Origin of the sequence: Tritonibacter horizontis (assembly GCF_001518015.1) — a bacterium.
GTDB classification, from domain to species: Bacteria; Pseudomonadota; Alphaproteobacteria; order Rhodobacterales; family Rhodobacteraceae; genus Epibacterium; species Epibacterium horizontis.
This window is the reverse complement of record NZ_LPUY01000092.1, coordinates 1-47,031: the sequence shown is the minus strand read 5'-3', so window position 1 is coordinate 47,031 and position 47,031 is coordinate 1. Positions and strand designations below refer to the sequence as shown.

40 protein-coding genes and 1 pseudogene are annotated in these 47,031 nt (G+C 60.8%); 22 read left to right on the top strand and 19 right to left on the bottom strand.

Annotated features, from left to right (window positions below):
• The 3 genes from TRIHO_RS17660 to TRIHO_RS17650 all read left to right on the top strand — a co-directional run.
• Nucleotides 1-686: pyridoxal-phosphate dependent enzyme (locus TRIHO_RS17660; protein WP_131811217.1), on the top strand; the 686-nt coding region annotated here is incomplete at its 5' end.
• Entirely contained in the window at nt 679-1,842 is a 1,164-nt protein-coding gene (locus TRIHO_RS17655) for a M24 family metallopeptidase (protein WP_068246766.1), read from the top strand. The genes TRIHO_RS17660 and TRIHO_RS17655, both read left to right, overlap by 8 nt.
• Complete coding sequence (locus tag TRIHO_RS17650; protein ID WP_068246764.1) at nt 1,842-2,588, top strand: maleate cis-trans isomerase family protein; 747 nt, start codon at nt 1,842-1,844, stop codon at nt 2,586-2,588. Before TRIHO_RS17655 ends, TRIHO_RS17650 begins: the two co-directional genes overlap by 1 nt.
• A 27-nt stretch (nt 2,589-2,615) precedes the next feature.
• Here TRIHO_RS17650 and TRIHO_RS17645 read toward each other — a convergent pair whose 3' ends face one another.
• The 12 genes from TRIHO_RS17645 to TRIHO_RS17590 form a co-directional block, all read right to left on the bottom strand.
• The gene (locus TRIHO_RS17645) at nt 2,616-3,725 is read right to left on the bottom strand and encodes a M24 family metallopeptidase (RefSeq protein ID WP_068246761.1); all 1,110 of its coding nucleotides are present in this window, start codon (nt 3,723-3,725) and stop codon (nt 2,616-2,618) included.
• Nucleotides 3,726-3,959: 234 nt separating this feature from the next.
• Nucleotides 3,960-5,516: a chemotaxis protein CheW gene (locus tag TRIHO_RS17640; protein WP_068246757.1), complete on the bottom strand. Its 1,557-nt coding sequence runs from the start codon at nt 5,514-5,516 to the stop codon at nt 3,960-3,962.
• A gap of 4 nt (nt 5,517-5,520) precedes the next feature.
• Nucleotides 5,521-8,277 carry a methyl-accepting chemotaxis protein gene (locus TRIHO_RS17635; RefSeq protein ID WP_207498721.1) on the bottom strand — a complete coding sequence of 919 codons (2,757 nt, stop codon included), beginning with the start codon at nt 8,275-8,277 and terminating at the stop codon, nt 5,521-5,523.
• 192 nt (nt 8,278-8,469) lie between these two features.
• Complete coding sequence (locus TRIHO_RS17630) at nt 8,470-10,092, bottom strand: GMC family oxidoreductase (protein ID WP_068246754.1); 1,623 nt, start codon at nt 10,090-10,092, stop codon at nt 8,470-8,472.
• Between the two features lies 1 nt (nt 10,093).
• A complete protein-coding gene (locus tag TRIHO_RS17625; RefSeq protein ID WP_068246751.1) occupies nt 10,094-11,611 on the bottom strand; it encodes an FGGY-family carbohydrate kinase in 1,518 nt (505 codons plus the stop codon).
• Entirely contained in the window at nt 11,604-12,446 is an 843-nt protein-coding gene (locus TRIHO_RS17620) for a class I fructose-bisphosphate aldolase (RefSeq protein WP_068246748.1), read from the bottom strand. The genes TRIHO_RS17625 and TRIHO_RS17620 overlap by 8 nt, the downstream gene beginning before the upstream one ends.
• The gene (locus TRIHO_RS17615; RefSeq protein WP_068246745.1) at nt 12,437-14,149 is read right to left on the bottom strand and encodes a glycerol-3-phosphate dehydrogenase/oxidase; all 1,713 of its coding nucleotides are present in this window, start codon (nt 14,147-14,149) and stop codon (nt 12,437-12,439) included. Before TRIHO_RS17615 ends, TRIHO_RS17620 begins: the two co-directional genes overlap by 10 nt.
• A 69-nt stretch (nt 14,150-14,218) precedes the next feature.
• Nucleotides 14,219-15,214: an aldo/keto reductase gene (locus TRIHO_RS17610; protein ID WP_068246742.1), complete on the bottom strand. Its 996-nt coding sequence runs from the start codon at nt 15,212-15,214 to the stop codon at nt 14,219-14,221.
• Nucleotides 15,204-16,184 (bottom strand): sugar-binding transcriptional regulator, encoded by a 981-nt coding sequence (locus TRIHO_RS17605; RefSeq protein ID WP_068246734.1) that lies wholly within the window; start codon nt 16,182-16,184, stop codon nt 15,204-15,206. The genes TRIHO_RS17610 and TRIHO_RS17605 overlap by 11 nt, the downstream gene beginning before the upstream one ends.
• A 17-nt stretch (nt 16,185-16,201) precedes the next feature.
• Nucleotides 16,202-17,200 (bottom strand): ABC transporter permease, encoded by a 999-nt coding sequence (locus tag TRIHO_RS17600; RefSeq protein WP_082705186.1) that lies wholly within the window; start codon nt 17,198-17,200, stop codon nt 16,202-16,204.
• 9 nt (nt 17,201-17,209) lie between these two features.
• Nucleotides 17,210-18,745: a sugar ABC transporter ATP-binding protein gene (locus TRIHO_RS17595; protein ID WP_068246731.1), complete on the bottom strand. Its 1,536-nt coding sequence runs from the start codon at nt 18,743-18,745 to the stop codon at nt 17,210-17,212.
• A 72-nt stretch (nt 18,746-18,817) separates the two neighbouring features.
• Entirely contained in the window at nt 18,818-19,825 is a 1,008-nt protein-coding gene (locus TRIHO_RS17590; RefSeq protein WP_068246730.1) for a substrate-binding domain-containing protein, read from the bottom strand.
• A gap of 206 nt (nt 19,826-20,031) precedes the next feature.
• Between TRIHO_RS17590 and TRIHO_RS23950 the strand changes: the two genes are divergently transcribed.
• From TRIHO_RS23950 to TRIHO_RS17550, 9 genes are all read left to right on the top strand, one after another.
• Nucleotides 20,032-20,205: a hypothetical protein gene (locus TRIHO_RS23950; protein ID WP_165595926.1), complete on the top strand. Its 174-nt coding sequence runs from the start codon at nt 20,032-20,034 to the stop codon at nt 20,203-20,205.
• A gap of 240 nt (nt 20,206-20,445) precedes the next feature.
• Nucleotides 20,446-21,681 carry an ABC transporter substrate-binding protein gene (locus tag TRIHO_RS17585; protein WP_068246729.1) on the top strand — a complete coding sequence of 412 codons (1,236 nt, stop codon included), beginning with the start codon at nt 20,446-20,448 and terminating at the stop codon, nt 21,679-21,681.
• A gap of 94 nt (nt 21,682-21,775) precedes the next feature.
• Entirely contained in the window at nt 21,776-22,666 is an 891-nt protein-coding gene (locus tag TRIHO_RS17580; RefSeq protein WP_068246726.1) for a carbohydrate ABC transporter permease, read from the top strand.
• Nucleotides 22,659-23,561 carry a carbohydrate ABC transporter permease gene (locus tag TRIHO_RS17575; protein WP_232367821.1) on the top strand — a complete coding sequence of 301 codons (903 nt, stop codon included), beginning with the start codon at nt 22,659-22,661 and terminating at the stop codon, nt 23,559-23,561. The genes TRIHO_RS17580 and TRIHO_RS17575 overlap by 8 nt, the downstream gene beginning before the upstream one ends.
• Before the next feature lie 11 nt (nt 23,562-23,572).
• A complete protein-coding gene (locus TRIHO_RS17570; protein WP_068246721.1) occupies nt 23,573-24,664 on the top strand; it encodes an ABC transporter ATP-binding protein in 1,092 nt (363 codons plus the stop codon).
• A gap of 39 nt (nt 24,665-24,703) precedes the next feature.
• Entirely contained in the window at nt 24,704-25,453 is a 750-nt protein-coding gene (locus tag TRIHO_RS17565; RefSeq protein ID WP_068246720.1) for a sugar phosphate isomerase/epimerase family protein, read from the top strand.
• Nucleotides 25,454-25,464: 11 nt separating this feature from the next.
• A complete protein-coding gene (locus TRIHO_RS17560) occupies nt 25,465-26,586 on the top strand; it encodes a Gfo/Idh/MocA family protein (protein WP_068246716.1) in 1,122 nt (373 codons plus the stop codon).
• A gap of 89 nt (nt 26,587-26,675) precedes the next feature.
• Entirely contained in the window at nt 26,676-27,731 is a 1,056-nt protein-coding gene (locus TRIHO_RS17555) for a sugar phosphate isomerase/epimerase family protein (RefSeq protein ID WP_068246769.1), read from the top strand.
• Nucleotides 27,728-28,825, top strand: a complete 1,098-nt coding sequence (locus TRIHO_RS17550) for a Gfo/Idh/MocA family protein (protein ID WP_082705184.1) — start codon at nt 27,728-27,730, stop codon at nt 28,823-28,825. The genes TRIHO_RS17555 and TRIHO_RS17550 overlap by 4 nt, the downstream gene beginning before the upstream one ends.
• 193 nt (nt 28,826-29,018) lie before the next feature.
• Here the strand turns inward: TRIHO_RS17550 and TRIHO_RS17545 are convergent, their stop codons facing one another.
• Nucleotides 29,019-29,660, bottom strand: a complete 642-nt coding sequence (locus tag TRIHO_RS17545) for a hypothetical protein (RefSeq protein WP_068246711.1) — start codon at nt 29,658-29,660, stop codon at nt 29,019-29,021.
• Between the two features lie 438 nt (nt 29,661-30,098).
• Here TRIHO_RS17545 and TRIHO_RS17540 point away from each other — a divergent pair, with 438 nt between their 5' ends.
• Nucleotides 30,099-30,737 carry a TetR/AcrR family transcriptional regulator gene (locus TRIHO_RS17540; RefSeq protein WP_068246708.1) on the top strand — a complete coding sequence of 213 codons (639 nt, stop codon included), beginning with the start codon at nt 30,099-30,101 and terminating at the stop codon, nt 30,735-30,737.
• Between the two features lie 14 nt (nt 30,738-30,751).
• On the opposite strand, the gene TRIHO_RS17535 is transcribed toward TRIHO_RS17540, so the two are convergent.
• From TRIHO_RS17535 to TRIHO_RS17515, 5 genes are all read right to left on the bottom strand, one after another.
• A complete protein-coding gene (locus tag TRIHO_RS17535) occupies nt 30,752-32,419 on the bottom strand; it encodes an amidohydrolase (RefSeq protein WP_068246704.1) in 1,668 nt (555 codons plus the stop codon).
• A 75-nt stretch (nt 32,420-32,494) separates the two neighbouring features.
• Nucleotides 32,495-33,520, bottom strand: coding sequence for an ABC transporter substrate-binding protein (locus tag TRIHO_RS17530; protein WP_068246701.1), 1,026 nt, complete (start codon nt 33,518-33,520; stop codon nt 32,495-32,497).
• Between the two features lie 70 nt (nt 33,521-33,590).
• On the bottom strand, nt 33,591-34,391 hold the full coding sequence (locus TRIHO_RS17525; protein WP_068246698.1) for an ABC transporter permease: 801 nt from the start codon (nt 34,389-34,391) through the stop codon (nt 33,591-33,593).
• Nucleotides 34,384-35,319 (bottom strand): ABC transporter permease, encoded by a 936-nt coding sequence (locus TRIHO_RS17520; RefSeq protein WP_068246695.1) that lies wholly within the window; start codon nt 35,317-35,319, stop codon nt 34,384-34,386. Before TRIHO_RS17520 ends, TRIHO_RS17525 begins: the two co-directional genes overlap by 8 nt.
• A gap of 4 nt (nt 35,320-35,323) precedes the next feature.
• On the bottom strand, nt 35,324-36,406 hold the full coding sequence (locus tag TRIHO_RS17515; protein WP_068246688.1) for an ABC transporter ATP-binding protein: 1,083 nt from the start codon (nt 36,404-36,406) through the stop codon (nt 35,324-35,326).
• Between the two features lie 405 nt (nt 36,407-36,811).
• Here TRIHO_RS17515 and TRIHO_RS17510 point away from each other — a divergent pair, with 405 nt between their 5' ends.
• The 9 genes from TRIHO_RS17510 to TRIHO_RS17470 all read left to right on the top strand — a co-directional run bounded on the left by TRIHO_RS17510 (nt 36,812) and on the right by TRIHO_RS17470 (nt 46,595).
• Complete coding sequence (locus tag TRIHO_RS17510; RefSeq protein WP_068246685.1) at nt 36,812-37,708, top strand: siderophore ABC transporter substrate-binding protein; 897 nt, start codon at nt 36,812-36,814, stop codon at nt 37,706-37,708.
• Between the two features lie 6 nt (nt 37,709-37,714).
• The gene (locus tag TRIHO_RS17505) at nt 37,715-38,665 is read left to right on the top strand and encodes an ABC transporter permease (protein ID WP_068246683.1); all 951 of its coding nucleotides are present in this window, start codon (nt 37,715-37,717) and stop codon (nt 38,663-38,665) included.
• Nucleotides 38,655-39,599: an iron chelate uptake ABC transporter family permease subunit gene (locus TRIHO_RS17500; RefSeq protein WP_068246681.1), complete on the top strand. Its 945-nt coding sequence runs from the start codon at nt 38,655-38,657 to the stop codon at nt 39,597-39,599. Before TRIHO_RS17505 ends, TRIHO_RS17500 begins: the two co-directional genes overlap by 11 nt.
• On the top strand, nt 39,596-40,348 hold the full coding sequence (locus TRIHO_RS17495) for an iron ABC transporter ATP-binding protein (RefSeq protein WP_068246678.1): 753 nt from the start codon (nt 39,596-39,598) through the stop codon (nt 40,346-40,348). The genes TRIHO_RS17500 and TRIHO_RS17495 overlap by 4 nt, the downstream gene beginning before the upstream one ends.
• A 283-nt stretch (nt 40,349-40,631) precedes the next feature.
• Nucleotides 40,632-41,924, top strand: coding sequence for an amidohydrolase family protein (locus TRIHO_RS17490; protein ID WP_068246675.1), 1,293 nt, complete (start codon nt 40,632-40,634; stop codon nt 41,922-41,924).
• Between the two features lie 30 nt (nt 41,925-41,954).
• Nucleotides 41,955-42,938, top strand: a complete 984-nt coding sequence (locus TRIHO_RS17485) for a BMP family protein (protein WP_068246671.1) — start codon at nt 41,955-41,957, stop codon at nt 42,936-42,938.
• Between the two features lie 168 nt (nt 42,939-43,106).
• Nucleotides 43,107-44,624 (top strand): ABC transporter ATP-binding protein, encoded by a 1,518-nt coding sequence (locus TRIHO_RS17480; RefSeq protein ID WP_068246670.1) that lies wholly within the window; start codon nt 43,107-43,109, stop codon nt 44,622-44,624.
• Nucleotides 44,614-45,657: an ABC transporter permease gene (locus TRIHO_RS17475; protein WP_068246668.1), complete on the top strand. Its 1,044-nt coding sequence runs from the start codon at nt 44,614-44,616 to the stop codon at nt 45,655-45,657. The genes TRIHO_RS17480 and TRIHO_RS17475 overlap by 11 nt, the downstream gene beginning before the upstream one ends.
• Nucleotides 45,654-46,595, top strand: a complete 942-nt coding sequence (locus TRIHO_RS17470; protein WP_068246662.1) for an ABC transporter permease — start codon at nt 45,654-45,656, stop codon at nt 46,593-46,595. Before TRIHO_RS17475 ends, TRIHO_RS17470 begins: the two co-directional genes overlap by 4 nt.
• A gap of 91 nt (nt 46,596-46,686) precedes the next feature.
• Here TRIHO_RS17470 and TRIHO_RS23350 read toward each other — a convergent pair.
• Nucleotides 46,687-46,809 (bottom strand): annotated as a pseudogene (locus TRIHO_RS23350) (integrase core domain-containing protein); the annotation flags it as partial.
• Between the last annotated feature and the right edge of the window lie 222 nt (nt 46,810-47,031).

Here is a 47,031-nt window from a genome sequence, read left to right as displayed (position 1 = left end):
CCGAGGACAGCGTCCAGCCCTCGCTCGCGGAGACGGTGCCCGAAAGCTTTGCCGCACGACTGCGGGCCAAAGGCGCGCGCGTGGTCCGCGCCGGAGCAACCTACGAGGCCAGCATGGCCGCCGCCGCCACCGCCGCCGAGGTCGAGGGCTGGACGCTGCTGTCGGACAGCTCATGGCCCGGCTACATGGATCTGCCCTATCGCGTCATGGAGGGGTATGTGCAGCTCGCGCAGGAGGTCAGCACCCAGATCGACACGCCGCCAACCCATATCCTGTTGCAGGCCGGCGTCGGCGGGTTTGCCGCCGCCATCGCCGCCCATGCCCGCCGGGTCTGGGGGGCAACGCCGACCATCGTGGTTGTCGAACCCACCGCCGCCCCCGCCCTGATCGAGAGCATTCGCGCCGGGGCGCTGGTTGAAACAACCGGCCCGACCTCTGCCATGGGGCGGCTGGACTGCAAGACGCCATCAATGATCGCGCTGCAGGGGCTGGCGCGGGATGCGGATCTGTTTGTCACCATCAGCGAACAGGACGCACAAATGGCCGTGGAGCGGCTCGCTGGTCATGGGATCGCGACCAGTCCTTCGGGGGCCGCCGGGCTGACTGCGCTGCTGGCCAATGCAGAGCTCGTGCCCCCGACTGCCCAGGTGCTCGCCTTTCTGACAGAAGGCGCACAGGATGACTGAGCGGTCGCTGGTCTTTCCTGTCGCGGAATTCCGGGCCCGGGTGCGCCGACTTCAGGCAGGCATGGCAGCTGCCGGGTTGGAGGCCGTCCTTCTGACCACGGCGGCCGATATATTCTACATCTCCGGTTTTCTCACCCGTTTCTGGGAGAGCCCGGCCCGCCCGTGGTTTGTGGTGCTGCCCGCCACCTGCGACCCCGTCGCAGTCATCCCCACCATTGGCGCCGCGCTGATGCGACAAAGCTGGATCGAACACATCCAGACCTGGGACGCGCCAGACCCGGTCGACGACGGGGTCAGCCTGCTGGCCGGGGTTCTGGCAGATCTGGTGCCGGAACAGGGCCGCATCGGTGTCCCGATGGGGCTGGAGACCCACTTGCGAATGCCGCTGGCTGACTATCACCGGCTCTGTGGACAGCTCGCCCCGCGCGCATTCGTTGACGCCACGGATTGCCTCCAGCGCGTGCGCGAAATCAAATCCGAGGCGGAAATTGCCAAGATCCGCAACAGCTGCGCCATCGCGGCACGGGCCTTTGACCGGATACCGGAGATCGCCGGGGCCGGCCGACCTCTCGACGCTGTCTTTCGCGGTTTTCAGGCGCTCTTGCTGGAGGAAGGCGCCGATTGGGTCAGCTACCTGGCCGGCGGTGCCGGACAGGACGGCTACCGCGATGTGATTTCCCCGGCCCGGACCGTGCCGCTGGTCGCAGGAGACATCCTGATGTTGGATACCGGCGCGGTACACGACGGGTATTTTTGCGATTTTGACCGCAACTATGCGATTGGCCGCGCCTCGGATCTGGCCCGACGGGGGCACGCGGGGCTTTGGGCTGCGACACAGGACACCCTTGCCGCCATCCGCCCGGGCCTGCGGGCCTGCGATCTGCACCGCCTTTTGCACCGCTCAATCGTGGCGCAGGGCCTGACGCCCGGCGGCGGGCGACTGGGGCACGGGCTGGGTGTGACGCTGACCGAATGGCCCTCGTTGACAGCGCGCGACCAGACCCCCCTGCGCAGCGGCATGGTCCTGACCCTGGAACCGGGTGCGGTCCTGCGCCCAGGCGTCACCATGGTCCATGAGGAAAACATCGTCCTGCGCGAGACCGGCGCGGAACTCCTGTCGCCGCGCGCCCCAACCGATCTGCCGGAGCTGCTGTGATGACCGCTTTTCCCTACACGTTGACAGAGGACCCGCGCCCCTGTTTTGGCCTCGTCGCCTTGCAGGTCGATGAGACCATCGAAGATGATTTTCGGCGCATGTTCCCACTGGAAACGGCCCGGCTGCATGTCACACGGGTCCCCTCGGGTGCGGAGCTGACCCCCGAAACCATCGCCGGGATGGAGACCGACCTGCCCGCTGCCGCCGGGCTGTTGCCCGCTGCGGTGTGCTTTGATGCGATTGCCTATGGCTGCACATCCGGCACCACGCTGATCGGCGCGCCCCGGGTGCAGGCCCTGATCCAGAGCCATGCCCGTACCACCACGGTCTGCAATCCGTTGACCGCAGCGCTTGCGGCGATCCAGGCGCTCGGCCTCGTTCGGGTGGGGATCGTTTCGCCCTATATTCCATCGGTTGCGGCGCCAGTGCGCGCCGCCTTTCAGGCCGGGGGCCTCACCGTGCCGGATATGCTGGGATTTGGCGAATGCATCGAATCCCGCGTGGCCCGCATTTCCGAAGCCTCGCTGCGCGCGGCGACCCTGGAGCTGGCCCGCCGCAACACGCTGGACGCGGTGTTCCTGTCCTGCACCAATCTGCGCACCCTGCGGCTTATTCCGGAACTGGAAGCCTTGCTGGGGGTTCCGGTTCTCAGCTCCAATCAGGTTCTCGGCTGGCATATGGCGCAGCTTGCCGGGCATGGCTCCGTTGCCATCCCCGGCAGATTGGCGTCAGCGCGATTGCCCTGACCGCACCGCCACCGGCGGCCCCGAAACCTATTGACCGCAGCGCACCATATCGCGCGGCATTTCCGAAAATATTTCGGCCCCCTCTGGGCGCAGAATGACGATTTCTTCCAGGCGGACGCCGAACTGACCTTCGAGATAGATCCCCGGCTCTATGGAGAAAACATTGCCCTCCTCCAGAACCCCGTCGGAGTTTCCAGCGATATAAGGCGGCTCGTGGATGTCGATCCCCAGCCCGTGACCGGTGCGATGCAGGAAGTTCGCGCCATATCCCGCCGCCGCAATCACGTCCCGCGCCGCCTTGTCGACATCGGCCGCCCGCGCGCCGGGTTTGGCCACTGCCAGCGCGGCCTGCACAGCGGCCTCCACCACATCAAAAACCTCGGTGTAGGTTTCATCCGGCGTGCCGAAAAACCCGCTGCGGGTCATGTCCGATGGATACCCGTCAATGCGGCAGCCCGTGTCGATCAACACCGCCATGTTGTCTTCCAACCGGGTCGCGCCCGGATAATGATGCGGAAAACCGGCCGAAGCGCCGAAACAAATCGAACAGAACACCAGTGTCGCGCCCGCGTCCTGATAGGATGATTTGATGATCTCGACCACCTCTTGCTCGGTGATGCCGACCTTCAAGGCGGCGAAGGCAGCCTTGACCGCCCGGTCGTTGATCAAATGCGCTTTCTTGATGGCCCGAAACTCTGCGTCGTCCTTGGCCGCGCGCAAAAGACCAACCGTATCCTCGGTAAAGCGGCGGCGCGGACCATCCAGCGCATCCAGCAGCCGCAGCGCGAAATCGGTGCGCATCGTTTCGTCCAGAACAACCGAAAGGCCTGAACCGGTCGCATCGCAAGCCGCCAGCAGTTCGCTCAGGGCCGCCTCCGGCCCGTCGTCATCCCGCCAGGCGTGAAACGGCAGCGCCGTGTCGGCCCGCGCCGCAGCGGCATTCAGCGCCGGCATCAGGAACCCGGCATAATCCTGGCTGACCAACAACATCACGGGACGCTCGTCCCCATGCGGGTGGACGCCGGTCAACCACGCCATATGGCTCGACGGGCCCAGCGCGACAAGGTCGGTCTGCGTTGCCGCCATGCGGGCCCGCAATGCGGCAAGGCGTGTCTCGGTCAGGGCAAAAGTGGTCATCTTGGGGCTCCGGCGTATTGAATTTTCGCGTCGAGAAGAAAACCGGAACGCATGATCGACAGCGCCCCGGATGACGCCAACCTAGCCGCAGACGCCGCAGGATGCAGCCGCAAAAACGCGCAATCCGGCGTTCTGTCCTTTGGCGCGATTGCCCGCGGACGCAGGCCCGGCGCGGCCGACCTCTGCCTGCCGACATCGGCATGTTTCAGGGGCCGGCCCGCAGAGGCCCCGCGTTCAGGGCAGCAGTTCGGAGGGATCGGCAATCGGGACCAGGCGTGCCGCCTTGCCCAACCCAAGTTCCACCAATTGTTCCGACGGCTGTTCGCTGGCCCGCCCATCGGCACCGCGATACCCCTTAAGGCGACCAGTATCGATGGATTTCATCGCCTCAACCGCCAGCCCGAAATGGTGGCCATCCTTGGACAGGATCAAGATGCCCGCCTCGCTGCCGAACTGGCCGATGCCGCTGCCCCGCCGTTGCGCGCAATCGTAGACCGGCATCAGGCGATCCCGGTAGGACAGGTTGACGAGGTGGCCGTCAAAATCGGACGGACCAAACTCGACCGGCACCCGCATGATTTCGCTGACGGCCTCGATCGGGACAGCAAAATCGCCCGCCGCGCAGACGGTCAGGTAGCGGTTCGACTGCGATCTGAGACCCGCGAGAGACGCAGGGCCGCAGCCTTGATCCTTGGGGTCCGCGCCCTCGACCGCAGCGATGCTGACAACCCCGCCAAGTCGGCTTTGTGGTTCCGGCTTTTTGCGATGCGAGGCGGCGGCAAATTTCAACAGATCCGCATCCTCGCGGCAGGCAGCCACATTGATGACAAAACACTGGTTGCCCGCTGCATCGATATGGACGCCATCAAATAGCGACCACCGCGTGGTGACGCTGGGTGGAAAGCCATAAATCGCGTCTTCTTCAATGTTCACAACGCTCAAGACCTGATCGACGTTGAAAGCCAGCGCCTTGTCATCGGGGTATTCGATGATGATCCCCGCGGCCTCTGTCGGGCGGGCGCCGGAACTTGCAAAGCCCAGATTGGCCAGCGTATCCAACATCGGCATTTCCATACCGTGGCGCGTGATCAGCCCCATGCAACTGCCGCCGCTCACCGGCCAGGGTTTCAGAACGCAAGTCGGCACCGTCGACGCGATGTCCTTCATTGCAATCAGAAAATTCAGGGTGCCTACGCGAAACCGGATATGAGCGATCCGACGAACACTGGCCCGTCGGCGTGCCGTTTCAGAGACTTCGTCAGAGGGGGCCAGGGGCACATTCAACAGTTCCGACACCGACAGCATCGAAAAATGCCCATGGGTGTCGCAAATGTAGCCGCCGCAAATCAGCGAATCCTGGTCGGCGGGCAGGTTTTGGGCCCAGGTGTCGCCCAGTTGAAGCAGGCAGCGCACCGCATCAACCAGCAATCCGGTGACCCGCCCATTGGCACGCACGACAACGATAACACCGTTGTCTGTGGACCCTGTCCCCGCCTCTGTGGTGTCAACAGCCTCCCGCTCTGTCGCGGCCTGAAGGCAGGTCGGGGCCTCCAATCCGAGGCGGCGATGCAGCGCCTGCACCGGGATCGCCTTGCCACGCAGCAGCACACCACCGACAAGATCCGGGTGCTGGCTCGGCAGGCGTTGAAAGGCGGAGGGAGCCGGGATCACTTCGCGGACATGTTCGATTGGGATGGCAAACAACATCCCGCCGATATCGACCACGCCGACCAACAGGTCGGCAGGGTCTTCGCCTGTGATTTTGGGCTGATCGTCCCCGACGTTCTGCACGAGATCAGGCCGCCTTGGGATCGTCTGACAGTTCAGCGATCAACTGTTCCACCTGTTTGGAGGCAGAAAGCTGATTGGTTGCGGCGGTGGAGATCTGATCCACGGATTGCCCTGTCAGATTGACGCTTTCGACGATGCGAGAGAAGGCGTCTCTGGCGGCGACAGAACGGGTGGTGCCCTGATCGACGCGCACCTCCGATTCCGCGATCAGGCGCGAGATCTTATGCGCCGCTTCGGAACTGCGTTCAGCCAGTTTTCGCACCTCTTCCGCCACAACAGAAAACCCGACCCCGTGCTCCCCTGCCCGCGCGGCCTCGATGGCGGCATTGAAGGCCAGCAAATTGGTCTGGTTGGCAATTTCACCGATCACTTTGACGATCTCGGAAATCTCACCAGAGGAGCGCTGCATCAGTTCGATCGACTCGATCGTGTGGTTCAGCGCCTCAAAGCCCTGGGTTGCGTTCTCTTCGGTCACCGCCGCTTTGTTGCGCGCTTCACCCGAAGCAAAGGAAATGTCGGAAATCGCCTCGCTCAGGGAGTTGACGGCTGCCATCATTTCGGCGGCCTTCTGCTGGATGGCCTTTTCCCGCGCGACCTGATCGGTGATGTCGGATGCATATTTGATCACCCCCATCGGCGCGCCCTGCAGATCCATCAGTGGCGCGTAAGTGGCCTGGATATGCACATCACGGCTGAATTTTCCGATGCGGTGAAAGCGCCCGGACTGGAATTCGCCCCGATTGAGCGCCAGCCAGAAATCCCGGTATTCCTGTGATTTCAGATGATCGGGCGCGCAGAACATGGAATGGTGCTGGCCCTGAATTTCGCGCAGAGAATACCCCATGACGCTGAGGAAATTTTCGTTCGCAGCCATCACATTGCCGTCCAGGTCAAATTGCACCACCGCCTGACTGCGGTTCATCGCTTCGATCTTGTTGGTGGCATCAACAGCGCTCTTTTTCGCCTCGGTCACGTCGGTGGCGTATTTGACGATCTTCACGGGTCTGCCGTTCAAATCGAAGATCGGGTTGTAGGTGGCCTGGATCCAGACCTCCTTGTCTCCGCGTCCGAAACGTTTGTATTCACCAGAGGCAAATTCGCCCCGCCCCAGCGCCGCCCAGAATTCACGGTACTTTTCGCTGGCGGCGTACTCCGGGTCGCAGAACATCTTGTGTTTCTGGCCGATGACATCCTCTTTGTCATATTCCATCAAGGACAGAAAATTGTCGTTCGCGCTCAGGATGGTGCCGTCGAGGTCAAATTCAATGACAGCCTGGCTGCGGCTGACGGCATTCATTTTCGCCTCGAATTCAACAGCGATTTCCTTGGCCACGGTCAGGTCGTTGGCGAATTTGACCACTTTGATCGGCTTGCCGTCCAGATCGAAAACCGGGTTGTAGGTGGCTTGAATCCAGAGATCCGTGCCATCCTTGCGCACGCGCTGATACACGCCACTGTCGAATTCCCCCGCGCTCAACTTGCGCCAGAAACTCACGTATTCACGGCTCGCGGAATGGTCCTTGGTGCAGAATATCCGGTGATGCTGACCGACGATTTCCTCCAGGACGTAGCCCGCCAGATCCAGAAAGATTTCGTTGGCCCAAAGGACATGACCGTCGAGGTCAAATTCGATCACGGCCTGGCTGCGGTTCGCGGCCGCAAGACGGGCTTCCATTTCGGCGCGCTTCTGATGCGCGGCGCTGACATCGGTGGCGAATTTCACAATCTTGAGCAGCTTGCCATCGGGGCCGAAAACCGGGTTGTAGGACGCCTGGACCCAGACCGGTGTGCCATCTTTTGTCAGACGACGGTATTCGCCGTGGGTGTATTCGCCAGACGACAGTTTTTGCCAGAAGCTCTTGTACCTGGCGCCCTTGACCGTTTCCGGATCGCAGAACATGCGATGGTGGCGCCCGACGATATCTTGTCGGGTATAGCCCATCAGCTCGAGGAAATTGGCGTTGGCGTCAAGGATCGTGCCATCAAGGTCAAATTCAATTACCGCGTTGCTGCGGCTCAGCGCTTCGAGTTTGCTCGCGCTGTCGGCCGATTTCAACTTGGTTTCGGTTACATCCATGGCGTATTCGACAATGCGGACCACGCCGCCTTCTCGATCGAAAATCGGATTGAACGCGGCCCGGACCCAGATCTGGTTGCCCTTGCGATCTAGGCGTTGATATTCGCCCTGGACCGCGTGCCCGGCGCAGAGGTCATCCCAGAACCCGGAAAACCCTTTTGGCTTGCCAGAGACCTCGGGCCAGAGGACCGCCTGAGGCGCGCCGACGATGTCATTGCGATCATATCCCATCAATGTGCAGAAATTGTCGTTCACCTGCATGATGGTGCCGTCGATGTCGTATTCCACAATCGCCTGGGCGGTCTCGATGGCGGCAACATAGCCCAGAATAGCCTCGTCCGGTTCCACGACACCGCCTGACAGGAAAACATTGCCATCGTGGGATTTCTGCATGAAGCCAAAGAATTGCGGCGAAACCGGCGTATCGTCGAGCCGAACCCGAAACGGAAGGCTGCCATTGCCTGCCGCCGTGGCGGTCACATCCCGCTGCAAACAGTCCTGTTTGACGACCAGATCGGTCAGAGTGGTCACTTCGCTGGTTTTCAGGCGCGAGAACTGCGCATGGGCGGTTTCGCTGGCGGCAATGACCTCGAGCGTTTCAGGATGAACCTTGAGAATAATGGCGTGGTTCATCAAAGCTTCACCGGCGCCTTTGAGGTCTATCTCTACGAACTTCTTGACCATCTGCCCAAATCCTCTTGCTCGAACCTGCGGGAGGTTCCTGAATCTCATCAACTTTGCCGGGAAGGTCGCATAGGTTCGCTTAAAATGACGTAAAGGGGCAGCCCCCTCTGTGCCCGCTTTTGCAAGAGGTGAATGGCCACGACACAGGGGCGTTTTTCGACGCGCGCCCCGCCCGCGCGGGTCAGCCGCAGGCTAGCGGCTGCGGGCCGCCGCGAGAATCAGGTCCGAGGCTTTTTCAGCGATCATGATGACCGGCGAGGCGGTATTGCCCGACACGATTTTCGGCATCACCGATGCATCGACCACCCGCAGACCTGACAGCCCGTGAACCCGCAATTCCGCATCCACAACGGCGCGCGGATCTGATCCCATTTTGCAGGTGCCGACGGGGTGAAAGATCGTTGTGGCAATGTCGCCCACGGCATCGAGGATCTCCGCGTCGCTGTTGCAATTGGGGCCGGGCAGGATTTCTTCCGGCGCGTGCGGCACCAGGGCCTGGGCTGTCATCACCTCGCGCACCTGTTTGATCGACGCCAGCGCAACCGCCTTGTCCTGCTGCGTCGACAGGTAGTTCAGCCGGATCTCTGGCTGCACGTCCAAATCGGCCGCCTGGATATGGCTCGCCCCGACGCTCTCGGGCCGCAGGTTGCACACCGAGACTGTAATGGCGGGGAAAGGATGCAGCGGATCCCCCAGCTTGTTGGTGGACAAGGGCTGCACGTGGTATTCCAGATCCGGCATGTCCAGATCGGGCCGTGATTTGGTAAACATGCCAAATTGACTGGGCGCCATCGACATCGGACCACTGCGGTTCCAGCCATATTGCAGGGCAATCCTGGCCTTGCCCGTCAGGCTATTTACCATCGTGTTCAAGGTCTTGGCGTTCTGAACCTTGTAAACGGTGCGAATTTGCAGATGGTCTTGCAGGTTTTCGCCAACGCCGGCCAGCGCATGCCGGGTCTCGATCCCATGCCGCGCCAGAAGGTCGGGCTGCCCGATCCCGGAAAGCTCCAGCAGCTTTGGCGAGTTGATCGCGCCGGCTGCCAACAGGACCTCATGCCCCGCACCGGCCCGCCGCAATGCTCCCTTGTGATGGTATTCCACCCCACACACGCGTTTGCCGTCGAGGATCAGGCGATGGGTATGGGCCTCGGTCAGGACCCGCAGATTGGTGCGTTTCATCGCAGGCCGCAGGAAGGCCTTGGCCGTGTTCCAGCGCACGCCCTTGTGCTGGTTCACCTCGAAGAACCCCGACCCTTCATTGTTGCCGTCGTTGAAATCCGCGCGCGGTTTGATGCCAAATTCCTCGGCCCCTTTCTGCACCGCGCGCAAGATGTCCCATTTCAGGCGCTGCCGCTGCACTTTCCACTCGCCACCGCCCCGATGCAGCGGGCTGTCGCCGCCGTGGTGGTCTTCGGATTTCAGGAAATAGGGCAATACATCCTGCCACCCCCAGCCCGGATTGCCCAGCTGACGCCAGATATCGTAGTCAGCCGCCTGGCCACGCATGTAGATCATGCCATTGACCGATGTGCAGCCGCCCAGGACCTTGCCCCGCGGATAGGTCAGCGCACGCCCGTTCAGCCCGGCCTCGGGTGCGGTTGTCATCATCCAGTCGGTGCGTGGGTTGCCGATGCAATAGAGATAGCCAACCGGAATATGCACCCAGTGGTAATTGTCGCTCTTGCCCGCTTCGAGCAGCAAGACCCTGTTCTGCGGATCCGCGCTCAGGCGGTTGGCAAGAACACAACCGGCCGTGCCTCCGCCCACGATGATATAGTCATAGGTGTCGCCCAGCTCTTCGGTTCCGTGCATGTCAGGTGTCTGCCTTGAGTGTTGCCAGCTGCGCCCAGGCCGGTTGCAGCGCCAGATTGAGGTCACTGTAGAGCTTGTAGCGGCGATCGTAATGCGCGCGCATCTCTACATTCGGCGCAAAGTGCGACTGGGTTCGTGTCATCCGTTTAACAGCCCCCCTGTAATCTTCTGCGAGACCGGTCGCGACTGCAACGCCGATTGCAGCCCCCAGGGCGCCTGTTTCGCGCGCTTCGGCAACCCGGATCGACACGCCGAGACAATCCGCAAAGATCTGCGGCCAATGGGGGCTGCGCGCGCCACCGCCCGACAGCACGGCGGCCTCGAACCGGACGCCTGCCCGGCGCAGAACCTCGATGTGGCGGCGGTGCTCAAAAACCACGCCCTCAAACAGGGCCCTCAGCAGATGCCCCTCGCCGTGCCATCCCGCCAGACCGAAATAGCCGCCGCGAAACTCCGCGCCCTGACCTGATCCATAGAGAAACGGCTGGCAGATCGGGTCATCAAGCGCCGGCGTCACCTGCCCAAGGAGTTGATTGCAATAACCAAAAGGGTCCTCGTGATGCGTGCCGCGCTCAACCAGGGTCCGGACATACCATTCCAGATTGGCAGCAGAGGTTGCGGAGGAGTCGATATTGACGAACCGGTCCTTGGCAAAGCCGGACACCATAAAGACCGAAGGGTCGACCACCGGCGCCTGTGAAAAGACCTGGTTGACCGACCAGGTGCCCGCGATGATCGACGCCTCGCCGGGGTCGCTGACGCCCGACCCCAGCGCCGAGGAGATCACATCGAAGAAACCGCCAATCACTGGCGTGCCCTCGGCCAGGCCGGTCTCTTGCGCGGCGCGGGCGGTGACATGGCCCGCGATATCCGCCGGCTGGATCAGCCGGGGCAGCAGGGCCTCGGCCCCGTCCAGCCCATACAGCGCCAGAAGCTCCGGATCATAGTGGCAGTCGGGCATCCGAGTCAGCCCGCAGCCGGACATATCAGAGGTCTCGCTGACCCGCGCACCGGTCAGCTGGAAGGTGATGAAGTCCTTGCAGAGGAACACCGTCCCAATGCGGTCGTAGATCTGCGGGCGGTGGCGTTTAAGCCAGGCCAGCAGCACCGGAGTTTGCGATGGCCAGGGTTTTTGCAGACAGATCTCGTGCAGCTTGACGCCACTCTCGCGGCTCAGCGCTGCCGCCAGATCCGCGGCACGGGTATCCAGGGACTGAATGCCGATCAAGGGCGCATCGCTGCGGTCGAGGGCATAAAGACCGTTGCCATGGCCGGCGCAGCCGACACCGGCGATCTGTTCGGGGGCCACCCCGGCACGCGACAGGCAATCGCGGATGACCTGCCCCGCGTTGCGCCAGAGTTGCGACAGATCCCGCTCCACATGGCCCGGCATCGGCGTGGTGCTGGTGCCATCCTGTGCGCTCATCGCGACCTGGCGTCCGTCAAGGTCGAACAAGACCGCCTTGATGATGGTATTGCCCGCATCAAGGCCAAGCAGATAAGTCTTTCGATCAGCCACGATTATAAATATCCCATGCTTCTGCGCCATCCGCCCCGTTGTGGATCATCGCCATCAACGCGCGCACCACCGCCTTTGGGTTGTCATGCTGATAGATATTGCGGCCATAGACCATCCCCTTTGCCCCCTGGGCCATCAGGGCGGCGGATTTATTCAAAACGGTCTGCAAATCTTCCTTGCCGCCGCCACGGACCAAGACCGGCACCCGGGCCGCCTCCACCACGCGGTGAAAGTCTTCGGGGTTTTCGGTCGGGTCGGCCTTGATGATGTCAGCGCCCATTTCACTGGCCAGCCGGGTCAATGTCACGATCTTGTCGGCATCGCCGTCAACCTGATAGCCACCGCGAATATCGTTGGGCAGCATCACCAGCGGCTCGATCATCAGTGGCATTCCATAAGTCTGGCAGGCCGCCCGGACCCGCGAGATATTTTCAACGCATTGCCGGAACAGCTCCGGCTCGTCCGGCAACATGAACAGATTGACGACCACCGCAGCCGCATCCATTTCCAGCGCGCCGATGAGCGGCTCTTCGGCGTTCTGCAACATCGACCACATCTCGCGGTGACGTTGATCGTTGTAGGGATTGCCCATGTCGATCCGCATCACCAGTGCGGGTTTGTCCTTTTCCGGACGTGATTGCAGCAAATCCGCCTGACCATAGGCGCATTGGATGGCGTCGGGCCCGGCGCCAATCAAAGTGTCCATCACGCCTGCGATATCCTCCAGCCCGACGAGAAAGCTGGGTTCGTTGCAGACGCCGTGGTCGATGGCCACATCAAGGCAGCCTCCATTTGAGAACATCCGGTTCATGCGTGCTTTTTGACTCAGGCGCATTTTGTGTTTCCTTGCGTGTCACGAAGTTTCAGAGTTTCAGCGGTGACGCTGTGATAGTGGTCCAGGTCCTGAACCAGGTTGGTGATCTGGCGTTCTGTTTGCTCGGTCGTCAGCCCCCGTTCGCGGCACAGGACCGCAGCCAGGGCGGTGATGATCCGCATCGACAGCACGCCGGAGATCGCCAGATCGGTCCGGCGCAATGCCAGGTCACAGAGGGTTTCCACCTGTTCCGTACGGATCAGATGGGCAATTTCACCTGTGGTGTAGAAGGTGGTCGGTGCCAGGCGGGCATCGTCGGGCGGGCAGGCCGCCGCGACCGTCGCGGCATGGCTGCCATAGCGCGCGATCAGGTGCCGGATACGTCCCGGCGGCAGGGCGAACTCCCGCTGCAAGTCCTGCTCCGTCGCTTTTGCGTCGAACTTCGCCCCGCCGCCGATCTGTCGGCCTAGCGTGCCCGTACGCCGGGATCGGCCCAGCTCTGCCAGAGCCAGATCCGCAGCCTGTTCGGCAAAGGCGCGAAACGTGGTCCATTTGCCCCCGATCATGCAAAGCTGGGTCACATCCCCGCGCAGCACCCGCACGTCGTGGCCGCGCGAGATCCGGCCGGTAAAGTCCTGATCGCTTTTCGGAAGCGGCCGAATACCCGAATAGCTGAACACGATCTGGCGCGGGTCCAGCGCGATTTCGGGAAAGATCCGCTGCAGCGAAGCCAGAATATACGCCGTTTCCTCCGGTTCGCATCGCACGCGGGTCGGATCGGCGACCCGAATATCGGTGGAGCCCGCCAACACCCGATCATGAAACGGGAACACGATGCAAACGCGGCCATCTTCGTTCTCAAAATAGGCCATATGACCGTTGAGCGCGGACAGCAGCTCCGGGTTTTCAAGGATCAGATGCGAGCCTTTGGTGCCCTCGACCATCCGGCCCTCTGCGCGGGCGCCCAGCGAAGACACCGTTTCATCCAGCCAGGCCCCGGTTGCGTTCACGATCAGCCCCGGAACAATCGGGACCTCTGCGCCCCTGCGCGTGCATCTCAGGTCGAACCCTTGTCCGTTGCGCCGGATCTCGGCGTAGTTGAGGGCCACACACCCGGGCGCGAAACGCGCCACATCGGCGATCATCTCCAGGCATAGGCGTTCCGGAAACCCGATCCAGGCGTCATGATAGACGGCGGAAAACTTCGCCATTCTGGTCAGTTTGGGCCAGTCCCGGCGGGTGCGCTCAGCGCCCGCGAACCGGTGCCGGGGGAGCATCCTGCGTTTGCGCGTGATCCAGTCATAAAGCGCAAGCCCCAGCTTGATCGGAACCGCGCCCCGCCGCGCCGGCGTCCCCCCGGCGCCAACAAAACTGGCCATGGAATTGAACATGCCGGAAAACATCGAGGTGATCGGGATCAGCGTCGGCAGCGGGTAGACCATATGGGGCGCGTTTTCGAGCAACGCGTCCCGCTCGCGCAGGGATTCGCGAACCAGGTCGAACTCGCCATTCTCCAGATAGCGCAACCCTCCGTGGATCATGCGCGACGGGGCAGCGCTGCATCCCGATGCAAAATCGTTTCGCTCCACCAGCAAAACCCGCAGCCCCTGAAGCGCCAGATCGCGATAGGTTCCGATCCCATTAACTCCGCCGCCCACCACGACGACGTCGAACGCCCCATCCCGCACCAAGGCCTGCCACTGTGTGTCGCGTTGATCGGACATATCTTCTCCGTTCGTCGGGATCGGCCCGGCGTTAAATTGCGTCAAAGTGAAACGAGTGTCGCGGCGGGGTCAGCCGTCCAGATCTTGCAGGTGCATCGCAGCGGCGGCGCTGATCGCCGCGCCTTCGTCAGCGCTCAGGCGAAGCTGCCCTGCCTTGGCGTTTTCGACGGCTTGCCGGGGATCTCTGGCACCGCAGAGGGAGAAGGTGATCCCAGGCTGCTGCAAGGTCCACGCAATGACGATCTGTGCCCGGGTTGCACCATGGGCGTCAGCGATGGGGTCTATCGCCGCCATCAGCTGCGCCACTTTTTCGCGATTGGCCTGCGAAAACCGCGGGTTGTCCTTGCGTTGATCATCGCCGGAAAACTGGCGATCCGGCCCCATTTTTCCGGACAACAGACCCAGCGACAGCGACGAATAGCTGAGTACAGAGACATTGTTTTCCACGCAAAGCGGCACCATGTCGGTCTCCAACCCCCGTGCGATCATGGAGTATTCTTCCTGCACCGCGTCGAGCTGCCCCGCAGCGAGGTAGGCGCGCAGATCTTCGGGTGTGGTGTTACTGGCCCCGATGGAGCGGATCTTGCCCGCCTGTTTCAGGCTCTCCAGCGCCGCCATGGTTTCATCAACCGGGGTCGTCGGATCCTGCCAATGCGTAATGTAGTGATCGATGTAATCGGTGCCGAGCCGTTTCAGGCTCTGCTCGACCTCGTGGATGATGCCATCCTTGCCCAGATAGCGATGGACGGGCTGCCCCTCGTAATCGAAGAAATGGTTGCCTTTCTGGACATGCCAGACAAGGCCGCATTTGGTGGCAAGCACCACCTTGTCCCGCCGTCCCGCGATGGCCTTGCCGACAATATCTTCGGCCCGGCCCTGACCATAGGCCGGTGCGGTGTCGATCAGGCTGATACCCGCATCGATCGAGGCCTGGATCGCGGCGATGGACTGCGCCTCATCGGTGCCGCCCCACATCCAGCCACCGATGGCCCAGGTTCCCAGGCCGATGGCAGAGGTCTTGATCCCCGAGCCGCCGATTTCACGCGTGAGCATTTCATGCGACATTTTCTTTTCCTTCTCTTAACTTGAGCACTGCTTCGGCGGTGTCTTCATCGACGATCAGTGAATTCAGATAGCCACCGCTCAACGCAGCAGAGATCGGGCGCACCTTGCCTGCGCCTGCGGCGATCCCGATAACCTTTGGGCACCGGTTCAGCTCAGTCGGGGACAGGGCGACCAGGCGGGAGTTGAGCGCGAAATTCGCAACCGCGCCGGTGTCCCGGATCAAATGGGCCATGAATTCGCCCACCACCCCGGTGCCGACCAGCATCTTGCGGTCCGCTTCTGGCACCGGATGCAGATCGTAGTAGCTCGACTCGGCCGGCTGCACCGAGCCGATACCCACCAACGCAACATTGGCCCGCCGCGCCAGCTCCAGAACTTCGCGGATCGAGCTGACCTCCATCAGCATGTCCCGCTGGGCGCGGCTTTCGGCAAAGAGCGGCGCATGCAGCAACATCGTCTTGCCCCCCAGACGCTGGGCGAGGCGCGTCGCCAAATGGTTCACATCGGTGAAATACTTGCCCTGCACACCCCCGGTCAAAGGCACGACGGTCACATCCCATTGGCGGTCGATGTCGAGACATTCAACAACGGCACTGACCGCCTTGCCGCCGGTAATGGCGATCACATCCCCGTCGCGCAGCGTCTCGGCAAGATGACTGGCGGCGGCCTGACCGACCTGCTGCAAGGTCGCCTTTTCGCTGCCTTCCACGGTTGGCGTGACCATCGCACTGCTGAGCCCATCCGCGCGGACCAGCGCATCCTCCAGCTCCACCAGACGCTGAAACGGGCTTTCGACCTCGATCTTCAGCATACCAAGCTTGCGGCCCTGGGTGATCAGCCGGTTTACCTTGGACGTGGACAGGTTCAGTTGCTCGGCGATTTCGGCTTGTTTGCGTCCCTCGACGAAATGAAGCACCAAGACCGTCTGGATCTGCCGGATCGTCTCATATTCGGGCATTCTGTCGATCATTGCGTCACTCCCTTCGCTCAGCGCCGTTTCTTGTTGAGGTAGTGATCAATGGTCACAGCGGTGAGCAGAATTGATCCGCGAATGATGTCTTGCCAGTAGACGGAGACATCCAGGAGCGCCAGCGAACTGGACACCACCGACAACAGCACCGCCCCGAGGATCGCCCCGAAGATGGAACCGGAGCCGCCATTGAGGCTGGCGCCACCGATCACGGCCGCGGCAATCACGTTCAGTTCCATCCCAAGCCCGAACGTCGGCTGGGCAGACCCGAAGCGCGCCATATAGATGATCCCGGCGACGCCACAGAGCGCCGAACAAAGCGTCGTGGTCAGAAACACCACCTTCTTGGTGCGGATACCGGAATAGGCGGCGGCTTTTTCGTTGCTCCCGGTGTAAAAGACCTTTCGGAACATCGTCGTGCGGCGCAGCATGAAATCAAAGGCGATCACCACCACCACGAAGATGATAATCACTACCGGAATGGGACCGATGGATCCCTGACCGATAAATTTGAATTCCGGCGGCAAGGTATAAAGGCCAAGCGGTCGGCCGCCGGTGCCCAGCAGGCAGGCCCCTCTGGCGATCACCATGACCGCGAGCGACACGATGAAATGGTGTAAACCGATCCGCGTCGTGAAAAACCCCATGAAGGCGCCAATTGCGGTACAGGCCAGGATCGACAATCCGGAAGCCACCCAAGGGTCGATACCGTTCAGAAACAGCCAGCCCGCGATGACCATCGACAGGGCCGTCACCGACCCCACGGACAGATCAATCCCGCCCGAGATCAGCAGGACCGTCATCCCCACCACCACGATCCCCTCGACCGCAAAGGCCATGGTCATGGCCCGCACATTGACCCAGGTCAGAAAATAGGGCGAGGCAAAGGACATGGTCACAAAAAGCGCCAGGATGATCAGGATCAGCCCGGTTTCCCGCATACGGATCAGCCGCTTGAACAGGGGCGCTGCGTGCTCGGCCTGTTTGGTCTCGGCCATGTTGAGTGTGTTATCCATTCTTTTCCCCTATACCGCCGGATGCGGCGTTGCAGCGACGCCGGGAACAGTGCCCGAGGCGAGATGCATGATCTTGTTTTCTGTCATATCCGCCCCGCTGACTTCGCCACGGATGCGGCCCTCGTGGATCACCAAAACCCGGTCGCATACGCCGAGCAGCTCGGGCAGCTCGGACGAAATGACGATGATCCCCACCCCTTCGTTTGCGAGGCTGCGCAGGATGCGGTGGATCTCCACCTTGGCGCCGACATCGACACCGCGGGTCGGTTCATCCAAGAATATCAACCTGGGATTGACCGAGAGCATCTTTGCCAGGGCCACCTTTTGCTGATTGCCGCCCGAGAGGGCGGAAACAGGGTCGCCAAGACTGGCGCATTTCAGGTTCAGCTTTCGACCAAGGATCGCCGCCTGTGTTTCCTCCTGATCGGCCTGTATCAGACCGATCCGATTGGCAACTTGCTCGGGCTTCAGGGCTGCGATGTTGGCCGCAATCGACATGTCGAGAAAGACGCCATCCCCCTTTCTGTCTTCGGAAAGATAGACCATGCCAGCATTGATGCTGTCTTGGTAATCGCGCAGACGCAGCCGTTCCCCGTTGAGCCAGACCTCGCCGGTGACGGTCCCTTCAAGCGCGCAGACCCCCTTGGCAATTTCACTGCGCCCAGCGCCGATCAAACCGGCAAACCCGAGGATTTCGCCCTGCTTCAAACAGAATGAGACATCGTGAAACCGATGGGTCTCGTTCAGATCCACGACCCGCAACACTTCCTGTTCGCTCTGTTCGGACAGGGGTTGTTTTTCAGGATAGATGTCGCCGAGATCCCGCCCGACCATGGCATTGACCACATCCCCCGGCGTGATGTCAGCCACGATTTCCGTCGTCACATGACGGCCGTCCCGAAACACCGACACCCGGTCGCAATTATCAAAGATCTCAACCATTCTGTGCGAGATATAGATAATGGATATGCCGCGATCCGCCAGCTGCCGCATGATCCCGAACAGAACCTGCGCCTCCGTCTCGGTCAGCGCCGCGGTCGGCTCATCCAGGATCAGGACCCGGCAGTCCAATGTCAGCGCCTTGGCGATTTCCACCAGCTGCTGGTTGGAGATGGACAGATCCCGCACCAGCACAGAAGGGTCGATATCCGAAAGCTTTGCGAACACGTCGTGCGCCCGCTGTGTCAAGCTGTGGTAGTCCATCAAAAGCGCGCGGCTGGCGTTGGTGGTCGCCATAAAGATATTCTCCGCAACCGAAACATCGGGACAAAGAGCGATTTCCTGATGGACAAAGCCGATCCCCATCGTCTGGGCCGCAGCGGGCGAAGCAATCCGCACCGGTTTGCCGTCCAGCCGGATTTCGCCGCTGTCGGGCTGTAAGATCCCGTCGATGATGTTCATCAAGGTCGACTTTCCAGCCCCGTTTTCCCCCGCCAGCGCGTGAATTTCGCCCCGTCGCAGTTCGAAATTGACCCCTCGCAACGCCCGCACCGGACCGAAGGATTTCGACAGATCGGAGATTTCCAGGATCACATCATCCGTCATGGCTACCTACTGTATTGAAACGGTGAGACCGGCCGCCTGCGAGATATCCCAGGCGACCGTCGGAACGCTTGATCAGCTGGGATCGCGCCCTTCCATATAGGCGTTGAGGTCGAAGCTCTCGGCGTTTTCCTTCGTGATAACGGAAAAGCCATTGTCGACAAACGGGATCTGCACCGGGTTGTAGCCCGAAACCTTGTAGTCGTTGAACGGATCAAACACCTCGGAATGGGCCGCCATGAAGGTCGCCATGAACCCCATGAAGCCCTGCATGCCCTGGTTCGGATTGAGCGCCGCGTGAATGTTCCCCGCCTTGATATGTTCCAGCGTCGTCGGCGTCACATCCGCATGCATCACCATGACATCGGCCTTGGCTTCGAGGATCGCAGCGACCGCACCTTCGGCGGAGCCTGCTTCGGGGATCCACATGGCGTCGAGCTCCGGGTTGGCCTGAACGATCGAGGCCGTGGCACGATACGCGGCATTGCTGTCCTGATTGGTGGCCTGCCGCCCGACCAGTTTGGCATCGGGATAATGCGCACTCATATAGTCGAGAAAGGCAGTCACCCGCAGATCGTGATTGCTCTGGCCTGGATTTTCCAGCACCGCGAATTCAAAATCCTCGCCCAGCGCTTTGACGAATTCTTCTGCTGCGAACTTGGCCTCGGCCAGGTTGTCCGACGTGATGTAGCCGGTGCGGTTCGAATTGGGTGAATCTGCCGCAAAGGTCACAATTTCAGTGCCGTTTTCGATGGCCCGGTTGATCGGTTCAATAAAGGGATCAGCCTGCATCGGGTGCAACAGCACACCGGCGGGGCTCTTGACGAGATCCTGTTCGAACGAAGCGATCTGTTTGGTGATGTCATAATCGGGTGTGCCCGAGAAGATCGTGTCACAGCCAAACGCTTCTGCCGCCTGTTTGAACCCCTGGTAAACCGGGATCCAGTAGGGATGGCCCGACACCATCACGTTCATGATGTAAACCTCGCCCGGTTCACAGGCCAGTGTCTCCGCCTGGCTGCTTCCGGCTGCGCTGGCGACTACTATACTTGCGGTTGCAAGCACCCCTTTGATATTTTTCATTTTCGTCTCCTCCCTAGATCAAAATCCTATGTGCTCTGGCGGCTCCTCCAACCGCCCCGCAAGAAATTTCATCTCCCGCCGTTTATTGCACGCTCCGACTAGAAGAGAAGATCGGCAGCGGATCAATGCGGTTGAGAGTTTTTTTAGAGAAATGAAATTTATTGCAGTAAGCCGCATTTCGACGCCGGGGATACGGCGGCCAGCGCATGACGATCGCACAAGAGTGCAACAACCGCGACTCTGGTCTGTTTGCCAGAGAACCGATTCGCCTCGACGCCGCACGGGATCGGGCGGATCTGCGCTGCAAGTGCCGGAACAAGGCACATTTGGGCGCAAGCTGGCTCGGCTTCGTCGCCCTGCCAGCGGGACGCACCACCTGAGGGGGCATTCAAAAAGTAGCGATCAATCAACGAGATGCAGCCGGAGCAGTGCCTGCCCTGCGCCAGCGCGTCGGCGCAAAACCAGAAGAAACGAGGAAAGGCAAATGTAAACGTTTACGAGAAAGAAGAACTTTGTTTAACTGCCGATGTAAACGTTTTCAGAGGCGGCCTGTGCAAAGAAAACAAGCCGTGGACGAAAGGAGGGACCCAGTAGGAGGGGTCCACAAGGGAGGAAGATAAATGACGAAACTACAAACGATACTGACCGCGACCAGTGCCATGTGCTGCGTGACAGCTGCCCATGCCACCGAGCTGGAAGTCACCCATTGGTGGACATCCGGCGGCGAGGCGGCCGCGGTGTCAGAGCTGGCCAAGGCTTTTGACGGAAAGACCGAGCACACCTGGAAAGACGGTGCCATCGCAGGCAGCGGCAATACCGCCCGCCCCGTGATGATTTCGCGCATTACCGGCGGTGACCCGATGGCCGCGACCCAGTTCAACCATGGTCGGCAGGCGGAGGAGCTGGTGGAGGCAGGTCTGATGCGTGACCTGACCGAGATCGCCGAGGCAGAAGGCTGGAAAGACATCGTCAACCCACCGTCGCTGCTGGACGCCTGTACGCTGGATGGCAAAATTTATTGCGCACCGGTCAACATTCACTCCTGGCAGTGGCTGTGGCTGTCCGATGCCGCCTATAAAACCGCAGGCGTGCCTGTGCCCACCAACTGGAGCGAATTTGTTGCGGCGGCCCCGGCCCTCACCGAAGCAGGTCTCGTCCCCCTGGCCATGGGCCAACAGGGCTGGCAGCAAAAAGGCGCCTTTGACGTGATGATGATCGCGCTGTTGCCGAGCGACGTTTACCTCAAGGTTTATGACGAAAAAGACGCCGAAGCGGCAGCAGGCCCCGACGTGGCCAAGATCTTCCAGGCGGCCGATCAGGCCCGTGCCATGGCTGCCAACTCCAACGTGCAAGACTGGAACCAGGCAACCAACATGCTGATCACCGGCAAGGCTGGCGGTCAGATCATGGGCGATTGGGCGCAGGGTGAATTCGCGGTCGCGGGCCAGGTCGCAGGCAAGGATTACCACTGTCTTCCCGGACTTGGTGAAAAGAACGTGCTGACCACCGGCGGGGATGCCTTCTACTTCCCTGTTCTGGACGATGCCGACAAAACAGCGGCCCAGGGCGAATTGGCGGCGCTGATGCTGTCTCCCGAAGTTCAGGTTGCCTTCAACCTGAAAAAAGGCTCGCTGCCGGTGCGTGGCGACGTCGACCTGTCGGCGGCCAATGATTGCATGAAAAAGGGTCTTGAGGTGTTGAACAACGCCGAAACCCTGCCCGGTGGTGATCAGCTGATCACGCAGGACACCACCCGGCAGATCGAAGATCTGATGGTCGAGTTCTTTGCAGATACCTCGCTGACGGCAGAGGCCGCTCAGGAGCGGTTTGCGGAGATCATCGCGGACGCCGAATGATCTGACCTCCCTGCCCGGCCTGCTGCGCTGACCCTATTCAGACAGCGGGCCGGGTTTTTCTGAAATCTTGCATGTAACGAACGGGAGGCGCCTGATGGCTGCTTCACGACCCAATAGGCTGTTTCGGAATCTCTCCGCCAAGATCGCGGCAATTCCGATGATCCTGACAGCCCTTGTCGTCTTCGTCGGCGGAACCGTCTGGACCGTCGCCTATAGCTTCACCAGCTCAAAAATGTTGCCGAAATGGAAGTTCGTCGGCCTGGATCAATACGAGCGTCTCTGGGAAACGCGGCGCTGGATGGTCTCGATCGAAAACCTGATGATCTATGGCATCTGTATGCTGATCTTCAGTTTCGTGATCGGCTTTATCCTCGCGGCGCTGATGGATCAGAAGATCCGGTTTGAAAGCACCTTCCGCACCATCATCCTGTATCCTTATGCGCTGAGTTTCATCGTCACCGGCCTGGTTTGGCAATGGGTGCTGAACCCGGAGTTCGGGGTGCAACACATTCTGCGCAGCCTCGGCTGGGAGAGCTTTAATTTCGATCCGCTCTACAACGCCGACATCGCCATTTTCGGGGTGCTGATCGCAGGCCTGTGGCAGGGCACCGGGCTGATCATGGTCTTGATGCTTGCCGGGCTGCGCGGGATCGACCAGGAGATCTGGAAAGCCACCCGAGTGGACGGCATTCCGGCCTGGAAAACCTATATCTTCATCGTGATCCCGATGATGCGCCCGGTTTTCATTACCACCCTGGTGTTGGTCGCAGCAGCGATCGTCAAAGTCTACGACCTCATCGTGGCACAGACCGGCGGCGGGCCCGGCATCGCGACCGAGATGCCTGCAAAATACGTCTACGATTACATGTTCGGTGGCCAGAACCTCGGCCAGGGCTTCGCGGCCTCAACAATGATGTTGCTGGCGGTTCTGATCGTCGTGGTCCCTTGGGCCTATATGGAATTCGGGAGCAAGAAACGTGGCTGATGTGACCTCGACCCTCGTCGGCCCACGCGGGCCCAAACCGCGTAAAATTCTGACACGAAACAATATTATGATCTACGGCACGCTGATCATCGTTTCGCTGTATTACCTGCTGCCGCTCTGGGTGATGGTGATGACCTCGCTCAAGGGGATGCCCGAGATCCGCATGGGCAATATCTTTGCGCCACCGCTGGAGATCACCTTTGAACCCTGGGTCAAGGCCTGGTCCGAAGCCTGCACCGGGCTGAATTGCGACGGGCTGTCGCGCGGGTTCTGGAACTCGGTGCGGATCACGGTGCCGTCGGTGATTGTGTCCATCGCGATTGCCAGCGTGAACGGCTATGCGCTCGCCAACTGGCGGTTTCGTGGCGCGGACACGTTTTTTACCATCCTGATCTTTGGCGCCTTCATCCCCTATCAGGTGATGCTCTATCCGATTGTGATCCTGCTGCGGGAAATGGGTCTTTATGGCTCCCTCACCGGGCTGATCATGGTCCATTCCATCTTTGGGATGCCAATCCTGACGCTGCTGTTCCGGAACTACTTCAGCTCTCTGCCCGAAGAATTGTTCAAGGCAGCCCGCGTTGATGGCGCCGGGTTCTGGCGCATCTACTTTCAGATCATGTTGCCGATGTCGCTGCCGATTTTCGTCGTCGCCATGATCCTGCAGGTCACTGGCATCTGGAACGACTTCCTGTTCGGCGTGATCTACACCAAGCCCGACCTCTATCCGATGACGGTACAGCTCAACAATATCGTCAATTCGGTGCAGGGCGTCAAAGAATACAATGTGAACATGGCCGCCACGCTGCTGACCGGACTGGTGCCGCTGTTCATCTATTTTGTTTCCGGAAAACTCTTCGTGCGGGGCATTGCCGCCGGCGCGGTCAAAGGCTGAGGACAATGCAAATGGACCCGAGTATCTCAATCAAGGACCTCAACCTCAGCTTTGGCGCGGTAGAGGTCATCAATGACCTGAATCTGGATGTCGGACAGGGGGAGTTTCTGGTGCTTCTTGGCTCCTCCGGCTGTGGCAAATCCACCTTGCTGAACTGCATTGCCGGGCTGCTGGATGTCTCTGATGGCCAGATCTTTATCCAGGGCAAGAATGTCACCTGGGAAGAGCCTTCAAAACGCGGGATCGGCATGGTGTTCCAGAGCTATGCGCTCTACCCGCAGATGACGGTAGAGGGGAACCTCAGCTTTGGCCTCAAGAATGCCGGTTTTTCCAAGGCAGAAGTGGCCGAACGTGTCGCCAACGCCGCCCGCATCCTGCAAATCGAACCGCTGCTGAAGCGTAAGCCGGCCGCCCTGTCCGGTGGACAGCGTCAACGGGTCGCCATCGGGCGCGCCCTGGTGCGGGATGTCGATGTGTTTCTATTCGACGAGCCGCTTTCAAACCTCGATGCCAAATTGCGGACCGACCTGCGGGCCGAAATCAAGGAGCTGCATCAGACCCTCCACAACACCATGATCTATGTCACCCATGACCAGATCGAAGCAATGACGCTGGCCGACCGCATCGCGATCATGCGCGGCGGGCAGATTTTGCAACTCGACTCGCCCAAGGAAATCTACAACCGGCCAAACTGCAAATATGTGGCCGATTTCATCGGGTCGCCCTCGATGAACTTCCTCGACGGCGCCATCTCGCTAGAGGCCGACGGAACCCCGACCTTCACCTGTGGCAGCGGCACCTTCTCGTTAGAGGGTTATGTTTTCGACGACGCGCCAGCGGCCGGAGGCGCCTGGTTGGGCATTCGTCCCGAACATATCGCCTCTGGCGAGGCAGCCGCGAGCCGCGCCATTCAGTTGCAGTCCAAGGTCCGACTGGTCGAACCTCTGGGGTCGGACACTTTGGTGCGGGTCATGGTCGGCGAGCAGAGTTTCTGGGTCCGCATGGATGGCCGGACCGACATCACCGAAGGGGATCCGCTGCCGATTGGCTTCAATCCCGTGCGCTGCAACCTCTTTGACACAAAAACCGAAATCCGCCTCTGAGCGGCGTTACGTTCCATATCTAACAACAGGATCACACCGATGGATGTTTCTTTTCAACTGTATTCCGCCCGTGAACATACCTCCTGGGCAGACACATTCGCGCTCTTGGCCAAACTGGGCTACACGCAGGTCGAAGGCTTCGGCGGCGTCTACCAGAATGTCGAAGAAACCCGCGACCTGATGGCGGCCAATGGGTTGACGATGCCGTCCGGGCATTTCTTTCCGATCAGCCAGTTCGAAGACAATTTTGACACCACAATTGCGACGGCAAAAACGCTGGGGATCAAGAAACTGTTCTGCCCCGCGCCCGAAGACGACCTGCGCAACGGTGGCGACCTGGCGGCCTGGGTCGATCTGGGCCAGCGGCTGGAAACGGCAGCCAAACGGGTACAGGACGCGGGCCTGAGCTTTGGCTGGCACAATCACCACTGGGAATTCATAGCCCTGCCCGACGGTGAAATCCCGATGCAGGTGATCCTGGACACGGCCCCCTCGATCGAGTGGGAAATGGACGTGGCCTGGGTGGTGCGCGGCGGCGCCGACCCGATGAGCTGGATCGACAGCTACAAGGATCGCATCACCGCTGCCCACGTCAAGGACATCGCCACCGAAGGGGAGTGCGAGGACGAGGACGGCTGGGCAGATGTCGGCCACGGCACCATGGATTGGGCCAGCTTGACCACGGCTCTGCGCGGCGCCGGCGTGTCGCTCTTTGTGATGGAGCATGACAAGCCCTCTGACACGCCCCGCTTTGCCGAGCGTTCCATCGCAACATTCAAAACCTTTTAACGAGGCCAATCATGACTAAACCACTTGGTATCGGCGTCATCGGCTGCGGCAATATCTCTGCCGCATACATGCGTCTTGCTCCGATGTTTTCGGGGATTGAAATGCGCGCTTGTGCGGATCTGAACGCCGAGGCCGCCCATGCGCGCGCCAGCGAATTCGGCCTGCGCGCAGACACCATCGACGGGCTGCTGGCGGCAGATGATATCGACATCGTCGTCAACCTGACAATTCCGGCGGCCCACTTTAAGGTGTCGCGCCAGATCCTCGAAGCGGGCAAGCATGTCTATTCGGAAAAACCATTTGTCCTGAGCCGCGAAGAAGGCGAAGAACTCGCCCGCCTGGCCGCGGCCAAATCGCTCCGCGTCGGCTCCGCCCCGGATACCTTCCTTGGCGGTGCGCATCAGTTGGCCCGCGAGCTGGTCGACACCGGCGCGATCGGTGATGTCACCTCCGGCACCTGTTTCGTTCAGAGCCCCGGCATGGAGATGTGGCACCCGAATCCTGACTTTTTCTTCCAGCCCGGTGGTGGGCCTATCCTCGACCTTGGTCCCTACTATCTGTCGAACCTTGTGCAGCTTCTGGGGCCGGTAAAACGCGTCTGTGCCATGTCGTCCTCCGCCCAGGAATACCGCACTATTACCTCACAGCCCCGCGCTGGTGAGAAGATCAAGGTCGAGACACCGACCACGATCCATGCGGTGATGCAGTTCCAGTCCGGCGCGCAGGTCACATATTGCGCCAGTTGGGACGTCTGGCAGCACGGACATTCCAACATGGAACTTTACGGCACCAAGGGCACCCTGCATGTGCCCGATCCGAACTTTTTCGGTGGCGAAGTGCGCATGACCCAGAAAAGCAGCTTTGCCAATGGCTTGCCCGCTTGGGATCACCCCTTCAGCCAATCCAACGAGGACGGGCGGGCAAATTACCGCGCCGCGGGGCTGGCAGATATGGCGCAGGCCATCCTTGAAGACAGGCCCCATCGCTGCGCCCTTGAATTTGCCCTGCACGTGGTTGATGTGATGACCTCTATTCTGGCCTCTGGCGACAGCGGCGAGTTTGTCGAGATCAAAACCAGTTGTGACCGCCCGGCCGCCCTTGGCATTGCCGACGCCCAGGCCCTGCTCGCCTGACCTTTTCCGCCTGCGATGGTCTCGCAGGCGGAGATGCCGACATGAGAAACGGCCTGCGCGTTCGCGTGGCGCTGGAAATGGAGAACACTATGACCGCACCAATCAAGGGGCCCGCCCTGTTTCTGGCCCAATTTGCCGGCGACAGCGCCCCGTTCAATTCGCTCGACTCGATCTGTAAATGGGCCGCCGGGCTCGGCTACAAGGGCGTGCAGATCCCGACCTTCGACGCCAGACTCTTTGATCTTGATAAGGCTGCCGAGAGCCAGACCTATTGCGACGAGATCAAAGGCATCTGTACGGAAGCCGGGGTCGAGATTACGGAACTGTCGACCCATCTGCAGGGCCAGCTGGTTGCCGTCAATCCCGCCTATGATCTGTCCTTTGACGCCTTCGCGCCAGATGCCGTAAAGGGCAACCCGGCCGCGCGTCAGGCCTGGGCGGTGGATCAGGTGAAAAAGGCCGCCAATGCCTCCCAGAAACTGGGCCTGTCGCATACGGTCAGCTTCACCGGTTCGCTGGCTTTCCCCTATCTCTACCCCTGGCCCCAGCGGCCTGCCGGTCTGATCGAAGAAGCCTTTGCCGAACTGGCCCGGCGGTGGCGTCCGATTCTGGACCACTACAAGGATCTGGGCCAGGACATCGGCTATGAAATCCATCCCGGCGAGGATGTTTTTGACGGGGCAACCTGGGAAATGTTCCTCGATGCGCTGGACGGGCACGAGGCGGCGATGATCAACTATGACCCCAGCCATTTCCTGTTGCAGCAAATGGATTACCTCGCTTTCATCGACCTCTATCACGACCGCATCAACGCGTTTCACGTCAAGGATGCGGAGTTCAACCCGGACGGGCGCCAAGGCGTCTACTCCGGGTATCAGTCCTGGACCAACCGCGCCGGTCGGTTCCGCTCGCTCGGAGATGGTCAGGTCGATTTCGGAGCCATCTTTTCCAAGCTGACCCAATATGGCTATGACAGCTGGGCCGTTCTGGAATGGGAATGCTGCATCAAATCGCCCGAACAAGGGGCCGCCGAAGGGGCACCGTTCATCGCGCAACATCTGATCGATGTGACCGGCAAGGCGTTTGACGATTTCGCCGGTTCCGAACGGGATGACGCGACACTCAAGAGGATGCTGGGACTATGAAACGCTTGAAACTCGGAATGGTCGGCGGCGGCCAAGGCGCCTTTATCGGTGGTGTCCACCGGATCGCGGCACGGCTGGACGGAAAATGGGAGCTGGTCGCCGGGGCATTGTCGTCCGACCCGGACCGCGCGGCGGCTTCGGCGGCAGACCTCGGCATTCCGGCAGATCGTAGCTATACCTCCTTTGCCGAGATGGCGCAGGCCGAAGCCGCGCGGGAGGACGGGATCGATGCCGTGGCCATCGTGACCCCGAACCACCTTCATGCGGCCCCCGCGATTGCCTTTCTAGACGCAGGCATTCACGTGATCTGCGACAAACCGCTGGCCGCGACCCAGGAGCAGGCGCAAGAGCTGGCAGCCGCCGCGCGCCGCTCCGATGCGCGTTTCATCCTGACGCATAACTATACCGGCTACCCGCTCATCCGGCTGGCCCGCAAAATGGTCGCGCGGGGCGATCTGGGCGCGATCCGGGTCATTCAGGCGGAGTATGCGCAGGACTGGCTGGCAGAAGACACGCAGAACAAACAGGCCGACTGGCGCACGGATCCCACCCGCGCGGGGGCTGGTGCAATCGGTGACATCGGCACCCATGCGTTCAACCTGCTGTCTTTCGTCACCGGCTTGCAAACCGAAGCACTATCGGCGGAGCTACACAGCTTTGTCGAGGGGCGGGCCGTCGACGACAACGCGCATATTCTGCTGCGCCTTGAAGACGGCGCGCGCGGGATGATCTGGGCCAGCCAGGTCGCGGTCGGCAACGAAAACGGTCTGCGGCTGCGCGTTTACGGCGCCAAGGGCGGTTTGGAATGGTCGCAGGAGAACCCCAATCAGATGTGGTTCACCCGGTTCGGAAACGCGCCGCAGCTTTTGACACGGGGTCAGGGAGAGGCCACCGAAGGCACACGGATCCCGCCCGGCCATCCGGAGGGCTATCTGGAGGGTTTTGCAACGCTCTATTCCGAGGCTGCAGACCTGATTTCGGGCGCGAGTGAGACCGCGCCTTTGCCGGGGCTGGACGACGGGCTGGACGGGATGTGGTTCATCTCATCCTGCCTAGAAAGCAGCCGCGACGCAGGGCGTTGGGTCAAGAAATAGCGATCATTCCGGGATCGCCCGCCCTGACCTGCCACAACAAACGGATCGCCCCGTTTGCCTTGGTAACAGGGGCTGCCGCTATGACCGCAGACAGACCGGTCGGCGTTTGGCTGACGGTGACAGGCCACCACTCAGCTCTGCCATGGACAGGATCCATGGCAGAGCACCACATGCCGTAGGATGATCGAGGCGATCAGTTGTTGTCGTCAGTGGCCTCAGGGGCGACCGGGGCGGGTTCACCGGCACCTTCGGGCGCGGGCTCTGCGTCCATGGTGCTGCTGTCCTCCACGGCACCGTCATCCATCGTGTCACCCTCTGTCGGCGCGGTTTCAAGCGTTGCGCCCGCAGCGGGTTCATCGGAGACTTCCGGCTCCATCAGCTGCGACAGTTTCGTTTCTTCCGGCAGCGACTCCGCCCCGGATTCATCGAATTCAGGCTGCACCTTCAGGGTTTCCTTGTCGGTATCGAGCGTGAAGGACATGCCCTTTTCACCGATCTCAAAATCGGTCAGCGGCAAGGCCACGGTGTATTCGCCCAACCCCAGGAACCCCCCGATACCGATCACACCCTTGGCCGCGTCAGCGTCCTGAATGATGTAGTCGATCTCGCCGATCTTGTCGCCTGCCGGATCATAGACGACCCAACCGAGCGCATCACCGACGGTCATATCGCGAATATCCGTAAAGGTCGGAATTGTCGTGGCTTCGACACCGGCTTGCATATCGGTGCCAGTCTGCATGTCGGCACCCGTGCCGGTTGTGTCGGTTTGGGCGACGGCTGCGCCGGTCAAAAGGGCTGTGACGGCGACTGTCTTCAGAAGAGTATTGAGTACCATCTTTTTTCTCCTTACGCGTTTTGCGTTTTGCTATGAGAAAGAAGTAGGGGCGCAATCTGTGCACACCATGCTGGCAAACCAGCGAAAATCGTTGCCCGGCGACCATTGGCCCATCCTTCCGGGCGGTTTGGGCGGTATCCGGCCCGCGTTTCAGACCGCCGGAACAACATGCAGATCACCGCAGTTCTATGGAGTCATGTCGCAGCGTCCAGGCGCACGAACCTGTGGCAACACCCTTGGTCAAACCTCCGCTCCCGCCTCTGTCGAAGGCAGCAAACGTGGTCCGCTCTGCCATTTTCGCGGGCGTCGGCATCGCAGATGTGGCGTCGGATTGTCAGCAGACAAAAAGCGGCGAGCTGTTTTTGGCCTGCAACTTGACCTATCATAGCAGAGACCTTACCCCGCCAAGGTGTTTCACCAGAGAGAGCCGTTTCTGCCATGCCCCAAAGCGCCCGCGCCAATGCCAAACCCGGCCTGCGGGCACGCCAGCAGGCGCAGCGCAAACAGCAGATCCTTGGTGCGGCAAAGTCCCTTTTTACCACCAAGGGCTTTGACGAAACCTCTGTCGCTGAAATCGCCGCAGAGGTGGAGGTATCGGTCCCGACTGTCTTCAACCACTACGGCTCAAAGGTCGAATTGTTGCTGGCAGTGATCCTGACCGGACACGAAAAGGTCACGCGCCGCGCCCAGAAAGCGCGCGTCACCTGGGAGGGGGACGTGTTTGGCGGGGTCGCCGAAATCCTTGATGTCATCTCGGATATCTCCGATGACATCCTGTCGAAACAAGCCTGGCGTCATGCCGAAGCAACGAACATCCAAAATCCCGGCTCGCCCTTTGTGCTGGCCTATCAGGAAATTGACCTGCGCAACGCTGCCGAGATCGAGACCTTTCTGAACGAAGCGCTACCGCCGCGGTTGCGCAATCCGCAAACCGCCGCGACCATGGCACGGTTCATCTACAACGCCTGGCTACAAAGGTTCATCGCCTTCATTCGCGATGAAGAGCAGAGTTTGCAGAGCTTTCGCACGTGCTACAGGCAGGATGTGCGCGCTTTTCTGGACTTGGTCCTGACCTGAGGTCGCGCGCGGTCCTATGCCTCCCAGGTGATGCGACCGCCACAGAGGGTGACGGCGGCACGAGCCTGATCGAGCAGGTTTGGATCCATCGTTTCCAGATTGTGATCCATCACCACCACATCTGCCATCATGCCCGGCTTCAGCTGCCCCTTGCGGCTTTCGTTGAATTCCACCCAGGCATTCCCCGCGGTGTAGCTTTCCAGCGTGTCCATCAGGCTCTGCGCTTGATCCGGCCAGGGGGCGCCAAGCTGGGTCGGTGCCACGGCCGCTTTGATCGTTGGCATCACGTCGACGGGGATCACCGGCCAATCGGTCGAAAAGATCACCCGCGCGCCGCTGCTGCGGATATCGGACCAGGCATAGGACAGCGGGATCTGATGGTCATGCAACATCACCCCGACGCCTTCGGGCGGGAAGTAGCCGCCAAAGGGCGCATGCCCCGGCTGGATCGAGGCCACCACGCCCAGCGCCTTGAAGCGGGGCAAATCGTCGGGATGCAGCACTTCGATATGTTCGATCCGGTGGCGGCTGTCGCGCACCCCATTCGCCTGCTGGGCGGCTTCATAACCATCCAGGGTTCGGCGCACCGCGAGGTCACCAATGGCGTGCGTGGCGATCTGCAGCCCCATCGCGTCGGCGGTGATGCAGGCCTGATTGAAATGTTCCGCCTCAAAGACGGCATCACCGATGTGATCGGTGCCGGGGTATGGTTCCAACATCAGTGCAGTGCCGCTTTCCACGACGCCGTCCATGAACATTTTCACACGGTTGCACCAGACCATATCGCTGTTGAAACGCCGGCGCATCTCCTCGGCCTCTGCGAAGCGCGCGAGAGGATCGGTATTCTTGTAATGGAAGGGGACCTCAGTGCGACACAGCAAGGTGCCTTCTGCTTCCATTTCCGACAGAAGCTCCAGTTGGTAGAAGTTTCCGTCCATATTGTGCAGGCTGGTAATCCCGTGACTGGCGCAGTGTTTCAGCCCATCGGCAATCGCGGCCTTGTCGCGCGCCCGCTCCGCAAGCGATGCCGATGGAACCGGATCGGCCCCGGTGACCAGCCCCATCATGTCGCGGCCGGCATGGCGCGTCAGCCGCAGGACCGGGGCATAGGCTGAGGGTTCCTGCAACTCGCCGGTTGCGGTTCCATCCGCGCCCATAACGACCTGGGCGCCCGCGTCGACCTCGGCGCCGTGCAACAAACCGGTCGCCTCCAGTGCGGCAGTATTGGCCCAGACCGTATGGTGATCCGGCGCATACATCGCAAAGGGGCGATCAGGCAGGACGCGGTCCAGCGCCTGTCGCGTGGTCTTCTTGCCGGCCCCGAGGATCGCGTAGTCGGCCTGAACCGCAAAAACAATTTGATCGTCGGGATGTTTGTCCGCCCAGGCGCGGACGACCTCAGTCAGCTGCGTCTCCCCCCGGACCTTCGCCAGATCCAGGCAGGACAATTCGACCGAACCACCAAACAAATGCACGTGGCTGTCGATGAACCCTGGCAGAACAGTGCCGCCCGCCGCGTCAATCACCCGGGTTGCGGCGCCGACGAGCTCGCGGATTTCGGCTGTCGTACCAACGGCAACGATCTGCCCGTTTCCGATCGCCAGCGCATCGGCAAAGGGGCGATCCGGGTCAAAGGTAATCAGGCGGCCGTTCAGGATTACGGTGTCGGGCGCAGTCGGCATGTCGGGGGCTCCGTCAGTCTGAAAAGGACCGCGCCGAGCGGGCGCGATCCTGGCTGTCATGCGATGGGGACAGGGTTACTTGGTCACTTCTGTCCAGATCATCGAATAGATCCGCTGCACATCCGGGGGGCAACTCTTGGCAAGGTAACCCGCATCCTGAAGCGCGGCGGGGATGACCACCTCGGGCGCCGAAGCCATGACTTCGTCCATAAAGGGTTCTGACCCTGTGATGCCGTTTGCGTAGCGGGCAAAGTTCGACAGCAGCGCGGCATTCTCCGGCGCCATGATGTAGTTCAGGAACAGTTTGGCATTTTCCACGTTCTGGGCATCTTCGAGGATGGCGGCATTGTCCATCCAGATCGAGAATCCGGTTTGCGGATAGCCAAAGGCGATATCGTCATTCTGCAAACGGGCCCGGAAGGAGGCCCCGTTCCAGTTGACCCCGGCCGCGAGGTCGCCCTTGGCGTAGGCTTCGATATTGCCATAGGACATCGAAAGCCAGTTCGCCTTCGCCTCAACCAGCTTGTCCCGGACCTTCTCCAGGACCTCTTTGTCCGAAGTACATTGTTCGCCGCCCATGTAGTGAATGGCCATGCCCAGCACATCGAGCATTTCAGGCACCACGTTGATCTTGCCTTTAAGCTCTTCCGGCGGATCCAGGATCAGCGCAGCGGAGTTGATGTCGCCGCCGTAGACGGCCGTATTGACGGTGACACCGACGGTGCCCCATTGCCATGGCACCGTGTAGTCCCGGCCCGGATCGAATTCCACATCGACCCAGCGCGGGTCCATATTCTTGAAGTTTTCCATCTGGTTGGGCATTGATTTCATCAACAAGCCTTCGCCGATGAAGATCGGAACATAGGTTCCGGAGGGCACCACGATGTCAAAGCCATGCCCGCCGGCCTTGATCTTGGCCAGCGCGGTGTCATTGCTGTCGTAATCGGTGATCGTGACATCAATGTCGAACTCCTGTTCGAACTTTTCGATCAGCTCTGGGCTGGTGTAATTGCCCCAGTTGTAGATATTGAGCGTGCCTTCGGCCAGGGCTGCGGTGGCCGAGACAGCCGTCAACGCCGAGGCTGCAATCAGGTGTTTCATGGGTCTTCCCTCCTGTCGGATATTGGGTTCAAGTCATGAGGCCGGTTTGGTCCGGCTTTGGGTTGTTCGTTTACTTGCGCGCCTTGTTCACAAAGAAAAAGCCCGTAACCATGACGACGGAAATCGCCAGAAGCGCAGTTGAAATCGCATTGATTTCCGGCGTCACGACACGGCGCAACTGACCAAGCATATAGGTCGGCAGCGTGTCCTGACCTGCAGATTTGACAAATTCTGTGATCACGACGTCATCCAGCGAAATCACGAAGGCCAGCATCGACCCCGCCAGGATCCCAGGCCACAGCTGTGGCAGTGTGATGTAGCGAAAAACACGCAGCGGCGTGCCATAAAGATCCGCGCCCGCCTGTTCCAGACTGAGATCCATACCCTGCAAGCGGGCGCGGATCGGCATATAGGCAAAGGGAATGCAAAAGGCGGCATGCGCCAGGATCAAAAAGCCAAGGCCGGTGTAGCCGGTCACCTGTTTCACTGCGGCAAACACGATCAGCAGCGAGACGGCGGTGACGATTTCAGGCACCATGAGGGGCTGATTGACCATCGCAAAGACGACGGTTTGCCCCCGCCAGGGTTTGCTTCGCGTGGTGGCAAGGGCGGCGAGCACCGCCGCAAAGGTTGCGACGGCCGATGCCGAACAGGCCAGAACCAATGACCGAATGGTGGCGTCCTTGACCTGTTCGTTTTCCCAGGCCGAGACATACCAGCGCCAGGAGAACCCCTCCCAGATCGCAATCGAACTGCCCGCGTTAAAGGAATACACCACCAGCAAAAGAATGGGCAGGTAGAGCAGCACAAAGCAGGCAATCGCGATCGTTGAAAATCCCGGCTGGCGGCGAACATCAAAACCCTTAGACATCCCGTTCCCCTTCTTGTCCGATGGCCCGCACGTAAAAGATCAACGCGACCATCACGACAGCGAGGAGGGTCAAGGACAACGCCGCCCCCAAAGGCCAATTGCGCAATTGACCAAACTGCAATTCGATCAGGTTCCCCAGCATCAATTGCTTGCCGCCGCCCAGCACCCGGGGGGTCACATAGGCCCCCAGACAGGGCACGAAAACAAGGATGGACCCTGCGACAACGCCTGGTTTGACCAGCGGAAAGATGACCCGCCGCAGAACCTGAAACCGGTTGGCGTAGAGGTCATACCCCGCCTCGACCAGATCGAAATTCAGCCGTTCCATCGAGGCATAGATCGGCAGGATCATCAGAGGCAGGTAGACATAAGTCATGCCCACCAGCACCGAAAACTCGGTATAGAGCATCTGGATCGGTTCATCTATCAACCCGCTGGCCACCAGCAAGGTGTTGACCGTGCCCTGGTTTCGGATCAGTTCCATGATCGCAAAGGTGCGGATCAACAGATTGGTCCAGAAGGGGATCATGATCAGCAGCATCCACATATCGCGGCGGCGGGCGGGCCGGGTCGCGATAAAATAGGCTGTCGGGAACCCAACGATCAGACACAGGAGCGCTGTGCAGAGCGACAGCTTCAGAGACCGCCAAAACACCATCAGATGGGCATCGGCCAAGGTCAGCTCTTCGGTGAAAAAGTCGCGCTCCACCACGACGGCGAACCAGGAATCGAGGCTGAAGCGCCACTCGACACCGCCGTAGTCTCCGGGGGTGAGCACCGAATAGATCAGCACCACCAGCAGCGGCCCGCTGGCGGCAAGGCTGAGGATAACCATGGCGGGCGTCAACAGGAGCCAACGGTTGCGACGTTCGCTGCGCGCGCGGCGGCCTGGGCTCGCCGAAGGGGCTGACGGGGCGGTTTCGCTCATCCGGTCAATCCTTCAATATCTGGGGGATGCCGGGGGCGATATTCAGTCCGACATGATCGCCCGTCTGCCAGACCTGCGTCTGGCCGGGCTGGTTCTGGCGGCGCAGTGTGAAGGTCTCATTTTGATCCAGCGCCACATGATAGTGGGTATCGGTTCCAAAATAGACCACATCCCGCAGCCTGCCAGACAACAGCGCCCCTTCGGGGGCACAGAGCTCGGCATGCTCGGGGCGAACGGCCAGCGTCACGGACGCGCCATCGTCCAAGACGGGCGCATCAGCCGCCGTCTGCGCAGCAATCTCCCCGCCCGAGACAAGACGCACCCTTGCCTGCGCACCGTCAGTCGACAGGATCTTGGCCTGAAGAAAATTGGTGTCGCCGATGAAATCCGCGACAAACCGTTCTGCCGGATGATCGTAGATATCGCGCGGCCCGCCGATCTGCCGGATCGTGCCGGCATTCATGACCGCAATACGGTCCGACATTGTCAGCGCCTCTTCCTGATCGTGGGTCACAAACACGAAGGTAATGCCGGTTTCATGCTGCAGCCGTTTCAGCTCCAGCTGCATTTCCTTGCGCAGTTTGAAATCCAGAGCCGACAGAGGTTCATCCAGCAGCAAGACCTTTGGACGTGGGGCCAGCGCCCGCGCAAGGGCGACACGCTGTTGCTGGCCGCCCGAAATCTGGCTGGTCTTGCGATCCGCCAAAGCTGTCATCTGCACCAGTTCCAGCATCTCGGCCACGGTTGCGGTGATCTCTGCCTTGCGCCGGTTCAGCATCTGCAAGCCAAACGCAATATTCTCCGCGACTGTCATATGTGGAAACAGCGCATAGGACTGAAAGACCGTGTTCACCGGGCGCTGGTAGGGCGGTTTGCTCAGAAGATCTTCGCCGTCCAGGGTCAAGCTCCCCCGGGTCGGGTCGAGAAATCCCGCAATGGTGCGCAACAGGGTCGTCTTGCCGCAGCCGGACGGACCGAGCAGCGTGAAGAATTCGTTGGATCGAATGGTGACAGAAACATCGTCCAGTGCCGTAAAGGCGCTTTGACCTTCCCCGAATGTCTTGGTCAGGCCGGAAATCTCGATCATTCATACGCTCCCTATTCGCGTCGCGACCACGTTGTATCTGGCCAGGCCGGAGGCCCGGCTAACCTGCCCGCCCCCTGGAACACCGTTTGCGGCATTGTTGAGTTCAGCTTGCGATTTGATCAAAATGAGAGTCAATAATTTTTTAGTGAGTAAAACGAAGGAGCGGCGGCGCGCCGCTTCCTTGGGCATTCAATTCGCCCGAGGCCCACATTGCCCGGGCTGAAAGAGGGTGCCTTAGGTAACAGGGGGGACGCGGATGTTCATCCAGACTTCGCCGCGCGAGCGTCAAATCCCCATGGTCATTCTAGAACCGCTGTGGCAATGTCTCGCCGCCAGCAAATGCCCACGCATCAGCCAGCAAGACAGATCAACCCCTGACTTTGAAATGACCTGGAGTCCTTTCCGATGTTTCGATCGCTTGCTTGCGGCGCTGCGCTGCTTTTTGCCGTGTCGGCCTCTGCCGCAGAGACCGTCTCCGTGGAGACCTACCGAGGCGAGGCTGTGGTCCCCGTCAAACCCCAAACACTCGCGGTGTTTGACATTGCCGCCATTGATACGCTGTCGGCCCTGGGGGTCGAGATCGCCGGTGCGCCGGAGAACCTCTTTGTTGACTACCTCGGGCCGGTCGCCGACGCGGCAGAGGATCTCGGTACACTGTTCGAACCTGATTTTGAGGCGATCCATGCGCTGCAACCAGACCTGATAATCGTCGGCGGGCGCAGTTCCGATCAGGTTGAACCGATGGCGAAGCTGGCGCCTGCGATTGACATGACAATCTGGGAAGATGTCGTCGGCCAGGGGCTGGACCGTCTGGCGACCTATGGCAAAATCTTCAACGTCGAAGACAAGGCAACAGCCCTGCGCGCGTCATTTGACACCCAGCTGTCCGAGACCCGTGCGGCCGTCGCCGACAAGGGCACCGGGCTGATCGTTCTGACCAATGGCCCGAAGATCTCCGCCTATGGCAAGGCTGGACGGTTTGGCTGGCTGCATGAGGCAATCGACCTGCCAGAGGCCGCCAGCGAAATCAGCGACTCGACCCATGGCGAAAGCATCTCTTTCGAATTCATTCAGACGGTAAACCCGGATTGGCTGATCGTGATCGACCGCCTTGCCGCCATTGGCCAGCCGGGTGACGATGCCAGGGCCACGCTCGACAATCGGCTGATCCATGAAACCACGGCCTGGAAACAGGATCAGGTGATCTACCTCAATGCGTCGGATATCTATATCTCTGGCGGCGGCATCCAGTCGATGATGCGCACACTGGCGGACATCGAGGCCGGCTTCAAAGGCAACTGACGCCCAATGAAACGTGTCATGATCGGGCTGTTCGCGCTCGGCGTCCTGTTTGTCGGCTCGCTCTTTGTCGGAGCAACGCCGATCTCTCCTGCGGATCTGGTGACGCAGGACGCCTGGCGCCTGTTGTGGGACAGCCGGTTGCCGCGCGCCTGCGCGGTTGTCCTAAGCGGTGCGTCATTGGCCATCGCCGGGCAGATCATGCAGTTGATTTCCCGCAACCGGTTTGTCGAACCCATGACCGCAGGCACCGGGCAGAGCGCCATGCTTGGGCTGTTGCTGGTCTCGGTTCTGCTGCCGGGCGCGGTCATCGGGGTGAAAATGGCGCTCTCGGCCCTCGCTGCGCTGTTGGGCAGTATCGGGTTCTTTGCAATTACGCGTCGTCTCCCGCCGGAGGAGCCCTTGTTGGTGCCACTGGTCGGGATCGTCTATGGCGGCGTCATAGGATCAGCGGCGATCTATGTCGGCTTTCAGCTCGACATGCTGCAATACATCGATATCTGGCTCACGGGGGAGTTCTCGGGCACCATGCGCGGGCGCTACGAATTGCTTTGGATTGCCGGACTGGTTGCGCTCCTCAGCTATCTGGTGGCGGATCAGCTCTCCATTCTGAGCCTCGGAGAAACGGTCAGCCTCAACCTCGGGCTGAACTATCGGCAGGTGGTGCTCTGTGGTCTGGTGGTGATCTCGATTGTGATCGGCCTCACGGTCGTGACGGTTGGTGCGATCCCCTTTGTCGGGCTGGTGGTTCCGAACCTCGTCAGCCGCACCGTCGGGGACAATCTGCGCCGAAATCTACCGCTGACCGGGTTGGCGGGCGCCGGGCTGGTTCTGGCATCCGACATCTTTGCCCGGCTTGTGGTTCACCCATTCGAAGTTCCTGTCGCCACCGTCATCGGCGTGATTGGCGCGGCCGTGTTCCTGTGGATGCTCTACGGCAGGCAACAGCATGTTTCGTAATAGACTACTGCTCCTGGTGGGGCTGCTTTTGGCCTGTGTACTGGCCTATTTGTTCACCGGCATCAAAGGCAGTCTGGAATTTGCCATCACCTTTCGCGGACAGAAGCTCCTGGCGCTGTTGCTGATCGGCGCATCGCAGGCGGTGGCCGCGATCATGTTTCAAACCATCTCTGGCAACAGAATCCTGACCCCGGCGATCATGGGGTTTGATGCGCTCTATGTCCTTGTCCTGTCCGCAGCAGTGGTTTTCCTTGGCGCGCCGACCTATCAGCAGCTCGACCCGGGTCTGTTGATGCTGACCAATGCCGCCCTGATGTGTGGCGCGGCTGTCATGCTCTTTGGGATCTTGTTGCGCAAAGGTCAGGGCGACATGATGCGGATGTTGCTGACCGGGGTCGTGCTGGCGGTAATGTTGCGTTCGCTTACCGGGCTTTTGCAACGAGTCATCGACCCCAGCGAATATGCTGTGGTGCAGTCTGCGTCCTTTGCGCGTTTTTCACGAGCGGAAACGGATCTTCTGGGGGTGGCAGCGGTGCTGTGTATCGGTGCGCTGGTGCTGTGCTGGCGGATGCGGCACCGGCTTGACGTCCTGGCACTTGGCCCCGTCGCGGCGACCTCTCTTGGAGAACCCCCTCTGAGAGGGCAGCGCGCAGCCCTCTTTCTAATTTCGGTTCTGGTTTCCGTATCCACCGCCCTTGTCGGCCCTGTCGCCTTTTTCGGATTGCTAGTTTCCGCCCTGACCTACCTGGTTCTTCCGACCTATCGCCACGCCATATTACTGCCCGGCAGCGCCCTGATCGCAAGCGTGGTTCTGGTCGGCGGACAATGGGCGATGGAGCGTGTGTTCGCGTTTTCGACACCGTTGAGCGTCGGTGTCGAGTTTTTGGGCGGGCTGGTCTTCTTGCTATTGCTGTTGAAAGGATTGAAACGATGATCGAAGTACGGGCACTTTCGCATCGTGTCGCCGAGGCGCAGATCCTCTCGGATGTCTCAATTCAGATCCCCAAGGGCGGCATCGTTGCGCTCGTCGGGCCGAATGGCGCCGGGAAATCGACATTGATGTCGCTGGTGGCGCGACTGATGCCGATACAACAGGGCCGAATAACGGTCGACGAACTGGTCATCGGCCAAAGCGACGACAAGGCCTTGGCCCGGCGGCTCGCGATTTTGCCGCAGACAGTTCATGCCGCCAGCCGTCTGACGATCCGCGATCTGGTGGGCTTTGGTCGATACCCCTACCATCGCGGGCGACCGACCCCACAGGACCACAGCCGGGTCGATGATGCGCTGAGCGTTTTTGACCTGACGCAGATGGCGGAGCGAACGCTCGATACGCTTTCTGGCGGGCAACGACAGCGAGCATTTGTCGCGATGACCTATGTGCAGGACACCGACTATGTGTTGTTGGACGAGCCTTTGAACAACCTTGATCTGGCGGCATCGCGCGCGCTGATGATCAGGCTTCGGGAATTGGCCGACCGCAAGGGGCGCACGATCATCATCGTGCTGCACGACATCAATTTTGCCACCGCCTATGCCGATCGGATCGTGGTTTTGAAAAATGGCCGCATCCAGGCAGATGGCCCGCCCAAAACCGTTGTCACGACAGAGCTTATTGAAGGGGTGTTTGAAACCGACGCCCAACTGCGGATGATTGACGGACGCCCGGTGGTTCTGGCCTGAACCCTGGATCTGCCCCCTTGGCCTGATTTCGGGGCCGGCGCAGCAGACCAACCGCCCAAGCCATCGCGGGCTTGGGCCTCCGACAGTCGGCGTCTGCATCTACCGCCGCCCCCTCGCCCGCAGCCAAAAGAACCGACCCAGCCCGATTTAATGGCAAATGCCCACAAAAGTGGCGCAATTGTCGCAACGGCGAGGCGGAAACCCGGAGTCGATTGAAGACTTATTGGGTATATTGGCGTTGTCAATTTACCGTTTGGTCAGAAATTGAACCGTGAGGGCTGATTTGCTTGATCTAATTGTCTCAAACGCACGTCTTCCCGGTGCGGGGTCCGCTGTCGATATTGCATGCCAGGACGGCAAGATTGTCCAGATCGCACCGCAGATAGAGGCGGCGGCCACCGAAACCATCGACGCAGGTGGGCACCTGGTCTCCCCGCCCTTTGTCGATCCGCATTTTCATATGGATGCCACCCTGAGTCTGGGACTGCCAAGGCTCAACCAATCCGGCACGCTGCTGGAAGGCATCGCGCTCTGGGGCGAGTTAAAACCGCAATTGACGCCAGAAGCGGTCATCGAACGGGCCATGACATACTGCGACCTCGCTGTCGCCCAGGGGCTCTTGTCGATCCGCAGTCATGTCGACGTGTCAACAGCACCGCTGGTGGGGGTTGAGGCACTGCTTGAGGTCAAAAAGAACGTCGCGCCCTACATAGATCTGCAGCTTGTGGCCTTTCCGCAGGATGGGCTGTTTCGCACAGCCGGCGCCGAGGAGAACCTGCTCCGTGCGCTCGATATGGGTGTGGATGTGGTCGGCGGCATCCCGCATTTTGAGCGCACGATGGAGGATGGTGCCGCCTCGGTAAAACGACTGTGCCAGATCGCCGCCGAGCGTGATCTTCCGGTCGATCTGCATTGCGATGAAAGCGACGATCCGATGTCGCGTCATATCGAAACCCTCGCGGCAGAGACCACACGTCTGGGTCTGGGCGCGCGCGTGGTCGCAAGCCACGTGACCGCGATGCATTCTTATGACAACTATTATGCCTCCAAACTGATCCCGCTGATTGCGGAATCCGGGCTGCAGGTTGTGCCCAATCCGCTGATCAATATCACCCTGCAAGGGCGGTCAGACACCTATCCGCGACGGCGTGGGCTGACCCGGGTGGCAGAGTTGCGCGCCGCCGGCGTCAATGTCGCCTTTGGCCAGGATTGCACGATGGACCCCTGGTATCCGCTTGGTTCCGCTGACATGCTCGAAGTGGCGCATATGGGCATCCATGCCGCGCCGATGACCTCGCGCGAGGCGATGGCATGGGCCTTTGACAGCGTCACCCTCGGCGGTGCCGCCGCCATGGGCCTCCCCGATCCGCGCCTTCGCGAAGGCGGCCCCGCCAATATGGTTGTCCTGCAAGCGCGCGATCCGATTGAAGCGGTCCGGCTGAAGGCAACGCGCCTGGCCGTAATCCGCAAAGGTCGCATCCTCTCCCGTACAGCGCCGCGCATTGCGACTCTGTCGCTGACGGGCCGGCCCGATCACATCGACCCGGCGAGCTATGCCCCTCCAAGCCAGACATAACACAACAAACCAGCAGGAAAGGAAGCTTCAATGACCCTCAAGACAACGCGCAGAACGCTGATGATCGGGGCGGCTGCAACGCTCGCTCTGCCGAGCTATATCCGCCGCGTGAATGCACAAGCCCCCCTCCGTGTGGCCGGTGTCCATGCCAGCCCGGTCGAAAACGCCTGGAACAGCCGTATCCATCTGGCCATGCAAGAGGCAGCTGCCGCGGGCAAGATCGAGTATGAATTCTCCGAAGGGGTTGCAGCCACCGACTATCCACGCGCGATGCGCGAATACGCGGAAAGCGGCGTGCAACTTGTCTGGGGGGAAAGCTACGCGGTCGAGCGTGAGGCGCGCGAAGTCGCCGCCGATTATCCTGAAACGGCGTTCCTGATGGGATCCTCAGGCGGTCCATCCGGCGACAACTTTGGTGTGTTCGGCACCCGGAACCACGAAGCCGCCTATCTCGCAGGGATGCTGGCCGGCACGATGTCGCAGACCAATACCTTTGGCTCCGTCGGAGGATACCCGATCCCAGAGGTCAATCTGCTGATCAATGCCTTCCGCGCTGGCATCAGCGAAGTGAACCCGGATGCCAAATTCCTGAACGGCTTCATCGGGGCCTGGTTTGATCCCGCACGCGCCCAAGAGGCCGCAATCGCGCAGATTGATGCCGGTGCCGATATCCTCTTTGGTGAACGGATCGGGACAGCTGATGGTGCCCAGGCGCGCGGCGTGAAGGCAATCGGCTCGCTCATCGACTACACACCGCGTTACCCCGAAACGGTGTTTGCCAATGCCATCTGGAACTATGGCCCGACAATTGATGCTATCGTGGCCGATATCCAGTCGGGGTCGCCAGTCGGGCGCGACTACACGGGCTATTCCTTCATGAAACATGGCGGCAACGCGCTGATTTACGTGGATGACATGGTTCCGGCCGACGCGATCCCTGCGATGGAAGCAAAACAAGCCGCGATCCAGGCGGGCGAGTTCGAGGTCCCACTCAACGCTGAAGAACCGGCCTGACCCAAACCTGCCCCAAGGGCCTGAGCTGATCTGAAACAGGAACGGGCGGACCCCTGCCCGTTCCGCAGGTGCAGATCTGATCATACGCGGACGTCCAGCCTCACCGGCCTCGCATCGGGTCCACCAACAACTACCTGCAGCCGCGATTCCTCCAATCGGAAAATCTCAATGACCGAAGTCCTTGCCCTGGAGAACATCACAAAAACATTCGGCACGCTGACCGCGAATGACGATGTGACGCTCCATCTCGCCAAGGGAGAAATCCTGGCGCTCCTTGGCGAAAACGGCGCTGGAAAGACCACTTTGATGAACATCCTGTTCGGCCATTACAGCGCCGACGCAGGAGAGGTGCGCGTCTTTGGAGCCGTGTTGCCATCTGGCAAGCCGCGTGCGGCGATTGATGCCGGTGTCGGCATGGTCCATCAGCATTTCACGCTGGCGGCGAACCTGACCGTGCTGGAAAATGTCATATTAGGCTCGGAACCGCTGCTGCGCCTGCGCTCTTCTCGCGAGGCGGCGCGGGCCAAGCTGATGACGATTTCGCAGCGGTTTGGCCTGCCTGTCGACCCTGATGCCAGGATCAGCCGCTTGTCCGTAGGAGAACGCCAGCGGGTCGAGATCCTCAAGGCACTTTACCGCGATGCCCGCATCCTGATCCTTGATGAACCCACGGCCGTTCTTGCGCGCCCCGAAGCCATGCAGCTGTTCGAGACGCTCCGCGACATGGCAAAGAGCGGCCTTTCTGTCATTTTTATCAGCCACAAACTTCACGAGGTGATGGCTGGCTCGGACCGTGTGGCGGTGCTGCGCGGCGGGCGTATGGTCGCGGAACGGCGCACCCAGGACACCAGCCCGGATGAGCTTGCCGAATTGATGGTCGGGCGCAAGGTCGAGCGCCCGCGACGCCAAGATCACAAGATCGGCGCTCCGGTGCTGCAGGCCGAGGGGGTCCGCGTGACCGATGGCGATGCGATACGGCTGAACGATGTGTCCTTTACGGTGCATGCGGGTGAGATCCTCGGGATTGTCGGTGTCTCTGGCAATGGCCAGGCGGACCTGGGTGCCTTGCTCGCCGGGCTCACGACACCGGCGACCGGGCGACTGACATTGGACGGCATTGATGTCGCTGGTTTTGGACCGCGCGGGTTGATTAGCGCTGGCGCTGCCCGTGTGCCCGAAGACCGCCATAGCGAAGGCGCGATCGGTGAAATGTCGGTTTGGGAAAACGCCACCTTGGAACGTCTGCGCACGCCTCGGTTTTCCACCTCGGGGTTCGTCCGGCGGTCCAAGGCACGTGCCTATGCCGCGGAGCTGATCAAGCGGTTCGATGTCCGTGGGGCGACGCCGGAAACCCGTATCCGATTGCTGTCGGGTGGGAATATGCAAAAGCTAATACTCGGGCGAAGCCTCGCGACCCCGCCGAAATTTCTGCTGGCGAACCAGCCCACGCGCGGGCTTGACGAAGGTGCAATTGCGGCGGTCCATACCGAACTGCTGGCGGCCCGCGCCCAGGGGGCGGCAATCTTGCTGATTTCAGAGGAGCTGGACGAGGCCGTTGGCCTGGCTGACCGCATTCAGGCCATCGTCAATGGCCGCCTGTCACAGTCTGTAAGCGCCGACGAGGCAGACCCACGTCGCCTTGGATTGATGATGGCCGGAGTTTGGGAGACTGACGATGCAGCTTGAACGACGCACGGATGTTCCCCTGCGGCTCGTGGTGTCAGCTCCGCTTGCCGCCGTCCTTGCCGCGCTGGTTCTGGCAGCGGGATTGATTGCAGCCGCCGGCGTCAACCCGCTTTCCGCCTATGCCGCGATGCTGAAAGGGGCGCTTGGATCGCGCCTGTCGGTCACCGAACTGTTGACCCGCGCCACACCGCTCATATTGACCGGCCTCGCTGCGGCCGTCGCTTTCCGCGCGCGCCTGTGGAATATCGGTGGCGAGGGGCAGTTTTATCTGGGCGCTCTCGCCACCGCCTGGGTCGGGCACACGCTGATGCTTCCCGGGCTACTGGGAATACCTGTTCTGATGGTCTGCGGCATGGCGGCAGGTGCGGTGTTGCTGGCAGGCCCGGCTTACCTGCGCTTGCGCTTTGGGGTGGACGAGGTTGTTACGACCCTTCTGCTGAACTTTATCATCATCCTCTTTGTCGGGCTGATGATCGAGGGACCGCTGCGGGACCCTCTGGCCTTTGGCTGGCCGCAATCGGTCCCCGTCGATGGTGATTTTCGTCTGCCGGACCTTGTCCCCCGAACCCGCCTTCATATTGGCCTGCTCTTTGCAATTGCAGCGGCGGCAACGGTCTGGCTGGTCCTGTCCCGCACCGTCTTTGGCATCGAAACACGCGCCACCGGCCTTAACCCAAAGGCAGCCGCCTTTGCTGGCATTTCTCTTCCGCGCACGATCATGGGGGTCGCGTTGCTGTCCGGTGCGCTCGCCGGGCTCGCCGGATCCGTCGAAGTTCTGGGCGTCACAGGCGGCGTGACCACCACCATGTCGCCGGGCTTTGGCTACGCCGGTATCGTCGTCGCGATGCTGGCCGCCCTGCACCCGGTTGGCGTGGTCGCCGCTGCACTTTTTGTGGCCGGTGTCTTTGTCGGGGCCGACGCCATGAGCCGAGCGACCGGCGTGCCGTCCTTTATTGCAGACGTCATCGTCGCCCTGTCGCTTTTGACCATGCTCGTGGCGCTTCTTTTCACCAGCTACAGGATCCGCCGATGACCGAGGCTCTGGACCTTCTCTTCAATACCTCGCTCTGGGCCGCGGTCTTGCGGATCGCGACGCCGCTCATCTTTGGGGTGCTTGGCGCGTTGCTGTGTGAACGGGCCGGCACGCTGAACCTCGGCATCGAAGGCATCATGACGATGGGCGCGATGACGGGCTGGCTGACGGTCTATCTCGGAGGCGACCTCTGGGCCGGGCTGGCAATCGCGGCCGTCTCCGGGGCCATTATGGGGCTCCTGCATGGTGGGCTCACCGTTTCACTGGGGCTGTCGCAACATGTTTCAGGCCTTGGCATCACGCTCTTTTCCTCGGCCCTGGCCTATTATCTTTACCGTCTCATCGTCACCGTCGGCGAGAGCCCACCAACGATCACCCCGTTTCGTCCGCTCGACATTCCAATCCTGTCCGATCTGCCCGGCGTGGGTCCGATCCTGTTTCAGCAAACCGCGCCAACCTATCTTGCGGTGGCAGCGGTGGCGATCCTGGCCTATGGGCTGGCACATACGCCATTGGGTCTTGCGATCCGGATGACAGGCGAGAACCCGCACGCAGTCGAGGCACAGGGCTTGAACCCCACCGCAATCCGGATCGGAGCCGTGGTTGCAGGGTCTGCCCTGATGGCACTGGGCGGGGCCTTTCTGACCACCGCCGCCTTCAACTCTTTCTTTCCTGAAATGGTGCAGGGCCGCGGTTGGATTTGCATCGCACTTGTCGTCTTTGCATCCTGGCGACCGGGCAAGGCGTTGGTCGGAGCCCTGCTGTTTGCGTTTTTCGATGCCTATCAGCTGCGTCTCCAGACGGTTGTCGAGGGCGTTCCCTATCAGCTCTTCCTGATGGCACCCTATGTGTTGTCCATCGTAGCACTGATCCTCGTCGCCCGCCGCGCAGAAGTCCCCGAAGCGTTGATGATCCCCTACCGCCGGGGCGAACGCTGATCCTGCCCAACGATTGGGGAGCAAGCTTGGCGTGCCCCCATCGGGTGGTCCGGTTTAATTGCTCGTGCATCGTCGGTCTCCGGTCCATTAGAACGATGCTTTCAGGCGCGGGCGGGCGATAGCCCAATGAGCTGTGCGGCCTGATCGTGTTGTCGTGGATGCGCCATTGCTCGATCAGGACTTGTACCTCGCGCAGGCTACCTTCAAATCGCGGACTATTCAGGGGAGCACGCGGACATTTCAGGGGAGCACGTCACACGTGACCTGGGGCGCAGAGGCGAAGCATCACGCGCTTGAGGTAGGTGGCAAGCTATTGGATATGCTGAACATAACAAAGCCCGCCTTGGGGGCGGGCTTGGGTATTTGCGAGGGTACGCGTTATTTGGTTGCGGGAGTAGGATTTGAACCTACGACCTTCAGGTTATGAGCCTGACGA

Coding starts and splice junctions, on each gene's coding strand:
- TRIHO_RS17615 (WP_068246745.1), bottom strand. CDS start 14,149: ATGTCCGATCAACGCGACACACAGTGGCAGGCCTTGGTGCGGGATGGG.
- TRIHO_RS17650 (WP_068246764.1), top strand. CDS start 1,842: ATGACCGCTTTTCCCTACACGTTGACAGAGGACCCGCGCCCCTGTTTT.
- TRIHO_RS17485 (WP_068246671.1), top strand. CDS start 41,955: ATGACCCTCAAGACAACGCGCAGAACGCTGATGATCGGGGCGGCTGCA.
- TRIHO_RS17545 (WP_068246711.1), bottom strand. CDS start 29,660: ATGGTACTCAATACTCTTCTGAAGACAGTCGCCGTCACAGCCCTTTTG.
- TRIHO_RS23950 (WP_165595926.1), top strand. CDS start 20,032: ATGACGATCGCACAAGAGTGCAACAACCGCGACTCTGGTCTGTTTGCC.
- TRIHO_RS17580 (WP_068246726.1), top strand. CDS start 21,776: ATGGCTGCTTCACGACCCAATAGGCTGTTTCGGAATCTCTCCGCCAAG.
- TRIHO_RS17475 (WP_068246668.1), top strand. CDS start 44,614: ATGCAGCTTGAACGACGCACGGATGTTCCCCTGCGGCTCGTGGTGTCA.
- TRIHO_RS17470 (WP_068246662.1), top strand. CDS start 45,654: ATGACCGAGGCTCTGGACCTTCTCTTCAATACCTCGCTCTGGGCCGCG.
- TRIHO_RS17500 (WP_068246681.1), top strand. CDS start 38,655: ATGTTTCGTAATAGACTACTGCTCCTGGTGGGGCTGCTTTTGGCCTGT.
- TRIHO_RS17555 (WP_068246769.1), top strand. CDS start 26,676: ATGACCGCACCAATCAAGGGGCCCGCCCTGTTTCTGGCCCAATTTGCC.
- TRIHO_RS17570 (WP_068246721.1), top strand. CDS start 23,573: ATGGACCCGAGTATCTCAATCAAGGACCTCAACCTCAGCTTTGGCGCG.
- TRIHO_RS17655 (WP_068246766.1), top strand. CDS start 679: ATGACTGAGCGGTCGCTGGTCTTTCCTGTCGCGGAATTCCGGGCCCGG.
- TRIHO_RS17565 (WP_068246720.1), top strand. CDS start 24,704: ATGGATGTTTCTTTTCAACTGTATTCCGCCCGTGAACATACCTCCTGG.
- TRIHO_RS17540 (WP_068246708.1), top strand. CDS start 30,099: ATGCCCCAAAGCGCCCGCGCCAATGCCAAACCCGGCCTGCGGGCACGC.
- TRIHO_RS17595 (WP_068246731.1), bottom strand. CDS start 18,745: ATGACGGATGATGTGATCCTGGAAATCTCCGATCTGTCGAAATCCTTC.
- TRIHO_RS17530 (WP_068246701.1), bottom strand. CDS start 33,520: ATGAAACACCTGATTGCAGCCTCGGCGTTGACGGCTGTCTCGGCCACC.
- TRIHO_RS17535 (WP_068246704.1), bottom strand. CDS start 32,419: ATGCCGACTGCGCCCGACACCGTAATCCTGAACGGCCGCCTGATTACC.
- TRIHO_RS17510 (WP_068246685.1), top strand. CDS start 36,812: ATGTTTCGATCGCTTGCTTGCGGCGCTGCGCTGCTTTTTGCCGTGTCG.
- TRIHO_RS17630 (WP_068246754.1), bottom strand. CDS start 10,092: ATGCACGGAACCGAAGAGCTGGGCGACACCTATGACTATATCATCGTG.
- TRIHO_RS17645 (WP_068246761.1), bottom strand. CDS start 3,725: ATGACCACTTTTGCCCTGACCGAGACACGCCTTGCCGCATTGCGGGCC.
- TRIHO_RS17560 (WP_068246716.1), top strand. CDS start 25,465: ATGACTAAACCACTTGGTATCGGCGTCATCGGCTGCGGCAATATCTCT.
- TRIHO_RS17620 (WP_068246748.1), bottom strand. CDS start 12,446: ATGCGCCTGAGTCAAAAAGCACGCATGAACCGGATGTTCTCAAATGGA.
- TRIHO_RS17600 (WP_082705186.1), bottom strand. CDS start 17,200: ATGGATAACACACTCAACATGGCCGAGACCAAACAGGCCGAGCACGCA.
- TRIHO_RS17550 (WP_082705184.1), top strand. CDS start 27,728: ATGAAACGCTTGAAACTCGGAATGGTCGGCGGCGGCCAAGGCGCCTTT.
- TRIHO_RS17605 (WP_068246734.1), bottom strand. CDS start 16,184: ATGATCGACAGAATGCCCGAATATGAGACGATCCGGCAGATCCAGACG.
- TRIHO_RS17610 (WP_068246742.1), bottom strand. CDS start 15,214: ATGTCGCATGAAATGCTCACGCGTGAAATCGGCGGCTCGGGGATCAAG.
- TRIHO_RS17525 (WP_068246698.1), bottom strand. CDS start 34,391: ATGTCTAAGGGTTTTGATGTTCGCCGCCAGCCGGGATTTTCAACGATC.
- TRIHO_RS17495 (WP_068246678.1), top strand. CDS start 39,596: ATGATCGAAGTACGGGCACTTTCGCATCGTGTCGCCGAGGCGCAGATC.
- TRIHO_RS17520 (WP_068246695.1), bottom strand. CDS start 35,319: ATGAGCGAAACCGCCCCGTCAGCCCCTTCGGCGAGCCCAGGCCGCCGC.
- TRIHO_RS17585 (WP_068246729.1), top strand. CDS start 20,446: ATGACGAAACTACAAACGATACTGACCGCGACCAGTGCCATGTGCTGC.
- TRIHO_RS17505 (WP_068246683.1), top strand. CDS start 37,715: ATGAAACGTGTCATGATCGGGCTGTTCGCGCTCGGCGTCCTGTTTGTC.
- TRIHO_RS17480 (WP_068246670.1), top strand. CDS start 43,107: ATGACCGAAGTCCTTGCCCTGGAGAACATCACAAAAACATTCGGCACG.
- TRIHO_RS17590 (WP_068246730.1), bottom strand. CDS start 19,825: ATGAAAAATATCAAAGGGGTGCTTGCAACCGCAAGTATAGTAGTCGCC.
- TRIHO_RS17515 (WP_068246688.1), bottom strand. CDS start 36,406: ATGATCGAGATTTCCGGCCTGACCAAGACATTCGGGGAAGGTCAAAGC.
- TRIHO_RS17635 (WP_207498721.1), bottom strand. CDS start 8,277: ATGGTCAAGAAGTTCGTAGAGATAGACCTCAAAGGCGCCGGTGAAGCT.